General features: G+C 72.5%; 13 protein-coding genes and 1 pseudogene (2 of these 14 running past the window's edge). 9 read left to right on the forward strand and 5 right to left on the reverse strand.

Annotated features, from left to right (window positions below):
* Both H074_RS09270 and H074_RS09275 read left to right on the forward strand, forming a co-directional pair.
* A protein-coding gene (locus tag H074_RS09270) for an AAA family ATPase (protein ID WP_007029769.1) crosses the window boundary here: on the forward strand, positions 1-2,152 show its 3' portion. 587 nt of this gene lie to the left of the window's left edge; the window shows 2,152 of its 2,739 coding nt (coding positions 588-2,739); the start codon falls outside the window, past its left edge; it ends in the stop codon at positions 2,150-2,152.
* Between the two features lie 9 nt (positions 2,153-2,161).
* Positions 2,162-4,888 (forward strand): AAA family ATPase, encoded by a 2,727-nt coding sequence (locus H074_RS09275; protein ID WP_007029770.1) that lies wholly within the window; start codon positions 2,162-2,164, stop codon positions 4,886-4,888.
* Positions 4,889-4,893: 5 nt separating this feature from the next.
* Here the strand turns inward: H074_RS09275 and H074_RS09280 are convergent, their stop codons facing one another.
* The 5 genes from H074_RS09280 to H074_RS09300 form a co-directional block, all read right to left on the reverse strand.
* Complete coding sequence (locus tag H074_RS09280) at positions 4,894-7,668, reverse strand: helix-turn-helix transcriptional regulator (protein ID WP_007029771.1); 2,775 nt, start codon at positions 7,666-7,668, stop codon at positions 4,894-4,896.
* A 353-nt stretch (positions 7,669-8,021) separates the two neighbouring features.
* Positions 8,022-9,563 carry an MFS transporter gene (locus tag H074_RS09285; protein ID WP_007029772.1) on the reverse strand — a complete coding sequence of 514 codons (1,542 nt, stop codon included), beginning with the start codon at positions 9,561-9,563 and terminating at the stop codon, positions 8,022-8,024.
* On the reverse strand, positions 9,560-10,507 hold the full coding sequence (locus H074_RS09290) for a hypothetical protein (protein ID WP_007029773.1): 948 nt from the start codon (positions 10,505-10,507) through the stop codon (positions 9,560-9,562). The genes H074_RS09285 and H074_RS09290 overlap by 4 nt, the downstream gene beginning before the upstream one ends.
* Before the next feature lie 27 nt (positions 10,508-10,534).
* Positions 10,535-11,947, reverse strand: a complete 1,413-nt coding sequence (locus tag H074_RS09295) for a class I adenylate-forming enzyme family protein (RefSeq protein ID WP_007029774.1) — start codon at positions 11,945-11,947, stop codon at positions 10,535-10,537.
* A gap of 19 nt (positions 11,948-11,966) precedes the next feature.
* Positions 11,967-13,658 (reverse strand): flavin monoamine oxidase family protein, encoded by a 1,692-nt coding sequence (locus H074_RS09300; RefSeq protein ID WP_007029775.1) that lies wholly within the window; start codon positions 13,656-13,658, stop codon positions 11,967-11,969.
* Between the two features lie 304 nt (positions 13,659-13,962).
* Here H074_RS09300 and H074_RS09305 point away from each other — a divergent pair, with 304 nt between their 5' ends.
* From H074_RS09305 to H074_RS09330, 7 genes and pseudogenes are all read left to right on the forward strand, one after another.
* Positions 13,963-20,355, forward strand: coding sequence for a type I polyketide synthase (locus H074_RS09305; protein ID WP_007029776.1), 6,393 nt, complete (start codon positions 13,963-13,965; stop codon positions 20,353-20,355).
* Positions 20,355-20,576: a hypothetical protein gene (locus H074_RS09310; protein WP_007029777.1), complete on the forward strand. Its 222-nt coding sequence runs from the start codon at positions 20,355-20,357 to the stop codon at positions 20,574-20,576. The genes H074_RS09305 and H074_RS09310 overlap by 1 nt, the downstream gene beginning before the upstream one ends.
* 18 nt (positions 20,577-20,594) lie before the next feature.
* Positions 20,595-30,428 carry a type I polyketide synthase gene (locus H074_RS09315; RefSeq protein ID WP_007029778.1) on the forward strand — a complete coding sequence of 3,278 codons (9,834 nt, stop codon included), beginning with the start codon at positions 20,595-20,597 and terminating at the stop codon, positions 30,426-30,428.
* Positions 30,429-30,669: 241 nt separating this feature from the next.
* Positions 30,670-35,022: a type I polyketide synthase gene (locus H074_RS09320; RefSeq protein ID WP_476692300.1), complete on the forward strand. Its 4,353-nt coding sequence runs from the start codon at positions 30,670-30,672 to the stop codon at positions 35,020-35,022.
* 39 nt (positions 35,023-35,061) lie between these two features.
* A pseudogene (locus H074_RS42005) lies at positions 35,062-48,864 on the forward strand (SDR family NAD(P)-dependent oxidoreductase); the annotation flags it as partial.
* An 82-nt stretch (positions 48,865-48,946) separates the two neighbouring features.
* Positions 48,947-56,818 (forward strand): type I polyketide synthase, encoded by a 7,872-nt coding sequence (locus tag H074_RS42010; RefSeq protein WP_007029781.1) that lies wholly within the window; start codon positions 48,947-48,949, stop codon positions 56,816-56,818.
* 34 nt (positions 56,819-56,852) lie between these two features.
* Positions 56,853-57,671: the 5' portion of a type I polyketide synthase gene (locus H074_RS09330; RefSeq protein WP_007029782.1), read on the forward strand. The gene runs 10,233 nt beyond the window's last position; only the first 819 of its 11,052 coding nucleotides appear in the window; its start codon is at positions 56,853-56,855; the stop codon falls past the right edge of the window.

A 57,671-nucleotide genomic window follows, 5' to 3' on the forward strand; every position in this document is an offset into this window, starting at 1 on the left:
GTTGAGCGAGGCGGCGGTCCGGCGGCTGGTGCACGCGGTCCCGGCACCGCGGCCGCCGGTGGCCGAGGTCTACGCGGCCACACGGGGGAATCCCGCCCTGCTCGCGGAGGTGCTCGCCCGGTCGTCCGGCGGTCCGGAGATCACCGCCATCACCGCGGACGTGCGCCGCGACACCGTGCTCGACCTGCTCGCCCGGCTGCCGTCCGATCTCGCCGCGCTGGTCCGGACGATCGCCGCGATCGGCACTCTCGACGAGGCGTACCTGCGGCCGCTCGCCGGCCCGCTCGGGATGCCGCTGGGCCGGGCGCTGCGGGTGCTGGCGGACTCCGGCCTGATCGGGACCGATCCCGCCGAGCCGATGAACCCCCAGGTGGCCACCTGGGTGCTGGCCGAGACCGGCGCGGACGAGCGGGCGGGGACACGCCGCCGGGCCGCCGAACTCGGGCATCGCCGGGCGGCTCCGGAGGAGGACGTCGCCGGGCTGCTGCTCGGCTCGCAACCGGTCGGCGAGGCATGGGCTCTGGAGACGCTGCACGCGGCCGCGTTGCGTCGTCGCGAAGCCGGGGACCACACCGAAGCGGCTCGGTACTACCGGCGAGCGCTGGCCGAACCGGCGCCGCCGGGAATGTCGGCGCGGCTGCGCCTGGAACTCGAGACCGTCGAGGCGTCGTCGTGCCCGTTCACCGGTGGTCTGCGGTTGGCCAGGGCCACCAGGGTTTCCGGCGACGACACCGTCCGAACGCGACTGTCCGCAGTGGACTTGATGATGCAGCGAGGGGCCAGGGACGACGCCTTGCGCGAGCTGGCCGCCCTGAGCGAGGCCGCGGTCGACGACCGGGACCGCGCGGATCTGACGGCGTTGCACTGGCTGGCCGAAGGGACCGGGGCGGGTGCCGCCCTCCTCGGCATTCCCGCCCTGTCGGAGCTCGACCCGGCGGCACTGACTCCCGCGCAGGCGGCCGCCGCGTCCTGGCTGGTGACGATCTCCTGCCGGGACGGGCGGGCGGCCCGTCGGCTGGCCAGGCGTGCCGCGGATCCGTCCCGCGAACCGATGACCCTCTACTCGCCGCGGCTGGCCGTGGCCATCACTTTCACGCAGACCGACGACGTGCTGGAAGCGCTTTCGGTCTACGAAGAGGTGATCGCGGACGCGAGCGCCGCCGGGGCCGGCGTGCCGGTGGCGCTCGGCCTCACCGGCCAAGCCTGGATCCATCTGCTACGCGGTCGCGTGCAGGCCGCCGAGGACGCGCTCGCCAAAGCCGCCGCGTCCGGTCCACCGGACGGCTGGCCGTCGACGGTTTCCGCGTCGCTGAGCACGATCGGGATCGCGGCGGCACTCACCCGCGGGAATCTCGAAGCCGCCCAGCGCGCCGTCGACGCGGCGGCCGACGGCGGGCCGCTGTACTCCGCTCCGTATCTGCTGTTCATGCGCGGATTGCTGGAACTGGACCTGAAACGCCACCGGCGGGCACTGGGCCTGTTCCAGGAATGCGGCAGGCGGATGAACGCGGCGGGCTGGCTGAACCCCGGTCTGGTGCCGTGGCGTTCGCATGTCGCCATCGCGGCGCAGGCGCTCGGCGACGAGCACACCGCGGCCGCGATGATCAGCGAGGAATGGCGGCTGGCGCAGGACTGGGGCACGCGCACCGCGATCGGGCGGACCCATCTGGGCGCGGGCGTCGCGGTCCGGTCCGAGGACGCGGTGTTCCGGCTGACGCAGGCGGTCAACGCGCTCCAGCAGTCCCCGGCCAGGGTGCTCTACGTCGAGGCGGTGCTGCTGCTCGCGGCCGCCCAGCTCAACCGCGGCCAGACCAGCGGCGTGCCGCGTCTGCTGCGCGAGGCCGAACGGCTGGCCACCGCGTACCAGCTCGCGTGGGCGACGTCCCGGATCGCGGACCTCGGGAAACGGTTGTCCGACCGGCCACGGCGGTCCTATCGCACGGCGTCCCGGCGCTGGCGGGCGCTCTCGCCCGCCGCGACCGACCTCGTCCGCCGCGTGCTCGCGAACGCCTCCAACGCCGAACTGGCGGAGGAACTGGGCGTGAGCAAACGCGCCGTCGAGCTCCGGCTCACCGCGATCTACCGGCAGCTCGAGGTGACCGGGCGCGCCGAGTTGCGGGAGCTGTTCGACGCGCTGGACAAGGAGCTCTGAGCCGCCGTCATGATGATCGAGCGAGCGGATCAGCTGGCCGCGATCGCCGGGGCGGTCGCCGAGGCCCGTGCCGGCGCGGGCGAGTTCGTCGTCGTCCGCGGCGGGCTGGGGGCGGGCCGGTCCGCCCTGTTGCACGCGGCGGGGGAGGAGGCCGCCGCGCGGGGGGTGCGCGTGGTCCGGGCGGCGGCGACGCCGTTGGAGCGCGGGGTCGCCCACGGCGTGGTCTGGCTGCTGCTGGAACCCTTGCTGGAAGCGGGCCGTCGCGGGGAACTGCTCACCGCGGTCCGGGCGGACAGCGAATTCCCCGCCGATCCGCCCGACGCCCGCCGTGCCCACCTCGTACTGCACGAACTGCTGGAACTGTTCACCGAAATGGTGCGCGACACCGGTCCGGTGGCCCTGCTCGTGGACGATCTCCAATGGGCGGACGCGGCGTCGGCCCGATGGCTCGCCTATCTGGCCAAGCGGATGAGCAGGCTGCGGGTCCTCGTCGTCGCGACCCTGCTGGAAGGTGACGACTCCGCGGACGACATCGTGGTGAAGGACATCGCCCGCACCGCGGCGCGCACGGTGCACGCCACCCCGCTCTCGGCCGCGGGCGTCCGGGCCTACCTGACCGCTCGCTGCGGAGCCGAACCCGCGGCCGAGTTCGCGGACGCCTGCTACGCGCGCACGGGCGGTTCGCCGATGTTGCTGGACGCACTGGTCAACACGATGCTCGGGCACGGTCTGCGCCCGGTCGCCTCGGCCGCGGCCGAACTCACCGCGTTGCGTCCCTCGCCCGCGGCGGCCCGGCTGACCCGGTGCCTGCGCGCTCAGCCGGACGACGTCCGCGCGGTGGCCAAGGCGATGGCCGCGCTCGGCGAGGAGACCGAGGCCGGTGTCCTCGCCGAACTCGCCGAACTCGATTCACCGGACTTCGACGCGGCGCTGCGCGCGTTGCGGAGGCTGGGCCTCGTCGAGACCCCAGCCGACGGGTTGCTGCGGTTCACCGGGGAGATGGCGGGCGATCTCGTCGCGGATCAGCTGAGCGCCGAGGAACAGGACCGGCTGCATCTGCGCGCCGCGAATGTCCTCTACCGCAACGGAAGGCCGGTCGAGCAGATCGGACGGCAGCTGCTCGCCACGGTCGCCGAACCCGAACCGTGGGCCGCGGACGTGCTGCGGACCGCGGCCAGCGCCGCGCTGGCGAACTCGTCGCCCCGGACGGCCGCCCAGTACCTGCAGCACGCGCTGGCGCATCCGGGTGCCGATCGCGCGGAACTGCTCGTCGATCTCGCCGCGGTGGAACGCGGCTACGACCTGCCCGCCGCCCACCGGCATCTGCACCAGGCACTGGGCCTGATGCGGGATCCGGTCGACCGCGCGTTCGCGCTCGGCCTGCTCCCGGTGGTGGCCGGGCTGCGCTTCGCGGCGGACGTCCGCCGTCTCCGGCAGGTGATCGTGGAACTGCGGGACGTCCCGGGTCCGGCCGCGGCCGAAGCGGCGTTGCGCATGGAAGCCCGGCTTCGCTACCTCGAACGGGGCGTGCCCGGTGCCGGGGCCGCGGCGGCGGACCGGCTGGCCGAACTCGGTCCCGCGCCCGCCCAGGAATCTTCGGCCCAGCGGGAACTGGTCGCGGTCCTGCTGTACCTGGTGACCGTCGCCGGGGCCGCGCCTCGCGAGTCCATTGTGGACCTCGCCAGGCAGGTGCTGGAGCGGGAACCCGGTTCGCCGGACCAGATGTACACCACGCTCCCGCTCACCGTGCTGGTGCTGGCCGCCGCGGACTCGCTCGACGGCGTGGATTCCTGGCTGGCCGCGGCGTGCGGCCCCGCCGCCGACCCCGATCTCCCGACGCTGGTCGCCTGGGCGGGACAGGCGCTGGTGGCCTCCGCCACGGGCCTGCTCGGCGTGGCACGGGACCGCGCACAGGCCGTGCTGGCCTCGGCGGGTCCCAGCCGGGTCGGGATCACCATGACGGCGATGCGGGTACTGGCCGAAATCGCGATGGAGCAACGAGATCCCGCGCTGGCGCGGCTGCTCGTCGACAACCTGGAGGTCGACCACGACCCCTGGCTGCGGTCGCTGGCCCACGGCACCTTGGCCCTGACCGAGGCCAATCACACCGCGGCCGCCGAGTATTTCCTCGACTGCGTGCACCAGCTGGAGCGGTTCGGGAACCGGGTGCTGCTGCCACTGCGCGGTCAGATCGCCCTGCTGCTCGCGGCGACCGACGACCCGAAGCGGGCCGAAGCCGTCGCGCAGGGCGAGGTCGAGCGGGCGTTGTCGTGGGGCGCGCCGTCGTCGGTCGGACGTGCCCTGCGCATCCGCGCGACACTGCTCGATCGCGACGAGGACGCCGTCCCGGTGCTGCGCGAGGCCGCGGAAACGCTGGCCCGCTCGGGTGATCGGCTCGAACTCGCCCGCACACTGGTCCTGCTCGGCGAACGCGGCACCGGACCCGACGCCCGCGAGTGGCTGTCGGAGGGCCGGAGCCTGGCGGCCGGCTGCGGGGCGAGCTGGCTGACCGGATCCGCGGAGCCGTCGGGCCAGGCGGACGGCGGCCTGCTGACCGCGACCGAGCAGCGTGTGGTGGAGCTGGCGGTGTCCGGGCGCCGCAACCGCGACATCGCGGAACTGCTCGAGGTCACCGTACGCGCGGTGGAGAAGCACCTCACCAGTTCGTATCGCAAGCTGGGCATCACCGGCCGCGCCCAGCTGGCCGCGGCGATGAGGGGCCACCGGGCGGGATGAGCCGGTCAGGATTCGGCGGGCACCGCCGCCGTGCCGAGGCGTCCCTGCAGCCAGGCCGCGGCCAGCTCCACCCGGGAATGGCTGCCGGTGCGCTCGAACAGCGACGTCAACCGGGCTTCGATGCGTTTCTCGCTGACCTGCAGCGCCGCCGCGATCTGCCGGTTCGTGTGGCCGCTCGCGATCAGGCCGACGATGTGGCGTTCCAAGGGATCCAGCGCCGCCCGGTCGGTCCGGTCGGTCCGGTCCGGTGAGAAGGCGATCCGGTGCTGATCGAGCAGCGCCGAAACGGACGCCAGCTCCGCGACCGCGTCGAGCCGCTTCAGCGTCCGATGTGCTTCCAGCAGTGACGGCGCGGGGACCGGGCTCACCTCGCCGAACGCCGTGCACGCCTCGGCGATCCGGAACACGTCGCCGGACTGCCGGGCCAGTTTGACCCCCGCGCGCACCGATTCCATGTCCCCGCGCACAAGACCGCCGCACACCAGGGCCGCCTCCTGGACCGACGCGGTCGGGCAGCGGGTCGCGAGGTTCTCCAGTTCGGCCAGCAGACGGGTCACGGTCTCGGTGTCGCCTTGGCGTCTCGCCCCGTACAGGAGCCGGGAGAGGAGGCGCTCCATCCCCGCGCGCACCCCGCGTTCGCGGCAGTCGGTGTAATCCCGCCAGCCGCGCTCCACCGCTTCGTCGTGCCGCCCCTCGGATTGGTGCAGCCGACAGCGAACCCAGGCGGCGTAGGCGTCGGCGGAAGTCCGGAAAGGCAAGCGGCGCAACCAATCCGCCGCTCGGTCCGGCCGGCCGCGCTGGGCGCAGATCTCCGCGGCGAACACGCTCGCGAACCGGTGACGACGGGGCGGATCCCACCACAGGCGGTCGCCTTCGAGCCGCCGCGCCAGCGACAACGCCGTATCCCACTCGCCCTCGCGGTAGGCCTGCCGGACGGCGTGCCAGTCGACCGAGAAACCGGTCGACGGCGGCTGGTAGCGGCCGCGCAGCAGGACATTCAGCACGCTGACCGTGTCGAGGACCTCGGCGGCCTCGGCGACGTCCTCGTGCGGAGGCATTTCCGTCGATGCCAACCATTCCTCTGCAGGCCTGCCGCCGTCGCCGGGCAGTGAGCCGAGAAGGATCCCGGCGCCGACGGCGAACAGGCGGTCGTCCTCGGCGCCACAGGCACGCGCGAGCGCCCGGACCGCCTCGGCGGCCACCGGCCGGTCGGCCCGGTTGACCGCGTCCAGCAGACGGCGGCACTCCCGAGCCGTGTCGAGAGCGCGGGCGACTTCGGCGGCCAGTGGTCGTACGACGTCGAGTTCGGCGAGCCGCTGTTCGTGGGCGAGCGCGCCCAGCCAGCACAGCAGCACGGTGGCGGACAGCCGGGCGGACGGCTCGGCGTCGGCGAGCCGCGGCGCGACGACGGTGGCGAGGTCGTCGGCCAGTGTGCCGTATCCACCGGCCGCGAGGCTGTCCGCGAGCAGCGCCCGGAGCGTCTCGGGGAAGCGGTCGTCGGACGGATCGAGCAGCCGGAGCGCCGCCCTTCGATAGCGGCGGGCCGCCGGCAGGTCGGTGCTCTCGCTCGCCGCCGCTTCGAGCAGCAGACCCGCCGTCGCGGGATCCGGCGGTGACGGCGGAAGCTCGGCGAGATGCGGGGCGATCTCGACGGGATCGGCGGGTCGCCGCTCCCGGACGATCCTCCGGTGCAGCACGGTGCGCCAGCGCGCGCCGTGCTCCAGCCGGAGCTTGTCGGCCAGCGCGGGGACGACGAACTCCACCGCACCGTCCGGCCCGGTGCGAAGGATCCCGGCCCGGACCAGATCGTCGAGGGCCTGTCCGGCGGTGGACGGCGCCAGCGCCGCCGCGGAGACCAGCCAGGGCAGCTTTTCGAGAGTGGGGGCGGCTTGTTCGCTCAGCACCGCGATGATGGCGGCCAGTCGCCGGGCGCGCGGCCCGAGCCGCCGCAGCCGGAGCGTCTCGGCGTGCCCGTCGGGCAGCACGATCGGTGTTCCCGCGCCGGTCAGGCACACGTGCTCGTCGATGACCGACAGCCTGCCGGTGGCGCGCAGACCCGCGATCGTCGCGCCGACCGTGCCGGGATTGCCGAACAGCGGCCCGAGCGCGGCGCGCACCGCCGTGACGAGCGCGGGATCGCTCGCGATCCGCCCGGCGCGGGTCGTCCAGCCGGGCAGCAGCGCGGTCGTCTCCGCGACGGTCAGCGGCCGGAGACCGATCGTGCCGTCGGCGATGGAGAACAACTTGCCGACCGGGCCCTCCCGCCGATCCCGGCCGGTCACGGTCGCGACGGTGACCGTCCCGGTGGCGCGGGTTCCCTCGGCGACCAGGGTGAGCACGGTGGCGATCCCCGGCGGCAGCAGGTCGAAGTCGTCGAACTGCAGCACGATCCGGCCGCGCGGGGCGAGAGTGGCGAGAACGGTGACCAGATCGTGGGCCGTCGTCTGCGGCCCGGCACCGGAACCCGACTCGAGCCGGGTCCGCAGCCAGGCCACCGCGCTGAGCATGCTGACCAGCTCGGGCCGATCAAGGGCGGTGATCAGCTCGACCAGCTGGGTCGTCAGCCGGAGCAGGACGGTCTCCGGCTCGGGGCCGGCGGGCACGGACAGCACGGCGGCGCCGGAGCGGCGGCCGCGCTGGGCCAGGCCGGAGAGAACGGTGCCGCGGCCACTGCCCGGCGGCCCGTGCACCACCCAGATCGCGCCGGGCCCGGTGAGCACCCGGTCCAGCGCGGCCTGCGCGTCATCCGGTCCCGCGCTCGTGACGGCCGTCGCTCCCATTTCCCTCCTCGGCCGGCGCGGGACCACGGCGCGGCCGGGCGACGGTCGCTCCGAGCATGGCGCAGGGAGGACCGTTCGGTCGGGAGGTCAGGCGGCCGGGGCACCTTCGGCCAGCATAGTTGCCCCGGCGGACCACGGTCGACCGCTCTTTGCCCGGGAAGGATTGTGGCAGTGAGGGTTGGAACGTCACTTTGTTGCTTCGGCTGCTCGCGAACGTGGGGTGTGTGGAGATAGGGACATCTGACGTCCCGGTAATCCACACGGTCACGACCGACAAGTCCGTGAAGGCCTCCTTCTCTACCTTGAGAGTAGGGAAGGAGGCCTTCACGGACCTTGCGCACCGCCCGACCGGCTCAGGGCAGGGGGCTCGGGACGGGTTGAGGGGGCACATCGGTCTCGATCACCTTCGGGACGCCGCGCAGGCTCCGCAGCGCCACCAGCGCGAGGACGGTCATCACCGCCGCGCTGCCGAGCATGCTCGTGCGGATGCCGCCGACGAACGACTCCTCCGCCGCCGTGCGGACCGCCGTCGCCACCGGTTCGGGCAGGCCGGTCGCGACCGCCGCGGTGGCGCTGAACGACTCCCGCACCTGCGCGGCCAGATCGGGCGGCACGCCGGCGGGCAGGGTCAGTTCGGCGTGGTAGACGGCGGACAGCACGCTGCCGACCACCGCGATGCCGAGGGAGCCGCCGAGTTCGTAGGCGGTGGCGGAGATCGCCGACGCGGCGCCGGCCCGGTCACGGGGAACAGTGCCGAGGATGGTGTCGCCGGTGACGGTCAGCGTCAGCCCCGCGCCCGCGCCGAAAGCGACCTGCGCGGCCAGCACCAGCGAGTACGGCGAGTCCGTGCTCACCGCGCCGAACAGTCCGAAGCCGATCGACGCCAGTGCCAGCCCGCCCGACACCGTCGGCGCCCGGCCGAACCGCCGCACCGCCTTGGCCGCCAGGACACCGCCCGCGACGAGCGCGGCGACCGCGCCCGGCACGAAGGCCAGCCCGGACCGCAGCGGGCTCCAGCCCAGCACGAGCTGGAAGTACTGACTCGAGATCAGCGCGAACGCCGACATCGTGAACACCGACACCAGATTCGAGCCGACCGACGCCGAGAAACCGCGGCGCCGGAACAGGTCCAGGTCGATCAGCGGCTGCTCCAGGCGACGCTGGCGCCGGGCGAACCACAGCAGCGACGCGCCTCCGAGGGCGAACGCGCCGAGCACCTCCGGGTACCAAAGCCCGACGTAGAACGCGCCCTTCAGCGCGTACACCACGGCGACGAGCCCGACGATGGACAGCAGCACGCTGGGCAGGTCGAGCCGCAGCCGGCCGCTGGACCGGGATTCCGGCACGACGCGGGCGGCGCCGAGGATCAGCAGCGCCACCGGGATGTTGACCAGGAACACCGAACCCCACCAGAAGTGTTCCAGCAGGACACCGCCGACGATCGGGCCGATCGCGAAGCCGGCGGCCGACACCCCGGCGGTGACGCCCACCGCCGCCGTCCGCGCGCGCTGGGTGGTGAAGACCGCGCGCAGCAACGAAGTCGTCGAGGGCAGCACGGCGGCACCCGCGACACCCAGCAGCGCGCGGGCCGCGATGAGCAGTTCGGCGCTCGGGGCGTAGGCGGCCACCAGCGAACCCAGCGCGAACGCGGCGACCCCGATCACGAGCACCCGGCGCCTGCCGAACCGGTCGCCGAGGTTGCCCATGGTCACCAGCAGGCCGCCCATGGCGAACCCGTAGACGTCCGCGATCCACAGCAGTTCCTCGGCCGACGCGCCGAGCTGGGTGGTCAGCGCGGGCACCGCCAGATGCAGCACGGTCATGTCGATCGCGACCATCAGCTGCGCCAGGCAGGACACCATGATCGTCGCGATGTCGCGCGCCTTGGTGCTCATGCGGCCACCGCCTCGGGCAGGCGGGGCCGGGGCCTCGGTTTCAGGGTGTCCCGGAGGTCGGCGCGCAGCAGGGTGAACGCCGACGTCAGCCCGGGCAGCCGGTGCAGCAGGTGGTCCGGACCGGCGAGGAGGACCCGGCCGACGCCGAGCCTGGCGAACCGGTGGACCAGCCCGGGCAGCCGTACCGCGTTGACCGTCGACTCCAGCAGGAGTGACGCCGCCTCGTCACCGGTCCGGACCGGCTCACCGTCCTGATCGGACACGATCGGCAGATCCGGGTCGGAGAAGCCGAACCCGCCGAAGACCTCTTCCGCCAGCCGGTCGCGCAGTCCGCCGAGCATCCGCGCGTGCGCCGCGGGACGCATGGTGGTGAGCGCGTAGCCGCCCGCCGCCCGGACCCGCCGGACGAACTCGTCCAAATCGGACTCGCGCAGAGTCACCAGGTGGACCTCGTCGTCGAACCGGCCGGAGAGTTCGTGGCCGATCCCGTCGAGGATCTCGCCGAGCGCCGTCTCCGGCGTGCGCACGATGAACTGGCTGACGAGATCCCGGTGCGCCGTCTCGAAGTACTCCCGTTCCCGGCGTGCGACGGCGTCGACGAGCCGGACGAGATCCGCCACGGGAAGGGCGCCGGCGCGGACCACGGCGGCGCGTTCGCCGAAACTGGCGCCGCCGACCGCGACCGGTGCCAGCCCGTGGTCACGCTCGGCGCGTTCGGCCAGCGCCAGCGACGCGAGCACGAAGGCGATCTGGGTGTGCTCGTTGTACTCCTCGCCCGCTCTGGCGAGCGGATCCAGCAGGGAGCGGCCGAGCGCCTGCTCCGCCACGCCGAGCAGGCGCCGGGCCAGGGGATCGATGACGAGGAACCGGCCCAGTTCGCGAGCACGGGCCGGGCCCATGCCGGGGAAGAGGACGGCAGCTGTGTTCTCGTCGGAACTTTCCACTGTGCACACCCAGTTTCGTGGTGGGGATCAGAGTTGTTCGGCGGCGGCGAACTGCTCGAGCCGCTTCCGGTCCGGTTTCCCGTTGCGGTTCAACGGGAACTGATCGGTGACGAGGACGCGGTTCGGCTGCTCGGCCGGCGGCAGCACACCGCAGATCCGGTCGCGCCAGTAGCGCGAGTCCCGGCGCGCGTCGTCCTCGACGACGAAGACCAGGCTCGACCCACGACGCTGGTCGGGCAGCGCCACGATCTTCGCGGAACATCCCTCCCCGGCCAGCCGGTGCTCGATCACCTCGGGATGCAGGGTGTGCCCGTTGCGGTGCACCGCCCGTTTGCGCCCGACCACGAACAGGTTGCCGTCCGCGTCGAGACGGCCGAGGTCGCCGGTGGCGTACCAGCCGCGGTCGACGGGGAGCACCTGCCCGGTGGCGTCGAGGTAGCCCTCCATGAGGTCCGGGTCGAGTACGAACAATTCGCCGATCTCGCCGTGGGGCAGCACGGTGCCGTCGTCGGCGCGGACCTCCAGGGCCAATCCTTCGACGATCTGCCCGCAGCCGCGCGGATTCCCGATGTTGGCGAAGGCGACGTTGCCCATTTCGGTGCTGCCGTAGCTGTCGAGCAGCGGCATGCCGAACAGCTCTTCGGACTGTTCCACGACGCCGGGTTCGAGCGGGGCGGCACCGCTGCACAGCATGCGCACCCGGGAGAATTCCTCTTTGAGCGCCGGGCGTTTGCCGATGATGTTGAACAGGCTGCGATAGGTGGACGGCGTCGCGTCGACGACCGTCGCCCCGGCGCGTCCGGCCAGGCGCAGCGCGCGGTCGGGGCGGCGGTAGGGCGCGATCACCAGCGAGCAGTCCCGCAGCCACGCGATCATCACCATGGACAGGCCATACTGGTGGTTGAATGGCAGCAGCGGCAGGAGGACGTCGTCGGCGACATGGCCGACCAGATCCGCGTTGCGTTCCAGGTTCTTCAGGAACCGCGCGCCGTTCTTCGCGACGCCCTTGGGGACGCCGGTGGAACCGGACGACCACATCACGAGACTGTCGGGCAGCTTTTCCCAGACGTCGAAGCGCAACCGGACGTCGGTCGGGGTGCGGTCGGCGGCGGCCACCATGATCTCGTAGGTGTAGGCCGACGGCGCGTCCGACGGCATCGGCGCGTCGTCGTCGATGACGGCCAGCACGACACCGGAGCCGGCGATCGTCTCGGCCGTGCGGTCGGCGTGCTCCATGTGGTCGACGAGCACCACGGACGCGCCGACATGCATCAGCGCGATGAGGATCGTCAGGTAGGCCAACGTGTTGTCGGCCTTGAGCAGGACACGGTCACCGGAGCCGACGCCGCGGTCCCGCAGCACCTCGGCGACCCGGAGCGCTTGCTGCTCGAAGGCGGCGCCGCCGGTGACCGCGTCGGGGGAATAGATCTTCGCGAACATTGAGAAGTCCTTTCCGCTGTCAATCCAGGCTCACCGGGGCGATCTCGTCGAACACGTCGCCGGGACCGGGGTTGTCCGGATGGGTGCCGCCGCCCAGGTGCTCGACGACGCCCCATACGGCGTTCAGCGCGGTGGTGACCGCGCTCTCGGAGAAACCGGCGATCCACGCGACGTCGTCGCCGGCGAGGAAGAAGCCGCGGTGGTGGTCGGCGGCGTCGCGCTGCATGAACTGGGTGAACAGCCGCCGCTGATAGCGGTAGCTGCCGGGAAGGCAGGATTTGAAGGCGCCCTTGAAATGCGGCTGGGTCTCCCAGGTGATCGCGATCGGCGGGCCGATCATGTGCGAGCGGATGTCGACGCCCGGATAGATCTTGGCCAGCGCGGAGAGCATCACGTCGAGCCGCTCGTCCGGGCTCAGCGACGCGACCTTCAGCGAGTCGTCGTTCCAGGTGTAGGAGAGCAGCATCGTGCCGGGCTCGTCGGGGCCGTTGTCGATCAGGTAGACCCCGCGCGGGATGCGGTCGGTGAGCGTCGTGCTCATCACGTCGCGGCCGGTCGCCGGATCCTGGTCGAGCCAGAACGGCCGGTCGGTGATGACGAACAGCTTGGACGCGCCCATGTAGTGGGTGCGTTCCAGCGCGGTCCAGACCGGCTGCGGCAGCAGGGCGTCGTCGCTCTTCATGCCGGAAAGCAGGTTCCAGTTCTGCGCGGCGAAGATCGCCGCCGGGTAGGTGCGCACGTCGCGGTCGGCGTCCTCGATGGTGAACCCGCGGCCGGTCCGGTCGATCCGCACCACCGCCGGGCGCGGCTCGCCACCGTGCAGGCTCTTCAGCGACGTGCCGGCAGGCCAGTATTCGAGACCGTCGGGCTCGTCCGCCCACAGCCCGAGCGGCAACTGCTGGCAGCCGCCGATGATCCGGTGGTGCTCGTCGCTGGTGTCGGTGCAGATCACCCGCAGGATCTCGAGCGCGGAGTTGGGGAAGTCGGTGTCCCAGCCGCCGCAGCCGAAGCCGACCTGGCCGAAGATCTCGCGGTGCTCGAAGGAGGAGAACAGCGGCGAGGAGGTCAGGAATCCGTAGAACGACACGTTGTCGAACTTGGTGACCAGGTGGTTCCACAGCGCCTTGATGGTCGTGATGTCGCGGCGCCGGATGGCGTCCTCCATCAGCGACATGTCGGCCTGTTCCTGCAGCGTCTTCGTCCAGGCGTCGTTGACCTCGCGGTACACCGGCGGCAGGTCGGCGGACGTGCGCGCCCAGTGGTTCTCGCCGTGCAGGTTGATCACCGTGCTCGGCGACGCGGGGGAGAGCGGGTTGGGGAACGGCGTCGTTTCGAGCCCGACCTTGTCGATGTAGTGGAAGAGCGCCCCGGCGGACGGCGGAAACCGCATCGCGCCGAGTTCGGCGACGGCGTCGGGGTAGCCGGGCAGGCTCACCGAGCGCATCCGGCCGCCCAGCTGTTCGGCCTCGTAGATCACCGGTTTGAGGCCGAGCTTCATCAGCTCGTAGGCGGCCACCATCCCGGACAGGCCGCCGCCGATCACCGCGACCTCGGTGCCGTGCGCCTGGCGCGGCACCCGGCCGAGACCGGCGGGGTGGCGGATCCAGTCGTCGTAGGCGAACGGGAAATCGGGGCACAGCATGCTCGTCGGCGGCGCCGCCTCGGCCCTGGGGCCGGGCAGGATGCGTTCTTCGACGGGAGACATGGTCATCGGCGTTACCTCCGGCACTAGTTCTGGCGTCGCGCTGACGACCGCGGGCCGGCACGGCGGACGCCGGCGTTCTCGTGCGGCTACGGGTCTCGGCGCTGAAATCCGGTTCGCCGAAAGCCACGTTAACGATTCCGATCAGGCGCGCTGGATACCTTTTCCACCGCTTGCCCACGGCACGGAAACCGGGCAGGGGAGCGGCCGGTTACCCGGCGGTGGAACAGTTCCGCCCCGTCCGCGACGGCCGCTGTGGCTAGCTGGACCGCGACTTCCCTGTGCCGGGCGACCCGAGGTGGCGAGTGCGCGCATGACCGAGCTGGATTCCCTGCGAAGGCTGGAAAGCAGGCCGCGCGCCGAGCGGCGCCGCATACTGCTGGGCCTGGTGCGCCGGGCGACGTCGGCGGTGCTGGACGGGCCGCTCCCGGCCGGCCGCACCTTCGCCGACCTCGGGTTCGACTCGCTGCTGGCGGTGAAGCTGCACGCGTGGCTGACCACCGAGACCGGGCTCGAACTGCCGGTGACCCTGGCCTACGACCACCCGGGGCCCGAGGCACTGGCGGATTTCCTCGACGAGTGCCTGTTCGGAGCCGAGGCAACGGACGACGCGGGAAGCGATACGGCCACCGGTGAACCGATCGTGATCGTGGGCATCGGCTGCCGCTTCCCCGGCGGCGCGGACTCGCCCGACGCTCTGTGGTCCCTTGTGGACGAAGGCGAGGACGTGGTCACGGAGTTCCCCCGGGACCGCGGCTGGGACGTCGACGGCCTGTACGACCCCCGGCCGGGCATCCCGGGCCGGACCTATGTGCGCCACGGCGGATTCCTGCCCGGCGCGGCCGAATTCGACGCCGGGTTCTTCGGCATCTCGCCGCGCGAGGCGCTGGCGATGGACCCGCAACAACGGCTGGTGCTGGAGACGGCCTGGGAGGCGCTGGAACGCGCCGGGATCGACGCCGGGACCCTGACGGGCAGCCGGACGGGGGTGTTCGTCGGCGCCGAGCCGCAGGAATACGGCACCCGCCTGGCCGACGCGCCCGAAGGTCTCGACGGGCTCCTGCTCACCGGCAGCGCGCCGAGCGTCGTCTCCGGCCGGATCGCGTACACCCTCGGTCTGCAAGGACCCGCGCTGACTGTCGACACCGCCTGTTCCGGGTCGCTGGTCGCGCTCCATCTCGCGGTCTGCGCGCTGCGGAACGGCGAATGCGGCCTCGCCCTCGCCGGCGGGGTTGCCGTGCTCGGCACACCCGGCCCGTTCGTGGCCTTCTCGAACCAGCGCGGCCTGGCGCCGGACGGGCGCTGCAAGCCGTTCTCGGCCGCCGCGGACGGCACGGCGTGGGCCGAAGGCGCCGGGATGTTCGTCCTGGAAAGGCTTTCGGACGCCGAGCGCAACGGGCATCCCGTTCTCGCGGTGATCCGCGGCAGCGCGGTCAACTCCGACGGCGCGTCGAACGGGCTCACCGCGCCGAACGGTCCGTCGCAACAGCGGGTGATCCGCGCGGCGCTGGCCGACGCCGGGATCGGGGCGTCCACTGTGGACGTCGTCGAGGCGCACGGTACGGGAACCACGCTCGGCGACCCGATCGAGGCGCAGGCACTGCTCGCGACCTACGGCCGGGACCGGGAAACGCCACTGTGGCTGGGTTCGGTGAAGGCCAACATCGGGCACGCGCAGGCCGCCGCGGGCGCGGCCGGGGTGATCAAGATGATCATGGCGCTGCGCCACGGCCGGTTGCCGCGCACCTTGCACGGCACCGATCCGACCCCGGCGGTCGACTGGTCCTCCGGCGCGGTCTCGCTGCTGGCCGAGCCGGTGGAGTGGCCCCGCGGCGAGGAACCGCGCCGCGCGGCCGTCTCGTCCTTCGGCATCTCCGGCACCAACGCCCACCTGATCCTCGAAGAGCCGGCGCTCGCCGCGTCCGAAGAACCCGCGCCCGAGGTGTCTTCGCCGATCGCGGTCGCGTTCTCGGCCGCCGATCCGGACGCGCTGCGGGTTCACGCGGCCCAGCTCGCCGCCGTCGAAGCGAACCCGGCGGACCTGGCCTTCTCGCTCGCCGAGACCAGGGCGACGCTGGCCGAACGCGCCTTCGTCCTGGCGCCGGACGCCGCGAGCCTGGCGGACGCTCTGACCACCTTCGATGACCGGGTGTTACGCGGCGGCCCGCTCCAGGAGCCCGCCGAACTCGCGTACCTGTTCACCGGGCAGGGCGCTCAGCGGATCGCGATGGGCCGCGAGCTTTACGACGCCTACGACGTCTATGCCGCGGCTTTCGACGAGGTCTGTTCGCACGTGGACCTGCAGCTCCAGCCGCCGTTGCGGGACGTGGTGTTCGGCCAGGCGGTGCCTGCCCTGCTGGATCGCACCGACTACGCGCAGCCCGCGTTGTTCGCCGTCGAGGTCGCCCTGTTCCGGTTGCTGGAGTCCTGGGGTGTCGTTCCGGCTTACCTGTGCGGGCATTCGGTCGGCGAGTTCGCGGCCGCGCACGTCGCGGGTGTGCTGTCGCTGTCCGACGCGGCGATGCTGGTGACCGCACGTGGCAGGCTCATGCGTGAGCTGCCCGAAGGCGGCGCGATGGTGTCCCTGCGCGCCTCAGAGGAAACGGCCCGCGCGCTGCTGACCGGGCACGAGCGGCACGCCGGGATCGCGGCGGTCAACGGTGAGGACGCGGTCGTGTTGTCCGGCGCCCGGGACACTCTCGAGACGGCGATCAGCGGGTTCGGCGGCAAGGTCAAATGGCTCAACGTCAGCCACGCCTTCCACTCTCCCTTGATGCGGGACATGCTCGACGACTTCGCCCGGATCGCGCGGCTCGCCGACTACCACCCCGCGAACCTGCCGATCGTCTCGACGGTCACCGGCGAGATCGGCGGGCACGACTCGGCCGAGTACTGGATCCGGCACGTCGAGGCGACCGTCCGTTTCGCCGAGGCGCTGCGCGTCCTGCGTGACGCCGGCTGTGGCACCTACCTCGAACTGGGCCCGGACGGCGTCCTCTCGGCACTGGTCGGCGACGGTGTCGCGCGCCCGCTGCTCCGCCGTGGCCGGCCCGAGGTTCCCGAACTGCTGACCGGGCTGGGCACCGCGTATGTACGTGGAGCGGACGTCGACTTCGAGGCGCTCGCCCCGGGCGGACGCCGGATCGACCTGCCGACCTACCCGTTCCAGCGGTCGCGGTACTGGCTCACGCCCGGTCCGGGCGGGGACGCACGTGGACTGGGCCTTCGCCGCGCCGAACATCCGCTTCTCGGTGCGGTGGTGGCGGTCCCGGGCGGCGACACCGTGTTCACCGCCCGGCTCTCGGTGACCGACCAGCCGTGGCTGAGCGGTCACCGCGTCGGTGACGACGTTCTCTTCCCCGGCACCGGTTTCCTCGAACTCGCCTTGCACGCCGGTGCCGAGACCGGCTGCGGGCGCGTGGAGGAACTGACCCTGGGCGCGCCGCTCGTGCTCGCGAACCCGGTCGAGGTGCAGGTGGTGGTGGCGGCCGCGGACGACGACGGCCGTCGCGCGGTCACCGTCCATTCGCGACCGGAGCATGGCGAGGACTGGACGCGGCACGCCAACGGCACCCTCGCTCCCGACGCCGAGGCAGCCGTCGTCCAGGAGATCGCGTGGCCGCCGCCGGGAGAGTCCCAGTCCCTGGAAGGCTTTTACGACGATCTGCCCGGGTTCGGCTACGAAGGCGTGTTCCGGGGTCTGCGAGCGGTGTGGGTCGACGGCGACGACGTCCACGCCGAAGTCGCGCTTCCCGCCGACCCGGACGGCGGCTTCGGCATCCATCCGGCCCTGCTGGACGCCGGGCTGCACGCGATGTTCTTCCGTGAGTCGGCGGATTCCGCCGGTGGCCTGCCGTTCTCCTGGTCGGACGTCCGCCTGCGAGCGAGTGGCGCGACCGTACTGCGGCTGCGGATCACGTTCCACGCGGCGGACACGGTGTCGCTGGCCGCCGTCGACCCTTCGGGAGCCGAAGTCCTGAGCGCCGGCTCGCTGGTCGTCCGCCGTCCTGTCGCACGCGGCCGGAAGCTTCCCGCCGGACTGTTCACCGTGGACTGGACGCCGGTCGCGGTCCCGGAACCGGTGGCGTGCACGGCGTATCCGGAGGTCGTCCCCGGCAAACCCGCCGTGCTGTCGGTGCTGCCCGAAGGCGAACCGGTCACCTCCGCGCACGAACTCGGTGCCCGCGTCCTGGAAGTGCTCCAGGACTGGGTGACGCGGGAAGAGTCCACTTTGGTCATCCACACGCGACACGCGGCTGGGCCGGACGCCATCGATCCGGCGGCCGCCTCGATCTGGGGTCTGGTGCGCGGCGCGCAGGCCGAACATCCAGGCCGGTTCGTGCTCGTCGACGGCGAGGCCGAAGACGTGCCGATGGCCGTGGCGACCGGGGAACCGCAGGTCGCCGTACGCGATGGCGTCCCGCTCGTGCCGAGGATCGCCGAGGCGGGCGCGGGGGTCCTGCTGCCGCCCGACGGGCTTTGGCGGCTGGACAAATCCGGTGAGGGCACGGTCGACAACCTCGCGCTCACTCCGGCCGGCGAGCCGGACCTCGGACCGGACGACGTCCGCATCGCCGTGCGCGCGGCCGGGCTGAACTTCCGCGACGTGCTGAACGTCCTGGGCATGTACCCGGGCGAGGCGGGGCCGCTGGGCTGCGAAATCGCCGGGACCGTGCTGGCCACCGGCGCCGCGGTGACGGACCTGGCGCCGGGCGACCGCGTGATGGGCATGGTGCACGGCGGGATCGGCCCGGTCGCCGTCGGCGAACGCCCGTTCCTGGCCCGGGTCCCGGACGCCTGGACCGACGAGCAGGCCGCGACCGTGCCGCTGGTCTTCCTGACCGCCTACTACGCGCTGGTCGACCTGGCCGGGATCAAGGCAGGCGAGTCGATCCTGATCCATTCGGCCGCGGGCGGGGTCGGGATGGCGGCGACGCAGCTCGCTCGCCATCTGGGCGCGGAGGTGTTCGGCACCGCGAGTGAGGGCAAGCAGCACGTCCTGCGCGCGGCCGGGCTGTCCTCTGACCATATCGCCTCCTCGCGGACCCTCGATTTCGCCGGGACTTTCCGGGCCGCGACCGGCGGACGCGGGGTCGACGTCGTGCTCAACTCCCTCGCGGGCGAGTTCGTCGACGCCTCCCTCGCCGTGACCGCCTCCGGCGGCCGGTTCCTCGAAATGGGGAAGACCGACGTCCGCGCGCCCGAGAACGTCGCCTACCGGGCCTTCGACCTGATCGAAGCGGGACCGGCGCGCACCGCCGAGATCTGGGCCGAGCTGATCGCCCTGTTCGACAAGGGCGCGCTCACGCCGCTGCCGGTGCGCACCTGGGACGTCCGGCACGCGCCCGACGCGTTCAGGTTCGTCAGCCAGGCCAGGCATATCGGCAAGGTCGCGCTCACCGTGCCGCGGGCGCTGGATCCGGAGCGGCCGGTGCTCGTCACCGGCGGTACCGGTGGACTCGGAGCGCTCGTCGCGAGGCATCTCGTGACCACGCACGGAGTCCGCAAGCTGCTGCTCACCAGTCGCCGCGGCCCGGACGCGCCGGGCGCGGGAGAGCTGGCGGCGGAACTCGTCGGCCTGGGCGCCGAAGTCCAGGTGGTCGCTTGCGACGTCGCCGATCGGGGCGCGCTCGCCGCGCTGCTGGACGGTGTCGAGCTGACCGGCGTCGTGCACACCGCGGGTGTCCTCGACGACGGCGTGCTGACCGGCCTGACCCCCGAAAGGCTCGCGAAGGTGTTGCGTCCCAAAGTGGACGCGGCCTGGCACCTGCACGAACTGACCCTCGGCCACGACCTCGCGCTGTTCGCACTCTATTCGTCGGTGTCCGGGATCGTCGGCTCCGCTGGCCAGGCGTCCTACGCGGCCGCGAACACGTTCCTGGACGCCTTGGCAGCCCACCGCGGAGCACAGGGCTTGCCCGCCGTCTCACTCGCGTGGGGTCTTTGGCGTGCAGGAATGGGCAGCGGGCTGGCCGAGAACGACGTCGACCGCATGGCCCGCGAAGGCCTGCCGCCGCTCACCGCCGAAACCGGTCTCGCCTTGTTCGACGCGGCTCTCGACGGCGGGTTCACCACCGTCCTGCCGATCAAACTGGACCGCGCTGCGTTGCGTGCCCACGCCAGGACCACCGAGGTGGCGCCGGTGCTGCGTGGCCTCGCGAAGGTCACCGCCCGGCGCGCGGCGGCACCCGCGACCACGGACGGCGCCGGTCTCGGCGAGCGGCTCACGGCACTGCCGGACGACGAACGTACGACCCTGCTGATCGATCTGGTGCGGCACAACGCCGCCGCCGTCCTCGGTCACGAGGCGGGCGGCATGATCGATCCGGCGCGCGCGTTCAAGGACCTCGGGTTCGACTCGCTGACGTCGGTGGAACTGCGCAACCGGATCAACGCCGTCACCGGGCTGCGCCTGTCGGCCACCGCGGTCTTCGACCATCCGACCGTCGCCACGCTCGCCGGGCACCTCCTGTCCGAATTGGCCCCACCGTCGCTCAGCGCGGCCGACGCGGTGCTGGCCGAACTCGACAAGATCGAGGAACGCTTGACCGCTGTCGACGACGAGGGCCGTACGGCGGTCGCCGGGCGGCTGCGGGCCCTGCTCGACGGCGTCACCACACCGGGGACCGACGTCGGAGGGCGACTGGAAGACGCGACCGCGGATGAGGTCGTCGACTTCCTGGCCACCGAACTGGGGATTTCCTGATGGCGGACAAGAAAGCCGTCGCCAAGGTGCTGGCAGACATCGAGCGGCTGAGCGAGCGCCTGGGCGATCTGGATCCCGAAGACCGCAAGAAGGTCGCGAAGCCGCTGAAGAAGCTGCTGCTGGCCTACGCGGCGGGCGACAAGGACGACGAATTCGACGACCTGCTCTTCGACGCCGCTGTCGAAAAGGTCTTCGACTTCCTCACCGACGAGATCTTCTGACCACCGAGCGAGGGTGTGATGGCGGACCAAGAGAAGCTTCTCGACCTGCTGAAGCGTGTGACCGGGGACCTGCACCGGACCCGGGAACGGCTGCGTGACGCCGAGGACGGACGGCACGAGCCGGTCGCGATCGTCGGCATGGCCTGCCGGTTCCCCGGCGGGGCCGACACGCCCGCCGGGCTGTGGGACCTGGTCGAGGGCGGCCGCGAGGGCATCGGCGAGTTCCCCGCCGACCGCGGCTGGGACACCTCCGGCCTGTTCGACGACGACCCCGACCATCGCGGTACCACCTATGTGCGCACCGGCGGTTTCCTGCCCGGCGCCGCCGGATTCGACGCTGAGTTCTTCGGGATCTCGCCGCGCGAGGCGCTGGCCATGGAACCGCAGCAGCGGCTGTTGCTGGAGGTCGGATGGGAGGCCGTCGAACGCGCCGGCCTCGACCCGGCCGGGCTGCGCGGCAGTCCCACCGGTGTCTACGTCGGCGTGTCCGCGCAGGAGTACGGGCCGCGTCTGCACAACCCGGGCGACACGGTGGACGGCTATCTGCTCACCGGAACGACCTGCAGTGTCCACTCCGGACGGATCGCGTACCAGCTGGGCCTGGAGGGGCCCGCGGTCTCGATCGACACGGCGTGTTCGTCGTCGCTGGTCGCGGTGCACGCGGCGGTGCGCGGCCTGCGCGCGGGGGAGTGCACCCTCGCCCTCGCCGGCGGGGTCAACCTGATGGCCTCGCCGGGGATCTTCGTCGACTTCGCGCGTCAGCGCGGCCTGGCACCGGACGGGCGGTGCAAGTCGTTCTCCGACGACGCCGACGGCACCGCCTGGGCCGAAGGCGTCGGGATGCTCGTGCTGGAGAAGCTGTCCGACGCCCAGCGCAACGGTCACCGGATCCTCGCCGTGGTGCGGGGTTCCGCGGTGAACTCCGACGGCGCGTCCAACGGCCTGACCGCGCCGAACGGCCCGTCACAGCAACGGGTGATCCGCGCCGCGCTCGCCGACGCGCGAATGTCCACTTCGGACGTCGACGCGATCGAGGCGCACGGCACGGGGACCAGGCTGGGCGACCCGATCGAGGCCGAAGCGCTGATGGCCACCTACGGCCGTGACCGTGATCGCCCGCTGTTCCTCGGTTCGGTGAAGTCGAACTTCGGGCACGCGCAGGCCGCGGCCGGGGTCGCCGGGATCATCAAGATGGTCGAGGCGATGCGTCACGGCGTGCTGCCGCCCACCTTGAACGTCGGCACGCCCAGCCGTGAGGTCGACTGGGCGGGCGGTCCGGTCTCGCTGCTGACCGAACGCACGCCGTGGCCCGAGACCGGCCGTCCCCGCTCGGCGTCGGTGTCGTCGTTCGGGATCAGCGGGACCAACGCGCACGTCGTGCTGGAACAGGCCCCTTCGGTGGAAACCGCCGCCGTGGCGGACGCGCCGGCGATCGTGACGCTGCTGTTGTCAGCGGCCACGGAACCGGCGCTGGCCGCGCAGGCGTCCCGTCTGCTTCCGGTGGCCGGAACCGCGGAGCCGATCGACGTCGCGTACACGCTGACCACTCGTGCGGCCCTGCCTTACCGTGCGGTCGTCACGGGGACGGACTGGGAGACGCTCTCGGCGGGTCTGTCCGAAGTGGCCGGTGGCGGGGGAGTAACGGGCCGGGTCACCGAGGGCGGGCTGGCTTTCCTGTTCACGGGTCAGGGCTCTCAGCGTCTCGGGATGGGCGCCTCGTTGTACGAGACGTTTCCGGTGTTCGCGGCGGCTCACGACGAAGTGTGCGCGTTGCTGCCGGAGTTCGGGGAGCTGTCGCGGACGGAGTTCGCGCAGCCGGCGATTTTCGCGCTGGAAGTAGCGCTGTTCCGGTTGGTGGAGTCGTGGGGTGTCAGGCCGGATTATCTGGCGGGGCATTCGATCGGTGAGATCGCCGCCGCGCACGTCGCCGGTGTGCTGTCGTTGGAGGACGCGGCGAAGCTCGTCACGGCACGTGGCCGGTTGATGCAGGCCCTGCCTGAGGGTGGGGTGATGGTCGCTGTTCAGGCGTCCGAGGACGAGATCGGGGAGCTGCCCGAGGGCGTCTCGCTGGCCGCGGTGAACGGACCGTCGTCGGTGGTGCTGTCCGGCGCCGAGGAACCGGCTCTCGCCTTCGTGGAACGGTTCAGCGACCGGAAGACCAAGCGCCTGGACGTGTCGCACGCGTTCCACTCGGTGCTGATGGAACCGATGCTGGACGAGTTCGCCGCAGTCGTTCGAGGCCTGGAATTCTCGGCGCCGCGCATCCCGATCGTGTCCACGGTGGCCGAATCGGCGGATCTGACCGACCCGGCGTACTGGGTCACGCACGTCCGGGAGACCGTGCGGTTCTCCGACGCGGCCGCGCGCCTGACCGCCGCCGGGGTCACGAAGTTCTTCGAGCTCGGGCCGGACGCCGTACTCAGCGCGCTCGTCGAGGGCGGAGTGCCCGCGCTGCGCCGTGGTCATGACGAACCCCGTCACCTGGTCACCGCGCTCGGCGCGCTGCACACGCGCGGTGTCACCGTCGACTGGGCCGCCTACCTCGGTGGCGGCCGGTTCACCGAGCTGCCGACGTATGCCTTCCAGCACGAGCACTTCTGGCTCGGCCAGGAAAGCGACGCCGACGTCACCGCGGCCGGGCTCGCCGCCGCCGATCACCCGCTGCTCGGCGCCGCGGTGTCCGTGGCCGCGGACGACGGTGTCCTGCTCACCGGACGCCTTTCGCTCGACCGGCATCCGTGGCTGGCCGATCATGTCGTCGCGGGCCGCGTACTGGTCCCCGGCACCGCGTTCGCCGAACTCGCCATCCGCGCGGGTGACGAAGCTGGCTGCGCGGGCGTGGAAGAACTGATCCTGCGGGAACCGTTGGTCCTCGAACCCGGCACGGCCCCGGAGGTCCAAGTGGTCGCCGGTGCCGCCGACGAGCACGGACGCCGCCCGGTGTCGATCCATTCGCGGCTTCCGGAGCAGCCGTGGATCACCCACGCCACCGGTTACCTCGGCACCCCGCCAGCGTCCACTATGGACATCGCCTGGCCGCCGGAGAACGCCGAACCTCTCGGGCTCGAAGACGCCTACGACCGGCTCGCCGCCGCCGGGCTCGCTTACGGGCCGATGTTCCGCGGTCTGCGCAAGGTCTGGCGTCGCGGCACGGAGATCTTCGCCGAGGTCGCGCTGCCCGAACCCGATCAGGCGGCGAAGTTCGGCCTGCACCCGGCACTGCTGGACGCCGCGCTCCAGGCCACCGCCGTCCCCGGCGAAGACCAGGGTTCGGTTCCGTTCGCCTGGCGTGACGTCGTGCTGCACGCGCGGGGCGCGACCGAACTGCGCGTGCACGCCCGGCCGGTCGCCGATGGCTTCGCGTTCGACCTCGCCGACGGCACGGGCGCACCCGTCGCTTCCGTGGGCGGGCTCAGCGTCCGCGCCGTCACGGCCGCGACCTCGGTGCGGGACGGCCTCTATCGCGTCGAAGACGTCCCGCTGCCCACTGGCTCATCGGACATCACGCCCGCATCGGTCCTGGAGGCCGATTCGCTCGACGCCACTCTCCTCGCGTTGCAAGACTTCCTGGCCACGGACGAGCCTGCCCCGTTGGTGGTGCTGACCGGTCACGAAGGCGCGGTCGAAGGGCTGGTCCGGGCCGCGCAGGCCGAGCACCCGGGGCGGATCGTCCTGGTCCGTGGCACGCACGCCGACGTCGACGCCGCTCTCGCCACCGGCGAACCCGAAGTGCACGCGCTCGACGGGGCGTTGTCCGCGCCGCGTCTCGCCAGGGCCGGATCCGGTGAGTCCACACTGGACACTTCCGGCACGGTTCTGATCACCGGAGGTACCGGCGGGCTCGGCGCGCGCCTCGCCCGGCATCTGGTCACCGCGCACGGCGTCCGGCATCTGCTGCTGGTCAGCCGCCGCGGTGAGGCCGCGCCCGGCGCCAAGGAGCTCGCCGAGGAACTCGGGGCCCGGATCGAGGCCTGCGACGTCGCCGACCGTGACCAGGTGCGCGACCTCTTGGCCCGGGCGGAGCCGCCGGTCACCGGCGTCGTCCACGCGGCGGGAGTCCTCGACGACGGCGTCGTCACGTCGCTCACCCCCGAGCGGGTCGCCGGGGTGTACCGGGCGAAGGCCACGGCCGCCCACGTACTCGACGAACTCACCGGCGACCTCGACTTCTTCGTGCTGTTCTCCTCGATCGCCGGGGTCTTCGGCTCGCCGGGGCAGGGGGCGTACTCAGCCGCGAACGCCGAGCTGGACGCGCTCGCCCGGCGACGCCGCGCCGACGGGAAGCCCGCGCAGTCGCTCGCCTGGGGCCTGTGGCGGGACGGCATGGGAGCCGCGCTGAGCGGCGCCGATCGGGACCGGATCGGCAGGGACGGCTTCGGCGCCTTGGAACCGGACGAGGGCCTCGCGCTGTTCGACGCCGCCGTGGCCGATGGCGGCGCTGTCCTGGTCCCGGTGCGCCTCGACCTCGCGGCCGTGCGGAACGCCGGCGTCCCGCCGCTGCTGCGCGGTCTGGTCCGCGTCCGGACTCGCCGCGAGGCCGCCCGCCGTACCGACACCGGCCTGGCGGGACGGCTCACGGGCCTGTCCGAAGCCGACCGGGAAGCCCTGCTGATCGATCTGGTCCGGGCACGCGTCGCGGCGGTGCTCGGCCGGGCGGGTGCCGACACCGTGGAGCCGTCGCGACCGTTCACCGAACTGGGCTTCGACTCGTTGACCGCCGTCGAACTGCGCAACGAACTCACCGCCGAGACCGGTCTGCGGCTGCCCGCGACGCTCGTCTTCGATCACCCGAGCCCGGCGGCGGTGGCCGCGTTCCTCGGCGCCGAACTGCTCGGCGCCCCGGAACCGGCCCGTCCGCTGGTGACCCGCCGCGGCGCCGCCGACGAGCCGATCGCGATCGTCGCGATGGGCTGCCGTTACCCCGGCGGTGTCCGCTCGCCCGAGGACCTGTGGGACCTCGTGGACGCGGGCACCGACGCGATCTCGCCGTTCCCCGGCGGGCGTGGCTGGGACGTCGACGGCATCTACGACCCCGAACCCGGCCTGCCCGGCAAGACCTACACCCGGCACGGCGGATTCCTGCACGACGCGGGCGAGTTCGACCCCGAGTTCTTCGGCATCTCGCCGCGCGAAGCACTCGCGATGGACCCGCAGCAACGCCTCCTGCTGGAGGTCAGCTGGGAGGCGCTCGAACGCGCCCGGCTCGACCCGGCGTCGCTGAAGGGCAGCGCCACCGGTGTCTTCGCCGGGATCATGTACTACGACTACGCCGCGAAACTGGCCAGCGTGCCCGACAGCGTCGCCGGCTTCCTGGGCACCGGGACCTCGGCCAGCGTCCTGTCCGGGCGGATCGCGTACACCCTCGGGCTCGAAGGCCCGGCGGTGTCGGTCGACACGGCGTGCTCGTCGTCGCTGGTCGCCCTGCACCTCGCCGCCCGGTCGCTGCGGGCGGGGGAGTGCGACATGGCGCTCGCGGGCGGGGTCACCGTGATGGCGACGCCGGAGACGTTCCTCGACTTCTCCCGTCAGCGCGGACTCTCCCCGGACGGCCGTTGCAAGTCGTTCTCCGCCGACGCCGACGGCACCGGCTGGTCGGAAGGCGCCGGGGTGCTGGTGCTCGAACGGCTTTCGGACGCCCGTCGCAACGGACATCCGGTGCTGGCGGTGGTCCGCGGTTCCGCGGTCAACTCCGACGGCGCGTCCAACGGCCTCACCGCGCCGAACGGCCCGTCGCAGCAGCGCGTGATCCGCGCGGCGCTCGCCGACGCCGGTTTGTCCACTTCGGACATCGACGCGGTCGAGGCACACGGAACGGGCACTCGGCTGGGCGACCCCATCGAGGCACAGGCGCTCATCGCGACCTACGGCACCGAGCGGGAGGAACCGCTGTGGTTCGGCTCGGTCAAGTCGAACCTCGGTCACACGCAGGCGGCCGCCGGGGTCGCCGGGATCATCAAGATGGTCGAGGCGATGCGCCGGGGCGTGCTGCCCCGGACCCTGCACGCGGCGGAACCGTCGGCCGAGGTCGAATGGGACGCCGGTGCGGTGGAACTGCTTCGTGAATCGCGGCCGTGGCCGGAGGCCGGGCGACCGCGCCGTGCCGGGGTGTCGTCGTTCGGGATCAGCGGCACCAACGCGCACGTCGTCCTGGAACAGGTCCCGGCCGAAGCGGCAGCCGGGCCCGCGTCGCACGGCGTCGTGCCGTGGGTGCTGTCGGCGAAGACCGACCAGGCCATCGCCGAACAGGCCCGCGCTCTTCTGTCCCTTGTGGACACCGCGGATTCGCGCGATGTGGCGTTCTCGTTGGCCACGACACGGACCGCGCACGAGCGCCGGGCGGCGGTCGTCGGCGCGGACGCGGAGGGTTTGCGTGCCGGACTCGAAGCCCTTACCAACGGTGACGGGATCACCGGTCGCGTGACGCCGGGCAAGCTGGCTTTCCTGTTCACGGGCCAGGGTTCTCAGCGTCCCGGGATGGGTGCTGAGCTGTATCGGGCGTTTCCGGTGTTCGCGGCGGCGTATGACGAGGTGTGCGCGTTGCTGCCGGGGTTCGGGGAGCTGTCGCGGACGGAGTTCGCGCAGCCGGCGATTTTCGCGCTTGAGGTGGCGTTGTTCCGGTTGGTGGAGTCGTGGGGTGTGCGGCCGGATTATCTGGCGGGGCATTCGATCGGTGAGATCGCGGCGGCGCATGTGGCGGGTGTGTTGTCGTTGGAGGATGCGGCGAAGCTTGTCGTGGCGCGTGGCCGGTTGATGCAGGCTCTGCCGTCGGGTGGGGTGATGGTGGCGGTGCAGGCGTCCGAGGACGAGATCGGGGAGCTGCCCGAGGGTGTTTCGTTGGGGGCGGTGAACGGGCCGTCGTCCGTGGTGCTTTCGGGTGCTGAAGAGCCGACGCTCGCTGTCGTGGCCCGGTTCGGTGACCGGAAGACCAAGCGGTTGGACGTGTCGCACGCGTTCCACTCGGTGCTGATGGAACCGATGCTGGACGACTTCGCCGCGGTGGTGCACGAGCTGACGTTCTCGGAGCCACGCATTCCGATGGTGTCGACCGTGACCGACCCGGCGTACTGGGTCGCGCACGTGCGCGAAACCGTCCGGTTCGCCGCGGCTGTCGAGACACTTCGCGCCGAGGGCGTCACGAAGTTCCTCGAACTCGGCCCCGACGCCGTGCTTTCGGCGCTCACCGACGGCATTCCCCTGCTGCGCAAGGACCGCGACGAAGCCGTGACGGCGATGACCGCACTCGCCACCCTGCACGTCCAAGGCGTCCGTGTCGGCTGGGACGCCGTGCTGGACGGCGCCCGTGCCGTCGACCTGCCGACATATCCTTTCCAGCGCAAGCACTTCTGGCTCGAACCCGCCCCGGTCGGAGACCTCACCTCGGCCGGACTGGACTCGCCTGGGCACCCACTGCTCGCCGCCGGGCTTTCGCTCGCCGAGGGCGACGGCACCGTCCTCACCGGACGGCTTTCGCTCGCGACCCACCCCTGGCTCGCCGGGCACACGGTGCACGACACCGTCCTGCTGCCGGGCGCGGCGCTCGCCGAACTCGCCATCCGGGCGGGTGACGAGGCCGGGCTGCCGCGGCTGGTCGAACTGACCCTGCACGCACCCGTGGTGATCCCCGAGCGCGGCCCGATCGAACTGCAGGTCGCGGTCAGCGCCGCCGCGGCGGTGACCATCCATTCGCGGATCCCCGGCGAGGACTGGGAACTCAACGCGCTCGGCTTGCTGGCCGAGGCGACCCCGCCCGTCAAGGGGTTCGGGTGGCCGGACGGCCTCGAGCCCATCGACCTCGGCTCGTTCTACGACGACCTCGCCGACCGCGGGTTCGCGTACGGCCCGCTCTTCCAGGGCCTGCGGGCGGCCTGGCGGCACGGTGAGGACCGCTACGCCGAGATCTCGCTGCCGGAGGAGGCGCGGGAGGACGCGACCCGGTTCGGGATCCACCCGGCGTTGTTCGACGCCGCCCTGCACGGAATGTTCCTCGGCGAGAGTGAGGAATCGGGGGCGCTGCCGTTCAGCTGGGGCGATGTCAGCCTGCACGCGACCGGCGCCACGACGGTCCGGGCGCGGCTGCGGTTCATCGGGCCCGGTGAGGTCGCGGTCGATCTGACCGATCTCGCCGGGGCGCCGGTCCTGTCGGTCGGCTCGCTGGTCGTCCGCGCGGTCACCGGTGAGCAGTTGCGGGCCGGTGAAGACCGGTCGCTGTTCCGTGTCGAGCACATCGCGGCCGAGGCGGCGTCCGCCACGCCGGTGCCGTGGGTGCGGTGGGACGAGGTGACCGAGCCGGTCCCGCCGGTGGTCGTCCTGCCGGTTCCGCCGGCGGGAATCCACGCGGTCCTCGTCGTCCTGCAACGTTTTCTCACCGAACCCCGGTTCTCCGGCTCGCGGCTGGTCGTGGTCACCGGCGACGGTCTCGATGACGCGGCCGCGGCCGGTCTGGTGCGGTCCGCGCAGGCGGAGAACCCCGGCCGGTTCGTCATCCTCGACGGCGAGGTGTCCGATGTGGACACCGCGCTCGCCACCGGGGAACCCCGCGTCCGGGTCCGGGACGGTCGTGCCGAGGTACCGCGGCTGGTCCGGGCAGAGCCCGGTCCCAAACCGGACTGGGAGTCCGCGGGCACGGTGCTGATCACCGGCGGTACCGGCGGCGTCGGGGCGAAACTGGCCGAACGGCTCGTCACCGAACACGGCGTCGGACGCCTGGTTCTCACCGGCCGTCGTGGCCTCGCCGCTCCCGGTGCCGGAGAACTGGCCGCCCGGCTGGGCGAGCTGGGCGCCGAGGTGCGCGTCGAGGCGTGCGACGTCGCCGACCGCGATGCCGTGGCCGCGCTGCTCGACGGCATCCCCGAGCTGTCCGGCATCGTGCACGCGGCGGGTGTCCTCGACGACGGTGTGGTCACCGCGCTGACCCCGGAACGACTGGACCGGGTCCTCGGTCCGAAAGCCGACGGCGCCCGTCACCTGCACGAACTGACTCTCGGCCGGCCGTTGACCGAGTTCGTCCTGGTCTCGTCGGTGTCCGGCGTGCTCGGCGGGCCGGGGCAGGGCAACTACGCCGCGGCCAACGCCTACCTCGACGCGCTGGCCGAGCGACGGCACGCCGACGGACTGCCCGCCCGGTCGCTCGCCTACGGGATGTGGGCCGCCGAGGGGATGGGCGGGGTCCTCGACCAGGCGCTGATCGACAGGATGCGGCGCGACGGCTTCGGAGCCCTTACCCCGGAAGAAGGCGCGGTGCTGTTCGACCTCGCGCCAGGGCCGGTGGCCGTGCCCGTCAAACTCGACCTGGCCGGGTTGCGGGACCAAGCCCGGGCGGGGGTGCTGCCCGCGCTGCTCACCGGACTCGTCCGGCTTCCCGTGCGCCGGACGGCTTCTCCGGTCACTGATTCCGTTTCGCTCACTCCGGACGCGCTGGAGGACCTGGTCCGGACGCAGACCGCGCAGGTACTCGGGTTCGCCACGGCGGACGAGGTGGATCCGGATCACGCGTTCACCGATCTCGGCTTCGACTCCCTGACGTCGGTCGAACTGCGTAACCGGCTCGCGGCCGCGGCGGGCAGGCAACTGGGGGCGACCGTGGTGTTCGACCACCCGACCCCGTCGGCACTCGCGGCCCACCTCGGGACGCTGCTGTTCCCCGAAGTCGAGGTGCCGGACGAGGCGCGTCTGCGGCGGGCGCTGGCCGGCGCGTCGCTCGACCGGTTCCGGGAACTGGGGGTGCTGGACGCACTGGTGAAGCTCGCCGAGGAACTGCCTGACTCCGGGCCCGCGGTGTCCGTCGAGGCGATCGACGATCTGGACGTGGGGGACCTGATCAGCCGGGCGATGTCGACCTCCGCCCCTGAGTGACCTGATCCGGTGGCCTGGCCGGTCATCGGAAGTCCGTGAAGGCCTCCTTGAGGGACCCAGAGTCCCTCAAGGAGGCCTTCACGGACTTGCGCGGCCCTTCGGCACGTACGTCGGCAAAGGAGTGGGCCCCCGGTTACCGGGCAATGGGGCCGGGGTGGCGAAGAGCGCGCGGGGGGAGCGGCGCCCGCGCCCAGGATGAGGCCATGCCCGAGCTGCGTCCGTCTCGTCCGGTCCGGAGAATCTGATGGCGACACCCGAAGAACTGGTGACCGCGCTGCGGGAGTCGGTCAAGGAGAACAGCAGGCTGGCCGCGCGCAACCGCGAACTCGCCGACGCGGCGAGGGAACCGGTCGCGATCATCGGCATGGGATGCCGCTACCCCGGCGGGGTCGACTCGCCCGAAGCGTTGTGGGATCTGGTGGCCGCCGGCCGTGACGCGGTTTCGGAGTTCCCCGCCGACCGCGGCTGGAATCTCGCCGAGCTGTTCCACCCCGACCCCGATCACCCCGGCACGTCGTACGCGCGTGAAGGGGGATTCCTCCACGAGGCCGCCGAATTCGACCCCGAGTTCTTCGGCATCTCGCCGCGGGAAGCGCTCGCGATGGATCCGCAGCAGCGGCTCCTGCTGCAGATCAGCTGGGAGGCGATCGAGCGCGCCGGGCTCGACGCCTCGGCGTTGAAGGGCGGCGCGACCGGCGTGTTCGCCGGGCTCATGTACCACGACTACGGATCCGGCGTGACCGAGCTGCCCGAAGGTGTCGAGGGCTTTCTCGGCACCGGCACGGCGGGCAGTGTGCTTTCCGGCCGTGTCGCCTACACGTTCGGTTTCGAGGGTCCGGCCGTGTCGGTCGACACCGCTTGCTCGTCGTCGCTCGTGGCCGTGCACCTTGCCGCGCAGGCGCTGCGGGCGGGGGAGTGCTCGCTCGCGTTGGCGGGCGGCGCGACCGTGATGGCCGTCCCGGACACGTTCATCGAGTTCTCCCGTCAACGCGGGCTCGCCCCGGACGGGCGCTGCAAGTCGTTCGGCGCGGGTGCCGATGGCACCGGCTGGGGCGAGGGCGCCGGTGTCCTGCTGCTGGAGAAGCTGTCCGACGCCGTCCGGAACGGACACCGGGTGCTCGCCGTCGTGCAGGGTTCCGCGGTCAACTCCGACGGCGCGTCGAACGGGCTCACCGCGCCGAACGGGCCGTCGCAGCAACGGGTGATCCGCGCCGCGCTGGCGAGCGCCCGGCTGTCCACTTCGGACATCGACGTCGTCGAAGCACACGGCACGGGCACGAAACTCGGCGATCCGATCGAGGCCGACACCCTGCTGGCCACGTACGGCCGTGAACGGGAAAACCCGTTGTGGCTCGGCTCCGTCAAGTCGAACATCGGGCACACCCAGGCCGCCGCCGGGGTCGCCGGGATCATCAAGATGGTCGAGGCGCTGCGCCGCGGCGAGCTGCCGCGCACTTTGCACGCCGACGAGCCCTCCCCGCACGTCGCCTGGGATTCGGGCGCGGTCGAACTGCTCACCGAGCACCGGCCCTGGCCCGAGACCGGCCGCCCCCGCGCGGCCGCGGTGTCGTCGTTCGGGATCAGCGGCACCAACGCGCACGTCATCCTCCGCCAGGCCCCGGAACCGGCACCCGTCGAGACCGCGACGGCCGAGCGGGTGCGGGTCCCGTGGGTGCTGTCCGCGCGGACCGAGGCCGCGTTGCCCGAGTTGGCCGACCGGCTGCTCCAGACCGGCGGAGACCCCGCCGACATCGCGTGGTCCTTGGCGACGGGCCGGGCCGCGCTGCCGTATCGCGCGGTCGTCACCGGCGCCGACGAAGACGAACTCCGCACCGGCCTCGGCGCCTTGGCCCGCGGTGAGTCCGCACCCGGCGTCGTCACCGGCCGGGCCGGTAGCGGCAAACTCGCCTTCTTGTGCACCGGGCAAGGGGCGCAGCGGCTCGCGATGGGCGCCGGGCTCGCCACGGCCTTCCCGGTCTTCGGCGAGGAATTCGCCCGCGTCGCCGAACGGCTCGACGCGCACACCGGCTTCCGGCTCGCCGAAGTCCTTGCCTGCGAAGACAAGACGAGGATCGACCGGACCGACGTCGCGCAGCCCGCGTTGTTCGCCTTCGAGGTCGCGATGGCCGAGCTGGTGCGGTCCTGGGGTGTCGAACCGGACTTCCTGCTCGGGCATTCGATCGGTGATCTCGCCGCGGCGTACATCGCCGGGGTGTGGTCGCTCGACGACGCCGCCCGCCTGGTCGCGGCCCGCGGCCGGCTGATGCAGGCGCAGCCCTCGGGCGGTGTGATGGTCGCGTTGCAGGCCACCGAAACCGAACTGGACCTGCCCGGCGGCGTGAGCATCGCCGCGATCAACGGGCCATCGTCCCTGGTTCTCTCCGGTGAGGAAACCGCGGTCGCCGCGGTGCTCGAAGCCTTCCCGGGCCGACGCTCCAAGCGGCTCTCGGTCAGCCACGCCTTCCACTCCGCGCAGATGGACGGGATGCTCGACGACTTCCGTGAGGTCGCCGCGAGTGTGAGTTACGCCGAGCCGCGGATTCCGGTTGTTTCCGGTGACGTTCGCGACCCGGAGTACTGGGTGCGGCAGGTGCGCGAGCCCGTCCGGTTCGCCGATGGCATCGCCACTCTCCACGCGCGCGGAGTCCGGCGATTCGTCGAGATCGGGCCGGACGCGTCCCTGACGGCGCTCGGCGCGGACTGCGTCAGCGACGGTGTCTTCATCGCCACGCAACGGAAAGACCGCGACGAAGCCGCCGCCGCGGACCTGGCGCGGGGGAGGCTGTTCACCGCCGGGGTCGGGCTCGACTGGGCCCGCATCTTCGACGGCACCGGCGCCACTCGTGTCGACTTGCCGACGTATCCGTTCCGGCGGGACCGCTTCTGGCTGGCCGCCGCGGACCGGAGCGCGCCCCCTGCCCGGCGCTACGAGATCGTGTGGCGCCCGATAGAACCGATGGTGACGCAGGAAGCCTGGACTGTTTACGCCGCCGAAGGCAACGCATGGGCAGAAGCCGCCGCGAAGGCACTCGACGCGCCCTTGGTGACGGAGGTCCCAGAGACCGGCCCGGTCCTCGCCTTCCCGGCAGACGGTGCCGCGCTCGCCGCCCTCCTGCGGGACACCCCGGCGAAGATCTGGTGCGCCACCGGCGATCCCGGCGTCGCCGCGGTCGCGCGGGTCGCGGCGATCGAGCAGCCCCGCCGCTGGGGCGGCTGCGTGATCGTGCCTGACCAGACGGACGCCGCCGCTCGGCTCAGCGAAGTGCTCGGCGGCCCGGAGGACGAGGTCGCGATCCGTGAGGACGGCATCTTCGCCCGTCGCTTCGTTCCCGCTGCTCCCGCACCCGCCACGACGTGGAGCACGTCGGGCACCGCGCTGATCACCGGCGGCACCGGGGCGCTGGGCGGATTCGTGGCCGAACGGCTGATCCGTGCCGGAACGGAACATCTGGTGCTCCTTTCGCGGCGAGGTGAGGAAGCGCCGGGTGCGGCGGAACTGCGCGAACGGCTGGAAGGCCTCGGCGCCCGCGTCAGCATCCACGCTTGCGACACCGCCGATCGCGACGCACTGTCCACAGTGGTCACCGGCATCGACGATCTCCGGGTGGTCGTGCACACCGCGGGCGTCCTGGACGACGCCTTGCTCGACGACGCCACCCCGGAGCGGTTCGAAGCCGTCGCCCGGCCGAAGGTGACCGCCGCGCGACATCTGCGGGAGCTCACCAAAGACCTCGACGCGCTGGTGCTGTTCTCCTCCGTCGCAGGGGTGCTCGGCAACGGCGGTCAGGCCGCCTACGCCGCCGCGAACGCGGAACTCGACGCGCTCGCGACCCAGTGGCGGGCCGAAGGCGTCAAGGCGGTGTCGATCGCCTGGGGCCCGTGGGCCGAGGGCGGCATGGCCGAGGCCGTCGACGACGCCGTCCGCCGCAAGGGTTTGCGCCCGATGACCCCCGAGGCCGCGGCTGAGGAGTTCGTCCGGGCGATCGCCGCCGACGACACCTGTGTCACGATCGCCGACTTCGACTGGCCGTCGTTCTTCGAGGACTTCCGCGCCGCTCCGATGCTCGCCGAACTGCCCCGGCCGGAAACCGCCGTCGCCGAAGCGCCGGTGGCGGATCTGCGGTCGCGGCTGAACGGCCTGATCGAACCCGAACAGCGACGGCTGCTGCTGAAGGTCGCCCGCGAGACCGTGGCCCGCGTGCTCGGCCATCCGGACACGTCGGCGATCGGACCGGACCGCGCGTTCACCGAACTCGGGTTCGACTCGCTCACCGCGGTCGAACTGCGCAACCGTCTCGACGCCGCGACCGGCCTCGCCGTGCCCGCGACGCTCGTCTTCGACCATCCGACACCGCAGGCGCTGGCCGCCTACCTCTGGCAGGAACTCGCCGGAGCCGCCGTCAACGACATCGACGTGGACGGCCTGCTCGACGGTCTGGAAGCCGCACTGAGCCGCCTCGACCCGGGCAGTGACGAACACGCCAAGGCAGGCGCGCGCCTGCGGAAACTCGCCGAGAGCCTCGACGGCCCCGGCTTCACGCCGTCTTCGGACGATGAACTCTTCGCCTTCATTGACCGGCAACTCGGCGCTTGAGCCGGGTGCACGCGACCTCGACCGATGAGTGGGGACACCGTGGGTGAGAACGACAAGCTTCGCGACTACCTGACGCGAGTCACCGGCGAACTGCAGCGCACGCGCGGCAGGCTGGCCGCGCTGGAGGACCGCGCCGCCGAACCGATCGCGATCGTCGGCATGGGCTGCCGGTTCCCTGGCGGCGTCCGCACGCCGGAGCGGTTCTGGGAACTGCTGACCGCCGGGGAGCACGGGATCACCGGGTTCCCCGAAGACCGGGGCTGGGACGTCGGCGCGCTCGTCGACCCGGACCCGGACCACCTGGGCACCAGCTACGTCGACCGAGGCGGATTTGTCGAGGGCGCAGGGGAATTCGATCCGGAGTTCTTCGGCATCTCGCCACGCGAGGCCGTGTCGATGGACCCGCAGCAACGGCTCCTGCTGGAGACGTCGTGGGAGGCCCTGGAGCGCGGCGGGATCGACCCCGCGTCGTTGTCCGGAAGCCGCGCGGGCGTCTTCGTCGGCACCAACGGCCAGGACTACGGCCGTGACCTGCCCAAGGGCGTCGAAGGCGTCGAGGGTTACCTCGGCACCGGCATCTCCGGCAGTGTCCTTTCCGGACGGATCTCCTACGTGCTCGGGCTCGAAGGCCCCTCGGTCACCGTCGACACGGCGTGCTCGGCGTCGCTGGTCACGCTGCACCTCGCCGTCCGGGCGCTGCGCGCGGGGGAGTGCGACCTCGCGTTGTCCGGCGGTGCCACCGTGATGGCGAGCCCGGACGCGTTCATCGAGTTCTCCCGCCAGCGCGGTCTCGCCCGCGACGGCCTGGTCAAGGCGTTCGCCGCCGGGGCCGACGGCACCGCGTGGGGCGAGGGTGCCGGCATGATCGTGCTGGAGCGGCTTTCCGACGCCCGGCGCAACGGACATCCGGTCCTGGCCGTAGTGCGCGGCTCGGCGGTCAACCAGGATGGGGCGTCCAACGGGCTCACCGCGCCGAACGGGCCGTCGCAGCAGCGCGTCATCCGCCAGGCGCTGGCCGACGCACGTCTGTCCACGAAGGACGTCGACGTCGTCGAGGCGCACGGCACCGGCACGACGCTGGGCGACCCGATCGAGGTCCAGGCCCTGCAAGCCACCTACGGCCGTGACCGCGGTGAGCGCGGGCCGCTGCTGCTCGGCTCGGTGAAGACGAACATCGGTCACACTCAGGCCGCGGCGGGTGTCGCCGGGATCATCAAGATGGTCTTGGCCCTGCGCAACGGCATCCTGCCCGCGAGCCTGCACATCGACGCGCCGAGCCCGCAGGTCGACTGGTCACCGGGCACGATCGAACTGCTGACCTCCGCCCGATCCTGGCCGGAAGGGGAGACCCGCCGGGCGGGCGTCTCGTCGTTCGGCATCAGCGGCACCAACTCCCACGTGCTACTGGAGCAGGCTCCCGAAACCGAAGAGTCCACAGTGGACGCCGTGATCCCGCCGATGATCCCGCCGGTGATCCCGCCGGTGATCCCGTGGGTGCTGTCCGGCCGCACCCCGGCGGCGCTGCGTGCCCAGGCCCGCGCCTTGCTGGACGTCGAGGGCGACCCGGCGGACATCGGCTGGTCGCTGGCCGCGACCCGCTCCGTCTTCGAACACCGTGCCGTCGTCACCGGCCGCGACGAGGCCACGCTGCGCGCCGGTCTGACGGCGATCGCCGAAGGGGATCCGGGCGTCGGCGAAGCCACCGACGGCAGCCTCGCGGTGTGCTTCACAGGACAGGGTTCGCAGCGCCTCGGCATGGGCCGCGAACTGTACGAGGCGTACCCGGCTTTCGCCGCCGCGTTCGACCAGGTCTGCGAACTGCTGCCGGGCGTGCGCGAGACCGTCTTCGGTGACGACGCCGAGGCCTTGAACGACACCGCGAACGCTCAGCCCGCGCTGTTCGCGCTGGAGGTCTCGCTCTACCGGCTGGTCGAATCCTGGGGTGTCGTCCCGGACTTCCTGATCGGCCATTCCGTCGGCGACTTCGCCGCCGCGCACGTCGCGGGTATCTGGTCGCTGGAAGACGCGGCCGGACTGATCGCCGCGCGCGGCCGCCTGATGAGCGCCTTGCCGCGCGGTGGCGCGATGTGCGCGATCGAGGCGACCGAGGACGAGGTCCGCGCCGCTCTGGTCGCCAGCGCGGATATCGCGGCCGTCAACGGACCCCGCGCGATCGTCGTCTCCGGCACCGAGGACGCCGTGCGGACCGTCGCCGAGGTGTTCGCCGGGCAGGACCGCCGGACCAAGAACCTCGCCGTGTCCCACGCGTTCCACTCGGCGCTGATGGACGGCATGCTCGACGACTTCGCCGCCGTCGCCCGCCGCGTCACCTACAAGACGCCGAAGATCGCGTTGATCGCGGGCGTCACCGGCCGCATCGCCGAAACCGCCGAAATCCTCGACCCGGCCTACTGGGTGCGGCACGTGCGCGAAGCCGTCCGGTTCTCCGATGGCGTCGAGGCGCTGGCCGAAGCCGGGGTGACCCGCTTCCTCGAACTGGGCCCGGACGGCATCCTCTCGCCCGCGGGACAGGAGAGCGCGGAGGGCCTGTTCGTGCCCGTGCTGCGCCGCGACCGGCCCGAACCCGAGACCTTCGTCGCCGCACTCGCCGCCGTGCACGTCCACGGCGGAAAGGTCGGCTGGGCCGCCGCGTTCGACGGCGCGCGTCCGGTCGCACTGCCCACTTACCCGTTCCAGCGCGAGTTCTACTGGCTTCCCGCGACCCACGCCGCCGGTGACGCGGCGGGCCTCGGTCTCGGCTCGCTCGACCACCCGCTGCTCGGCGCCGCCGTCTCGGTCGCCGACGCGGGCGGATTCCTGTTCACCGGAAGTCTTTCCCTGCGCACACATCCGTGGCTGGCCGACCACATGGTGCACGGCCAGGTCGTCGTACCCGGCACCGCGCTGGTCGAACTCGCCGTGCGCGCCGCCGACGAAACCGGCCTCGCGGTACTGGAAGAGCTGACGCTGCAGGCACCGCTGGTGCTCCCGGAAAGCGGCGCGGTCCAGGTGCAGCTCTGGGCCGGGACACCGGAGGATTCCGGCCACCGCCCGCTCACCGTGCACTCGCGTCCGCACGGCGCGGGGGAGTGGACGCTGCACGCCACGGGCGCGCTCGCGCCGACGGCCTCCACGCCGGACTGGGAGCTGGCCGAATGGCCGCCGCGCGGCGCCGAGGCCGTGTCCCTTGAAGGCCGCTACGCCGAACTGGCCGCGGCGGGCTTGGAGTACGGCGAGATCTTCCAGGGTTTGCGCTCTTTGTGGCGCGACGGCGAGCACACCTACGCCGAGGTGTCGTTGCCCGAGACCGCCCGTGACCAGGCGGGGCGCTTCGGTCTGCACCCCGCGCTGCTCGACTCCGCGCTGCACGCCCTCGCCGAGGGTGACGGCCCCGCGCGCCTGCCGTTCGCGTGGAGCGACGTCGTCCTGCACGCCTCCGGCGCGGCCGAGTTGCGCGTCCGGCTCACCCCTTCCGGCACCGACGCGGTCACCCTGCGCGTGGCCGACGGGACCGGTGCGCCGGTCGCCACCGTCGGTTCGCTGGTCGTCCGGCCCGTTTCGGCCGGACAGTTGCGCCCCGCGGCCACCCGCGAAGGGCTTTACGAGCTGGAGTGGCGACAGATCGCCGCGCCGGACACCGAAGCACCGAGCTGGGCGCAGTTCGCCGACGTCACGGGCGAGGCCCCCGAGGTCGTCGTATACCGCGCGGCAGGTGACGACGTCCACGCCGTCACCGGCGCCACGCTGGACGTCCTCCGGACCTTCCTGGCCGAAGAGCGCTTCGCCGCCTCGAAACTCCTTGTCCACACTGGACAGTCCGATGTGGATCCGGTAGCCGCCGCGGTGTGGGGGCTCGTGCGCAGCGCGCAGTCCGAGCATCCGGACCGGTTCCTGCTGGTCGACGCCGACGGGATCACCGACGCCGTGCTGGCCGCCGGTGAGCCGCAGATCGCCGTCCGTGACGGAGAACTCCGTGTGCCGCGGCTGGTCACGCCCGAATCCACCGGCCGGTTGCTCCCGCCGCCCGGTAACTGGCGGCTCGGCCTGTCCGGCAAGGGCACCTTCGATCACCTGACGCTGGAGCCGCTGCCCGACGAGCCGCTCGGCCCGCTGGGCGTCCGGGTCTCCGTCCGCGCGGCCGGGCTCAACTTCCGTGACGTGCTCAACGCGCTCGGCATGTACCCCGGCGAGGCCGGACTGCTCGGCAGCGAGTTCGCCGGGATCGTCCTCGAGGTCGGCGCCGAAGTCACCGACCTGCGGCCCGGCGACGAGGTGATGGGCCTCGTCTCCGGCGGCGCCGGTCCGGTCGCGGTCGCCGAACGGCCGATGATCACCCGCAAACCCGCGGACTGGACCTACGAACAGGCCGCCTCGACGCCGCTGGTGTTCCTCACCGCCTACTACGCGCTGGTGGACTTGGCCGGGCTCAAGGCGGGCGAGTCGATCCTGATCCACGCCGCCGCCGGTGGCGTCGGGATGGCCGCCACCCAGCTCGCGCGCCACCTGGGCGCCGAGGTCTACGGCACGGCCAGCGAAAGCAAGCAGTACGTTCTGCGCGACGCCGGGCTCGACGACGCGCACATCGCTTCGAGCCGCACGCTCGACTTCGAGCAGCGGTTCAGCGGTATCGACGTCGTCCTGAACGCGCTCGCCGGGGACTTCATCGACGCCTCGATCCGCACGATGGCGCCGGGCGGCCGGTTCCTGGAGATGGGCAAGACCGACATCCGCGAGCCCGAAGGCGTCCACTATCGGGCCTTCGACCTGATCGACGCGGGACCGGAGCGGACCGCGCAGATGTGGGACGCGCTGACCGCCCTGTTCGCCTCGGGCGCGCTCGCCCCGCTGCCGACTCGCACATGGGATGTCCGCGAGGCCCGGGAAGCGTTCCGGTTCCTCAGCCAGGCCAAGCACATCGGCAAGGTCGCGCTCACCATGCCGAGGGCGCTCGACCCGGAGCGGACGGTGGTGATCACCGGCGGCACGGGCGGTCTCGGCGCCCTGATCGCCCGCCATCTGGTGACCGCGCACGGCGTCCGGAAGCTGCTGCTCACCAGCCGTCGTGGCCTGGACGCGCCGGGCGCGCGGGAACTGGCCGACGAACTCGACGCCGAAGTGCGGGTCGTCGCTTGTGACGTCGCCGATCGTGACGCGGTCGCCGCGTTGCTGGACGGCGTCGACCTGACCGGTGTCGTGCACGCCGCCGGTGTCCTGGACGACGGCACCATCGACGCGCTCACCCAAGAGCGGCTCGACTTCGTCCTCGGCCCGAAGGCCGACGCCGCCCGCCATCTGCACGAACTCTCCGGTGACCCGGAGCTGTTCGTCACCTTCTCCTCCGCCGCCGGGGTGCTCGGCGCGCCGGGACAGGGCAACTACGCGGCGGCCAACGGCTACCTCGACGGCCTCGCCGCCCATCGCCGTTCGCTCGGTCTGGCCGGACAGTCGCTGGCCTGGGGCCCGTGGGCCGCGGGCATGGCGGAGACGCTCGGCGAGGCCCACCTCGCGCGACTGCGTGCCGGGGGCACCCCCGCGCTCGCCGTCGAGGACGGCCTGGCGCTCTTCGACGCGGCCATCGCCGCCGGGGCGCCGCTCGCCATCCCCGTTCAGCTGGACCTGCCGGTGCTCGCCGCGTCCGGACCGCTCCCGCCGCTGCTCGGCGCCTTGGTCAAACCCGGCCGCCGGACCGCGAAATCGGGCGGTGGCCAGGATTCCTCGCTGGCCAGGCGGCTCGCCGGGCTGACCGAGGCCGACCAGGACCGCGAACTGCTCGACCTCGTCCGTACCCAGGTCGCCCTCGTACTCGGACACGTCAACGCGGCCACCGTCGAACCCGGCCGCGGTTTCATGGACCTCGGGTTCGACTCGCTGACCGCGGTCGAACTGCGCAACCGGCTCGGCTCCGTGACCGGGCTGCGGCTGCCGTCGACGGTGATCTTCGACCACCCGACCCCGGTCGCCCTCGCCGGTTACGTGCGCTCGGAACTGCTCGGGGACCTCACCGCCGGACCGCGCACCCGCGCTCGTGTCACCGAGGACGGCGAACCGATCGCGATCGTCGCGACCAGCTGCCGGTTCCCTGGCGGCGTGAACACCCCGGAAGACCTGTGGCGTCTCGTCGCCGAGGGCCGCGAAGGCCTCACGGAGTTCCCCACGGACCGTGGCTGGGACCTGGCCGCGCTGTTCGACCCGACCCCGGGCAAGCAGGGCGTGTCGCACACCCGGACCGGCGGATTCCTGCCCGACGCGGGCGACTTCGACCCGGAGTTCTTCGGCATCTCGCCCCGCGAAGCGCTCGCCATGGACCCGCAGCAGCGGTTGCTCCTGGAGATCGCGTGGGAGGCCTTCGAGCGCGCGGGTATCCCGCCGGGCACCCTGCGCGGCAGCGACACCGGCGTCTTCACCGGCGCGATCTACCACGAATACGCCTCCCGGCTGACGAAGATTCCGGAGGAGGTCGAAGGCTTCCTCGGCACCGGCACGTCCGGCGCGATGATGTCCGGCCGCGTCTCCTACACCTTCGGCTTCGAGGGACCGGCCGTGTCGGTGGACACGGCGTGCTCGTCGTCGCTGGTCGCGATGCACCTGGCGAGTCAGGCACTGCGGTCGGGAGAGTGTTCGCTCGCGCTGGCGGGCGGCGTCACCGTGATGGCCAACCCCGATCCGTTCGTCGACTTCAGCAAGCAGAACGCGATGGCGGTCGACGGCCGCTGCAAGGCCTTCGCCAACGGCGCCGACGGCGTCAGCTGGGGTGAGGGCGCCGGCTTCGTCCTGCTGGAGAAACTTTCCGACGCACGCCGCAACGGACACCCGGTCCTCGCGCTGCTCAAGGGTTCCGCGGTCAACCAGGACGGCGCGTCCAGCGGTCTCACCGCGCCGAACGGGCCGTCGCAGCAACGCGTGATCCTCCAGGCGCTCGCCAACGCCGGACTGTCCACCTCGGACGTCGACGTCGTCGAGGCGCACGGCACCGGTACCCGGCTGGGCGACCCGATCGAGGCGCAGGCCCTGCTCGCCACCTATGGTCAGGACCGAGAAGAGCCGTTGCTGCTCGGCTCGGTGAAGTCGAACTTCGGGCACACGCAGGCCGCGGCCGGTGTCGCCGGAGTGATCAAGATGATCGAGGCGATGCGGCACGGCGTCGTCCCCGCGACACTGCACGTCGACGCCCCTTCGGCCCAGGTCGACTGGGAAACCGGCGCGATCCGCGTGGCCACCGAGTCCGCGAGCTGGCCGGAGACCGGCCGTCCGCGCCGGGCGGGAGTGTCCTCGTTCGGGTTCAGCGGGACCAACGCCCACGTCGTACTCGAACACGTCCCCACATCGGAGACCAAGGAACCGGGCGCCCGGCCCGCGATGCTGCCGTGGGTCTTGTCGGGCCGTTCCGAAGAAGCCTTGCGGGCCCAGGCCGCGCGGCTCGCCGACCTGACGGACGACCCGCTCGACGTCGCCTGGACGCTGGCCACCGCCCGCACCGCGCACGAACGCCGCGCGGTCGTCGTCGGTACCGAGCCCTCGGTGCTGCGCGCCGGGCTGGCCGCGTTCGCCGACACCGGCCGGGCGGCCAACGTCGTCTCCGGCCGTGCGGTCACCGGGCGGCTCGCTTTCCTGTTCACCGGCCAGGGCGCGCAGCGGCTTGGCATGGGTCAGGGTCTGTACGAGACCTTCCCGGCCTTCGCCGCTGCCTACGACGAGGTCACCGCGCTGCTCCCGGCCGGTGGTGACTTGAACCGCACCGGCACCGCCCAGCCCGCGATCTTCGCCCTGGAAGTGGCGCTGTTCCGGCTCTTCGAGTCCTGGGGTGTCACCCCGGACCTCCTGGCCGGGCACTCGATCGGCGAGATCGCCGCCGCCCATGTGGCGGGGGTGTTCTCGCTGGAGGACGCGGCGAAACTGGTCGTGGCCCGTGGCCGGTTGATGGAGGCGCTGCCCGAGGGCGGCGCGATGGTCGCGGTGCAGGCGTCCGAGGACGAGGTGCGCGAGTTCCTGACCGACGAGGTCTGCCTCGCCGCGGTGAACGGGCCCGACGCCGTCGTTCTGTCCGGTGTGGACGGTCCGGTCCGCGAGGTCGCCGCCCGGTTCGCCCACGATGGCCGCCGCACCAAGCATCTCGTGGTGTCCCACGCGTTCCACTCGGCGCTGATGGAGCCGATGCTGGCCGAGTTCGCCGAAGTCGCGGAAAGCCTGAGTTACGCCGAGCCGCGGATCCCGATCGTCTCCACCGTGACCGGCCGGATCGCCGACGAGCTGACCGACCCGGCGTACTGGGTGCGGCACGTTCGCGAGACCGTGCGGTTCGCCGACGGTCTCGCGGCATTGACCGCCGAGGGCGTCACGACGTTCCTCGAACTCGGTCCCGACGCCGTGCTTTCCGCGATGGGCACCGACGGCGTCTTCGTTCCCGCGCTGCGCAAGGACCAGGACGAGGCCCGGACCGCGATGACCGCGCTGGGTGCGGTGCACGCGGCGGGCGCTCCCGTCGACTGGGACCGCTTCTTCGACGGCAGCGGTGCGCGGCCGGCGAACCTGCCGACCTATCCGTTCCAGCGCCGCCGCTTCTGGCTGCTGGCCCCGCCGGGCTCCGGCGACGCCACCGCGCTGGGCCTCGGCGCGCTCGACCATCCGCTGCTCGGCGCGGCCGTCGCGCTGCCCGAACGCGGCGGGCTCGTGCTCACTGGAAGGCTGTCGCTCGACGAACAGCCGTGGCTCGCCGGGCATCGCGTCCGCGACGCCGTCCTGCTACCCGGTACCGCGTTCGCCGAACTGGCCGTTCGGGCGGGCGACGAGGTCGGCTGCGGCACCGTCGAGGAGCTGACGTTGCAGGCGCCGCTGGTGCTCACCTCGGCCCCTGTTCAGCTGCGAGTGTCCCTTTCGGACGGTGATGCCCGCCGCACCCTGACGGTGCATTCGCGTCCCCAGGACGGCGAATGGACGCTGCACGCCACCGGCTCGCTGACCACGGCCACCGAGGAGCCCGCCGCGGAGACGGAATGGCCGCCGCCCGGTGCGGAAACCGTTGACCTGGAAGGCTTCTACACCACGCTGGCCGAGGCCGGGCTCACCTACGGGGACCCGTTCCGCGGTCTGCGCGCGGCCTGGCGCCAGGGTGACGAGGTCTTCGCCGAGGTCGCGCTGCCCGAGGGCACCGACGTCCGCGGGTTCGGGCTGCACCCGGCTCTGCTCGACGCGGTCCTGCACGCCGTCGGCCTGACCGGCGGCGCGGCGCGGCTGCCGTTCTCGTGGGCTGGGCTTGCCCTGCACGCCACAGGCGCGAGCACGCTGCGGGCCCGGCTCACCCCGGCCGGTCAGGACGCCGTTTCCCTGCGCGTCACCGACGGCACCGGTGCCCCGGTTCTGACGGCCGCGTCGCTGAGCCTGCGCCCGGTGGGCGATGGGCCGCTGCCCAGCGCCGCTGCCGACGCGCTGTTCGGCATCGACTGGATCCCCGTCACGCTGCCTTCGCAGGGTGAAGACGTCGCCGTGTACGAAGCCGCGTCGGTCGAAGCTGCCCTCGAGGCCTTGCAGGCGGCCGAAGACCGGCTCGTCGTCCACCTCACCGGAGACAGCCCGGCGCACGCCGCCATCGCCGGACTGGTGCGCAGCGCGCAGGCTGAGTATCCGGACAAATTCGTCCTGGTCCACGGCACCGGCGATGCCCGGATCGCGGCCGCCACCGGCGAGCCCGAGATCGCGTTCACCGAGGACGGCCCGCGCGTGCCCCGCCTGACACGGGCCCGCGCCACCGCCGACCCGGACTGGACCCTCGACGGCACCGTGCTGGTCACCGGCGGTACCGGCGGACTCGGCGCCCATGTCGCGCGGCGGCTCGTCGAGCGGCACGGCGTCCGGCATCTGCTGCTCGTCGGACGCCGGGGCGCCGACGCCCCTGGTGCCGAAGCCCTGCGGGAGGAGCTGACCGCGCTCGGCGCGGAGGTGACGATCGCCGCCTGCGACGTCGCCGACCGATCCCAGCTGGAGTCCGTGCTCGCTCTCGCCGAGCAGCCGCTGACCGGCGTGGTGCACGCGGCGGGTGTCCTCGACGACGGCGTCCTCACCGCGATGACCCCCGAGCGGCTCGCCGCCGTGGCGGGTCCGAAGGCGGAAGCCGCGCGGCATCTGCACGAACTGACCACGGACCTGAAGCTGTTCGTCACGTTCTCGTCGATCGCAGGCGCGCTCGGCGCACCCGGTCAGGCCAACTACGCGGCGGCCAACGGCTACCTCGACGGACTCGCCGCACATCGACGCGCCCGGGGATTGCCTGGCACATCGATCGCCTACGGCCTCTGGGAAACCGGAATGGGTGAGGGGCGCGGTGGAGCGGCGCTGCCCGTCGAAGCCGGGCTGGAGCTGTTCGACCTGCTGGCCTTCGGTGACGATCCCCGTCCCGTCGCGACCAAGCTCGATCTGGCCGCGCTGCGGGCGGAAGCCGAGATACCGCATGTGCTGCGGAGCCTGGTCCGGCCGCGGCGGCGCCGTGCGGCGGAGGAAGCGGAAGCCGCGGGACTGCGGCAACGTTTGGCGGGCGTGCCCGCCGGTGAGCGCACGCGACTGCTGACCGAACTGGTCCGCACCGAGGCCGCGCACGTCCTCAGCCACACCAGCCCCGACGCCGTCGAAGCCGACCGTGCCTTCGGTGACCTGGGATTCGACTCGCTCACCGCGGTCGAGTTCCGCAACCGCCTCGGCACGGTCACCGGGCTGCGGCTCCCGGCGACGCTGACCTTCGACCACCCGACCCCGGTGGCGCTGGCCGAATTCCTGCTCGCCGAACTGCTCGACGAACCCGCCGACGCGACCCCGGTCTTCACCGCCGCCCGCGCCGACGGCGACCCGATCGTCATCGTCGGCATGGCCTGCCGCTACCCGGGCGGAGTGACGTCACCGGAAGAGCTGTGGGACCTCGTCGCCGGTGGCCGCGACGGCGTGACCCGGTTCCCCGAGGACCGCGGCTGGGACGTCGACGGCATCTACGACCCCGACCCCGACCAGCCTGGCAAGACCTACACCCGCGAAGGCGGATTCCTGCACGACGCGGGCGACTTCGATCCGGAGTTCTTCGGGATCTCGCCGCGTGAAGCCCTCGCCATGGACCCGCAGCAGCGCCTGCTGCTCGAAGTCGCCTGGGAGGCGCTGGAACGCTCCGGCACCGACCCGGCATCGCTCAAGGGCAGCCCGACCGGGGTGTTCGCCGGCGTCATGTACCACGACTACGGCACCCGGCTCGGCAACGACGTCCCCGACGACGTCGAGGGCTTCCTCGGCACCGGCACTTCGGGCAGCGTGCTGTCCGGCCGTGTCGCCTACACCCTCGGCCTGGAGGGGCCCGCGGTTTCGGTCGACACCGCGTGCTCGTCGTCGCTGGTCGCCCTGCACTGGGCGACGCAGGCGCTGCGGTCGGGGGAGTGCTCGCTGGCGCTGGCCGGTGGCGTGACCGTGATGGCGACGCCGGAGACGTTCATCGGCTTCTCCCGTCAGCGCGGACTCGCCGCCGACGGTCGCTGCAAGTCCTTCTCGGCCGACGCCGACGGCACCGGCTGGGCCGAAGGTGCCGGAATGCTCGTGCTGGAGCGGCTTTCCGACGCGCGCCGCAACGGTCACCGGGTGCTCGCGGTCGTCAAGGGCTCGGCGGTCAACTCCGATGGCGCGTCCAACGGTCTCACCGCCCCGAACGGCCCCTCGCAGCAGCGCGTGATCCGTCAGGCGCTGGCCGCCGCCGGTGTCCCGTCGTCCACTGTGGACGCTGTCGAGGCGCACGGCACCGGCACGACGCTGGGTGACCCGATCGAGGCTCAGGCGCTGTTGGCCACCTACGGCCGCGAGCGTGACGGAGAACCGCTGTACCTCGGCTCGGTGAAGTCCAACTTCGGTCACACGCAGGCGGCGGCGGGTGTCGCCGGGATCATCAAGATGGTCCAGGCGATGCACCACGGTGTCCTGCCGCCGACGCTGCACCTCGGCGAGGCGACCCCGCACGTCGACTGGGAAGCCGGTGACGTCGAACTGCTCGCGGAAGGCCGGGAGTGGCCGGAGACCGGACGGCCCCGTAGGTCCGCCGTGTCGTCCTTCGGGATCAGCGGGACCAACGCGCACGTCATCCTCGAACAGCCTCCGGCCGGAACTCCCGCCCCGCGCGAGGTCGTGGCCCCCGCGCTCGTGCCGTGGGTGCTGTCCGGCCGCGCCGAAGACAGCTTGCGGCAGCAGGCCGGGCGCCTGCTCGACCGTGACGGCGAGCCCGTCGACGTCGGCTTCGCGCTGGCCACGACCCGCACCGCGCACGAACGGCGTGCCGTCGTGCTCGGCGCCACGGACGTGGATCTCCGTGCCGGACTCGGCTCGCTGGCCGCAGGCACGGCCGCCCCGTCGGTCGTCACCGGACGCGTGCTGCCCGGTCGGACGGCGTTCCTGTTCACCGGCCAGGGTTCGCAGCGCGCCGACATGGGCCGCGGTTTGTACGCCGCCTTCCCGGCGTTCGCCGCGGCCTACGACGAGGTCGCGGCGTTGCTCCCGGCCGGTGGCGACCTGAACCGCACCGGTGCCGCGCAGCCCGCGATCTTCGCGCTGGAAGTCGCGCTGTACCGGCTCGCCGAGTCCTGGGGCATCGTGCCCGACTTCGTGGCCGGGCACTCGATCGGCGAGATCGCGGCCGCGCATGTGGCGGGCGTGCTTTCGCTGGAAGACGCGGCCAAGCTCGTCGAAGCGCGCGGCCGGCTGATGGAGGCGCTGCCCGAGGGCGGCGCGATGGTCGCGGTCCAGGCGAGCGAGGACGAGGTGCGTGAGCACCTGACGCCGAAGGTCTCCTTGGCCGCCGTCAACGGCCCCGACGCGGTCGTTCTTTCGGGAGCCGCGTCGCCGACGCTCAAGCTGGCCAAGATGTTCGAGAAGCTCGGCCGCCGCACCAAGCGGCTTGACGTCTCGCACGCCTTCCATTCGGCTCTGATGGAGCCGATGCTCGACGAGTTCGCCGCCGTGGTGCGGGAATTCGACTTCTCCGAGCCGACGATCCCATTCGTGTCCACAGTGGACGGCGAGCGCACGGCCCGGGTCGCCGAACCGGAGTACTGGGTCGAGCACGTCCGCGCCACCGTCCGGTTCTCCACCGGACTGGCGTGGCTGCGCGAGGCCGGGGTCACCCGGTTCCTGGAACTGGGCCCGGCCGCCGTGCTGACTGCGCTCGCCGACGACGGCCCGGACACGTTCGCGGCGCCGTTCCTGCGTGCCGACCGCGACGAGGCGGAGACCGCGCTCACCACCCTGGCCGCCGCGTACACCCGCGGCGTCACCGTCGACTGGGCCGCGGTGTTCCGCCCGACCGGCGCTCGCGTCGTCGACCTGCCGACGTCGGTGTTCGACCGCCGCCGGTTCTGGCTCGCCGCCGGAAGCGGCACGGGCGACGTCACCACGGCCGGGCTCCAGCCCGCCGGGCACCCGCTGCTGGGCGCCGCGGTGCCGTTCGCCGACGGTGACGGCTGGGTCCTCACCGGACGGCTGTCGGTCGCCACGCATCCGTGGCTGGCCGGGCACGCCGCGTTCGGCGAGGTCCTCGTCCCCGGCACCGGACTGCTCGAACTCGCCGTCCGCGCCGGTGACGAAGCCGGCTGCGGAGGCGTGGAGGAACTGACCCTCGCCGCACCGCTGGTGCTGCCGTCACACGGTGCGCTGGACGTCCAGGTGCTCGTCGGCGCGGCGGGCACGGGCGGACGCCGCCCGGTTTCGGTGCACTCGCGTGCCCCGCAAGGGGAGTGGACCGAGCACGCCACCGGCACGCTCGCCCCGGAAACGGTCGCCGTGCCGTCCGGCCTGACCTCATGGCCGCCCGCCGCCGAGCCGCTCTCCCTCGACGGGCTCTACGCGGATATGGCGGGCGCGGGGCTCGGTTTCGGGCCCCNGCGGGCTCACCACCGCCTGGCGCGACGGGGACACCGTGTTCGCCGAGGTCGAACTGCCCGAGGGAACCGAAGTCGACGGCTTCGGCCTGCACCCGGCGCTGCTCGACGCGGCGCTCCATACCTTGGGACTCCTCCCGGGCGAGGGGACCCGCTTGCCGTTCCTGTTCGGCGATGTCACCCTGCACGCCACCGGCGCCACCGCGCTGCGCGTCCGGGTCACGCCGACCGGGCCCGGCACCGTTTCGCTACTGGCCACCGACACGAGCGGCGCCCCGGTCGTCACCCTCGGCACCGTGAACGTCCGGACCGCCGAGGCGCCGAGGCCGCGCGGCACGGACTCGCTGTACGAGCTGACCTGGGCCGAAGTGCCCGCCGAGGGCGCCGCTGTCGAAGACGCCGAGGTCTTCACCGCACCGGACGGCGAACCGCGGGACGCGCTGGCCGCGACGCTGGCCGCGATCCAGGAGTTCTTGGCCGACGGTGGAACGCGCATGGTGATCCGCACCGGCAACACTCCGGCGGGGGCCGCGGTGCGCGGTCTCGCCCGCACCGCGGCTTCGGAACACCCGGACCGGTTCGTCGTCCTCGAAGGGGATGACGTCGGCTTGGCGCTGGCCACCGGTGAACCGCAGGTCCGGATCCGCGACGGCGTCGCGGAAGTCCCGCGGCTCGCCCGAGCCACGGCGGGAGAGCCCGCGATCTGGGGCGAGGGCACGGTTCTCGTCACCGGCGGCACCGGCGGGGTCGGGGCCGCGATCGCCCGGCACCTCGCGCCGGAGGTCACCAAGCTGATCCTCACCAGCCGCCGCGGCCTCGACGCGCCCGGTGCGGCGGAGCTGGCGGAAGAGCTCGGTGCCGAGGTCGTCGCCTGTGACGTCACCGACCGCGACGCGCTCGCCGCCCTGCTCGACGGCATCGAAGACCTCACGGGGATCGTGCACGCGGCCGGTGTGCTCGACGACGGTGTCGTCACCGAGCTGACCCCGGAGCGCTTCGACACCGTGCTGCGGCCCAAGGCCGAGGCGGCGCTCGCGCTCCACGAACTGACCCTCGGCACGCCGCTGACGCAGTTCGTCCTGATCTCCTCGGTTTCCGGGATCCTCGGCGGCCCGGGGCAGGCCAGTTACGCCGCCGCCAACGCCCTGCTCGACGACCTCGCGCGCCGCCGTCACGCCGAAGGGCTGCCCGCGCGTTCGCTCGCCTACGGCCTGTGGGCCAACGGCATGGGCGGACAGTCCGATGTGGACCGCTTGGCCCGCGCCGGATTCGGCGCGCTGACCGACGAAGAGGGCCTGGCGCTGTTCGACGCCGCGCTGGCCGCCTCGACTCCGGTCCCTGTGCCGGTGAAGCTCGATCTGGCGACGCTGCGCACGCTGGCCCGCACGAGCGAGCCCGCGCCCGCGCTGCGCGGATTGGTGCGGGTGCCGAAGCGACGGGGCGCGGCCAACGCCGCGGCCGCCGCCGGGCTGACCGCGACACTCAGCCGGCTTTCGCCCGCCGACCAGCTCTCGCATCTGGTCGACCTGGTCCGGGGGCATGTCGCGGACGTGCTCGGACATGGCACCGCGACGTCGGTCGAGGCCGGCCGCGCGTTCACCGAACTCGGCTTCGACTCGCTCACCGCCGTCGAACTGCGCAACCGTCTCGGCGAGGCGACCGGCCTGCGGCTGCCCGCGACGCTGGTGTTCGACCACCCGAATCCGGCGGCGCTGGCCACGCACATCCGCGGCGAACTGGCCGGTGACGAGGCAGGTGTGGACGAGGAGCCGATCCGCGTGGCCGAGCCGGACGAGCCCATCGCGATCGTCGCGATGAGTTGCCGGTTCCCGGGCGGCGTCAGCTCGCCGGAAGACCTGTGGCGCCTGGTCGCCGAGGGAACCGACGCGATCACGCCGTTCCCGTCCGACCGCGGCTGGGATCTCGACCGGCTGTACCACCCGGACCCCGACCACCCCGGCACCAGCTACGCCCGCGAGGGCGGCTTCCTGCACGACGCCGCCGACTTCGACGCGGAGTTCTTCGGCATCTCGCCGCGGGAGGCGGTCACAGTCGACCCGCAGCAGCGGTTGCTGCTGGAGACCGCGCAGGAGGCGTTCGAGCGCGCCGGGATCGACCCGGTGTCGCTGCGCGGAAGCGCCACCGGGGTGTTCGCCGGCGTCATGTACGACGATTACGCCTCGCGCCTGGCCGCCACTCCGGAGGGGATGGAGGGCCTGCTCGGGACCGGCAGCGCGAGCAGCGTGCTGACCGGCCGGGTCGCCTACACCTTCGGGCTCGAAGGCCCGGCCGTGTCGGTCGATACCGCGTGCTCGTCTTCGCTGGTCGCCTTGCACTGGGCGGCGCAGGCGCTGCGCTCCGGTGAATGCGGGCTGGCGCTGGTCGGCGGCGCGACCGTGATGGCCAGTCCCAACCCGTTCATCGAGTTCTCCCGTCAGCGCGGCTTGGCCGCTGACGGCCGCTGCAAGCCGTTCGCCGCCGCGGCCGACGGCACCGCCTGGGCCGAGGGCGCCGGGTTCCTGCTCCTGGAAAGGCTTTCCGACGCGCGCCGCAACGGACGTCACGTGCTGGCGGTCGTGAAGGGCAGCGCGGTCAACCAGGACGGCGCGTCCAACGGCATGACCGCGCCCAACGGTCCCTCGCAGCAGCGGGTCATCCGCCGCGCGCTGGCGGCCGCCGGCGTCGAATCGTCCACTGTGGACATCGTCGAGGCGCACGGCACCGGCACCGCGCTGGGCGACCCGATCGAGGCGCAAGCGCTGCTGGCGACCTACGGCCAGGACCGCGAAGAACCGCTGTGGCTCGGCTCGGTGAAGTCCAACATCGGCCACACGCAGGCCGCCGCGGGGCTCGCCGGGATCATCAAGATGGTCGAGGCGATGCGGCACGGCGTCCTGCCCGCGACCCTGCACGTCGACGAGCCGTCCCCGCATGTCGACTGGAGCGAGGGCGAGGTCCGGCTGCTCACCGAGGCGCGGCCGTGGCCCGAGGCCGACCGTCCCCGCCGCGCGGCGGTCTCGGCGTTCGGCATCAGCGGCACCAACGCGCACGTCATCCTGGAGCAGGTTCCGGAACCCTCGGCGCCTGCGAGGACACCTGCGCCGCCGTCGCTCCTCCCGTGGGTGCTCAGCGCCCGCACCGAAGACGCGCTGCGGGCCCAGGCCGGACGGCTGCTCGGCACCGTCGGATTCGCCGACCCGGTCGACATCGGCTACGCGCTGGCGACCACCCGGACGGCGTTCGAACGGCGGGCGGTGCTCACCGGCGACGCCGAAGCGCTGCGCACCGGACTGGCCGCCCTCGCCGGTGGCCGGACCACCCCGGAGGTCGTCACCGGCCGCGCGGCCGAGGGCAAACTCGCGATGCTGTTCACCGGTCAGGGTTCCCAGCGGCTCGGCATGGGCCAAGGGCTCTATGCCGACTTCCCGGTGTTCGCGGCGGCTTACGACGAGGTCGCCGCGCTCCTTCCCCTCGATGGCGATCTCGATCGCACCGGCACCGCGCAACCCGCGATCTTCGCACTGGAAGTGGCGTTGTTCCGGCTCGTGGAGTCGTGGGGGATCCGGCCCGATTTCCTGGCCGGGCACTCGATCGGCGAGATCGCGGCGGCGCATGTCGCCGGGGTGTTGTCCCTGGCGGACGCGGCCAAGCTCGTCGAGGCGCGTGGCCGGTTGATGGAGGCGCTGCCCGAGGGCGGCGCGATGGTCGCGGTGCAGGCGAGTGAGGACGAGGTGCGCGAGCATCTGTCCGGCGAGGTCTGCCTGGCCGCGGTGAACGGGCCGCAGGCGATCGTTCTGTCCGGTGTGGACGGTCCCGTGCACGCGGTGGCCGAGGCGTTCGCCAAGGAAGGCCGCCGCACCAAGGCCCTGGTCGTCTCGCACGCGTTCCACTCCGCGCTGATGGAGCCGATGCTGGCGGACTTCGCCGAAGTGGCGGAGAGCCTGAGCTACGCCGAGCCACGGATCCCGATCGTCTCGACAGTGACCCAATCGGCGGATCTGACCGACCCGGGGTACTGGGTGCGGCACGTCCGCGAGACCGTGCGGTTCGCCGACGGCGTCCGCGTGCTCGCCGAAGCGGGCGTCACCCGGTTCGCCGAACTGGGTCCGGACGGCGTGCTCTCCGCGATGGGCCTCGATACCGCGCCCGACGCGGTGTTCGTCCCGCTCCTGCGTAAGGAGCGCGACGAACGGCAGACCGCTGCCCTCGCGTTCAGCCGGCTAATCGCGTCCGGTACCGACGTCGACTGGACGGCGTTCTTCAACGGCACCGACGCTCGCGCCGTCCCGCTGCCCACGTACGCCTTCCAGCGCGAGCGGTTCTGGCTGGACCCGCCCGCCGTCGCCGGTGACGCCGCCGGGCTGGGCCTGGCCGCGGCCGGGCACCCGCTGCTCGGGGCGACCGTGCCGACGGCGGGGGAGGACGGCCTGGTCGGCTACGGCAGGCTGTCCCGCGCGGCGCAGCCGTGGCTGGCCGATCACGCGGTGCTCGGCACCGTGCTGGTCCCCGGCGCGGCACTGGTCGAGCTCGCCGTCCGGGCGGGCGACGAACTCGGCTGCGCCCGCGTGGCCGAACTGACCCTGGCCGCGCCGATGGTGCTGCCGGAGTCCGGCGGACTCGCCGTCCAGGTCGCCCTCGGCGCCGCGGACGACGATGGACGGCGTCCGGTGTCGATCCACTCGCGGCTGGCCGACGACCCGTGGACCGAGCACGCGACCGGCCTGCTCGCCCCCGGTGACGCGTACCCGGCGGCCAAGGACACCGCGTGGCCGCCCGCGGGGGCGCAGAGCATCGACGTCACCGAGCTCTACCCGGGTCTCGCCGACGCGGGCCTGCAGTACGGGCCGGTGTTCCGGGGCCTCACCGCGGCTTGGCTCGTGGGTGACGAGGTCTGCGCCGACCTCGAACTGCCCGCCGCCGCGCACGGCGACGCCGGGAAGTTCGGGCTGCACCCGGCCCTGCTCGACGCCGCGCTGCACGCCATCGGCCTGCTGCCCGGGAACGCCGAGACCACCCGCCTGCCGTTCCTCTGGCGGGACGTCGTCCTGCACGCGGCCGGCGCCACCGCCGCCCGGGTCCGGGTCGCCTCCTCCGGAACCGACTCGGTGCGGCTGGAACTCACCGACGGTGCCGGAGCGCCGGTGCTGACGGTCGGATCGCTGTTGCTGCGCGAGGTCACCGACCTCGGCCCGGCCGCTCCGTCCACTTCGGACGCACTGTTCCGGCTCGGCTGGGCTCAGGTCACGAACGAGGCCCAGGTTTCGCCGGCGGAGGTGCTCTCGGCGGTACCGGTGGCCGGAGACACCCCGGCTGCCACGCATGCGCTTCTGCGGAGCACGCTGGCGAAGCTGCAGGAATGGCTGGCCGCGGAGAAGGACACCACGCTCGTGGTGCGCACCGAGAACGCGGTCGCGGTGTCTGCTTCGGACACTGTCGACCCGGCATCGGCCGCGGTCTGGGGCCTGGTCCGCAGTGCCCAGTCCGAGCATCCCGGCAGGCTGGTGCTGCTCGACGCGGCCGAGGCCGACGTCGACACCGCGCTGGCCGTGCTGGGCGACGAAACCCAGCTGGCCGTGCGGGACGGCGTCGTCCACGCCACCCGGTTGCTGACCGCCGCGTCGTCGCCGGATCTCGTGCCGCCGTGGCACGAACCGGCCTGGCGCCTGGACAGCGTCGTCAAGGGCACCCTTGACAGGCTTTCCTTCGAGCCGTACCCCGATGTGCTCGAACCGTTGCTGCCGCGCGAGGTCCGGATCGCCACCCGGGCGGCCGGGACGAACTTCCGCGACGTGCTCAACGTGCTCGGCATGTACCCGGGTGACGCCGGGCGGATCGGGTACGAGGCCGCCGGTGTCGTCACCGATGTCGGGTCCGAGGTGACCGACCTCGTCCCGGGCGACCGCGTGATGGGCCTGGTGCACGGCGGGTTCGGCCCGCTCACCTTCGCCGACCGGGATCTCCTGGCCAAGATGCCCGAAGGCTGGACGTTCGAAGAGGCCGCGTCGGTCCCGTTGGTCTTCCTCACCGCTTACTACGCGCTGACCGACCTCGGCGCGCTGAAGAAGGGCGAGTCGGTGCTCATCCACGCCGCCGCCGGTGGTGTCGGGATGGCCGCCACGCAACTCGCCCGGCACCTCGGTGCCGAGGTGTTCGGCACCGCGAGCGAGGGCAAATGGGACGTCCTGCGCGCGGCAGGGCTGGCCGACGACCACATCGCGTCGTCGCGGACGCTCGACTTCGAGGAGCGGTTCCGCGAGACCACCGGCGGGAACGGCGTGGACGTCGTCCTCAACGCGCTGACGGGCGACTTCATCGACGCCTCGATGCGCCTGTTACCGCGCGGTGGGCGGTTCGTGGAAATGGGGAAGACCGACGTCCGTCCGGACGGCGGCGCCGCGGGGCACCATCCCGGTGTGACTTACCGGGCGTTCGACGTGATCGACGCGGGCAACCGCCGGATCGCGCAGATGTGGGAGGAGCTGATCGCCTTGTTCGACCAGGGTGCGCTCACCCCGCTGCCGATCCGCACCTGGGATCTGCGCCGGGCCCCGGAGGCGTTGCGCTTCCTGTCCCAGGCCAAGCACGTCGGCAAGGTCGTGCTGACGGTGCCGCGCCGCCCGGAAGGCGGAACGGTGCTCGTCACCGGCGGCACCGGTGGTCTCGGCGCGGTGCTGGCCAAGCACCTGGTCACCCGGCACGACGTCCGGGATCTGGTGCTCACCAGCCGTCGCGGTCCGGACGCGCCCGGCGCGGCCGAACTGGCGGCGGAACTGACCGGATTGGGCGCGACCGTGCGGATCGAGGCATGCGACGCCGCCGACCGCGCCGCGCTCGCCGCGGTCCTGGACCGCACGCCGGACCTGACCGGCGTGGTGCACGCGGCCGGCGTCCTCGATGACGGCCTGCTCACCGCGCTGACCCCCGAGCGGCTGGAGAAGGTACTGCGGCCCAAGGTGGACGCGGCGTGGAACCTGCACGAGCTGACCCGCGGCCACGACCTGACGATGTTCGTCCTGTTCTCTTCGGCCGCCGGGGTGCTCGGCGCGCCGGGGCAGGCCAACTACGCGGCGGCGAACACCTTCCTCGACGGGCTGGCGCACCACCGCCGCGGCCTCGGGCTGCCCGCGACGTCGCTCGCCTTCGGTCTGTGGGCCGACGGCATGGGCGACTCGGCGGACGCGGACCGGATGGGCCGCGACGGGGTCGGCAGTTTCGACCCTGCCGAAGGTCTCGAGCTGTTCGACCTGGCCACCGGCCTGGCCGAACCGGTCTCGGTGCCGGTGAAGCTCGACGTCGCCGGGCTCCGGTCGATGACCGGGCCGGTGCCGCCGCTGCTGCGCGGTCTCGTCCGCGGTTCGGTGCGGCGTGCCGCACCGGTGGACGCGGCGGCGCAGGCCGACGGGCTCAAGCGACGGCTCGCCGGGCTGTCGCAGGCGGACGCCGAACTGGTGCTGCTCGGCGTGGTGCGCGGCCAGGCCGCGGCGGCGCTCGGGCACGACGGCGCGGACGCGATCGAGCCGGGCCGGGCGTTCACCGAACTGGGCTTCGACTCGCTGACCGCGGTCGAACTGCGCAACAGCCTCGACGCGGCCACCGGGCTGCGCCTGCCCGCGACGCTGATCTTCGACTACCCGACCCCGGACGACCTCGCCAAGTTCCTGCAGTCCGAGATAGACGCCGCGGGACCGGCCGCCCCAGCCGCGGAAACCGGACTGGCGTCGGGGATCGACCGGCTCGCCGCCGATCTGTCCACAGTGGACCTCGAAGCGGTGGGTGCCGGCGAAGTCGAGGCGAAGCTGCGGAACCTGGTCTCCCTGTGGCAGGACCGGGTGCGGCCGTCCGGCGGCGACGCGGATCTGGAAGTGGACACCATCGACGACATGTTCGCCCTGCTGGACAACGAACTCTGACCCCCGGCCCGCCGCCGCGAGGAGGACCACCGTCATGACGACCGACGAGCGGACGCTCGACTACCTCAAGCGACTGACCGCCGAACTGCGTGAGACGCGGCGCCGTCTGCGAGAAGCCGAGGAGAGCGGCTCGGAACCGCTGGCCGTGATCGGCATGGCTTGCCGGTTCCCGGGCGGGGTCACCTCCCCGGAAGGCCTGTGGAATCTCGTCGACGGCGGCGGGGACGGGATGACGGGGTTCCCGGCGAACCGGGGCTGGGACACCGATGGGCTGTACCACCCGGACCCGGAACACCGGGGCACCAGCTACAGCGACCAGGGTGGATTCCTGCACGACGCCGGGGAATTCGACGCGGGTTTCTTCGGGATCTCGCCGCGGGAAGCGCTCGCGATGGACCCGCAGCAGCGGCTGCTGCTGGAGGTCACCTGGGAGACCTTCGAGCGGGCCGGGCTGGACACGGCCGCGCTGAAGGGCAGCGCCACCGGTGTGTTCGCCGGGGCCATGCGCAGCGAGTACGTCTCCGGGTTCGACGGTGGATCCGAAGAGGTCGAAGGGTTCCTCGGCACCGGCTCGTCCAACAGCGTGCTGTCGGGACGGCTCGCCTACACCCTCGGGTTGGAAGGCCCGGCGGTCACCATCGACACGGCGTGCTCGTCGTCGCTGGTCGCGGTCCACCTCGCGGCGCATTCGCTGCGTTCGGGGGAGTGCTCGCTCGCGCTGGCGGGCGGAGTCACGGTGATGGCCACGCCGGAGACGTTCGTCGAGTTCTCGCGTCAGCGCGGGATGGCGCCGGACGGGCGCTGCAAGGCGTTCGCCGCCGGCGCCGACGGCACCGGCTGGGGTGAGGGCGCG

It is taken from the genome of Amycolatopsis decaplanina DSM 44594 (genome assembly GCF_000342005.1).
Classification (GTDB): domain Bacteria; phylum Actinomycetota; class Actinomycetes; order Mycobacteriales; family Pseudonocardiaceae; genus Amycolatopsis; species Amycolatopsis decaplanina.

Bases quoted from the DNA above. Each gene is read 5' to 3' on its own strand.
- H074_RS09315 (WP_007029778.1), top strand. From the start codon at position 20,595: ATGGCGGACCAAGAGAAGCTTCTCGACCTGCTGAAGCGTGTGACCGGG.
- H074_RS09280 (WP_007029771.1), bottom strand. From the start codon at position 7,668: ATGGGAGCGACGGCCGTCACGAGCGCGGGACCGGATGACGCGCAGGCC.
- H074_RS09285 (WP_007029772.1), bottom strand. From the start codon at position 9,563: ATGAGCACCAAGGCGCGCGACATCGCGACGATCATGGTGTCCTGCCTG.
- H074_RS09305 (WP_007029776.1), top strand. From the start codon at position 13,963: ATGACCGAGCTGGATTCCCTGCGAAGGCTGGAAAGCAGGCCGCGCGCC.
- H074_RS09310 (WP_007029777.1), top strand. From the start codon at position 20,355: ATGGCGGACAAGAAAGCCGTCGCCAAGGTGCTGGCAGACATCGAGCGG.
- H074_RS09275 (WP_007029770.1), top strand. From the start codon at position 2,162: ATGATGATCGAGCGAGCGGATCAGCTGGCCGCGATCGCCGGGGCGGTC.
- H074_RS09295 (WP_007029774.1), bottom strand. From the start codon at position 11,947: ATGTTCGCGAAGATCTATTCCCCCGACGCGGTCACCGGCGGCGCCGCC.
- H074_RS09300 (WP_007029775.1), bottom strand. From the start codon at position 13,658: ATGACCATGTCTCCCGTCGAAGAACGCATCCTGCCCGGCCCCAGGGCC.